Genomic DNA, 57,671 nt, shown 5'->3' with positions numbered 1-57,671 from the left:
TTCAGTAGGAACCTTAAGTCTTTTTATCTCTTTATAAAAGCTCCCATGACGCACAGTCTTTCTTTGCCTCCCTATATTAACGAGAGAATGCTCTATTCTATTTACTATATATATGTCTTCTCGAACCCCATCGCCTGTCTTTTGCCCCTTCTTGGTAGTGCTTACATTATGCAAACGAAAATTATTCAATTTTTCATAAACTTCGACTACCATTCCTTGCTTAGCCATTTCTATCCAGAAAAGCCAATCGCCACTATAGCGCATTGAAAAGCAAGACAAGTCTTTTATTTGTTCAAAACATTGTTTACGAAAGACAACACCACTAGCATTGTAAATATAGTTACGCCAATAAAGATTATGTTTTATATAATCTTCACCATCAAAAACACCCATATTATGAGAACGACTCAACTGTTTTGAAGTCCAACGATCAAAATCAGTAGTTAACTGATTACCTTCCCCATCTATACAATGTGAGCCCAGAAAGCAAAAAGAAGCATCCGGATATTGTTTCAAAACAGAGACTGCCTTTTTCAAAAAAGAGGGTTCAGCCGCATCGTCACTTTCGGCAATCCAAATGTACTTTCCACGAGACAAACTAATGCCTTTCTGCCATTGAGCAAAAGGACTTCCTGTATTGACTGAGTTAATCTCCAAATGACTGACATGAGGATTAGCACTATAATGTTTTAAAATAGATGTACTATCATCCGTTGACGCATCATCCAATAATATAATCTCATAATCTGTATATGTTTGGGCCAATACCGATTCGATACGTTGCCGCAAAAAACGAGCATAGTTATAATTAGGAATGATTACACTAACTTCCACCGAATGATTTTCCATTACAAATACACTATTAATCTTAGTTATAATAACAAACTGATAGCAAAGATACAGATATTATTCTTAAAAAAGACGCTAACCCTCTAATGTTTAGCAAAAAAGCCTTTAACACTTGTCACAACCAAATAAAATGTATACATTTGTAGAATTTTAGTGCAAGCCCCCTTAACTATTTAACTAACATAGTAATAATTATATGAATAAACCAATGGCGAGCAACATAAGTACATCGCTAATTATATCCACCTATAATAGAAGCGACGCATTAGAATTATGCGTTAAAAGCGTGCTACGTCAATCTCTCCTTCCTGATGAAATTATCATTGCCGATGATGGTTCTAAAGAAGACACAGGAGAACTAATTCATCAATTGGCAGCTTCCTCTGAAGTTCCCATTATTCATGTTTGGCATGAGGATTTAGGCTTCAGACTGGCCTCCATCCGCAACAAAGCTATTGCGAAAGCATCTAAAGAATATATTATACAAATTGACGGAGATATCGTCTTACACAAAGATTTCGTCAAAGATCATGTACGTTTTGCAAAAAAAGGTAGTTTTGTAACCGGTAGCCGTGTATTAATCCGGGAAGGCTTAACGAGAAAAATGTTAGCAGAAAAAAACTGCATCATTTCCATTCACGACAAAGGTACTAAAAACACAATCAACGGAGTACATTTACCTTGGTTGAGTCCACTACTTCAACATTATCGTCAATGGGATGTTTCTTACTCGAGAGGATGCAATATGGCTTTCTGGAAAGAGGATTTGTTAAAAGTCAATGGGTACAATGAAGCTATTACCGGATGGGGAAGTGAAGATCATGAATTAGTATGCCGCCTTATCAACAGCGGTGTACGCAAGCGTACCATCAAATTTGCGGGAATCGTGTTCCATCTTCATCATGAACTACACGGAACAGATAATCTAAACAACAACCGCAGTATTTTGAACGAAACAAAAGTCAGGAAACTAACCTGGTGCGATAAAGGAATCATACAAAACTAATATGGAAAAGAATTTGAACTTTTTAGATCGAAACGAATTTAACTACAGTCCATCAAAAGAAGTAGTAGAAGCTTTAAAAAACTTCGATATAAATAAACTTTGTTTTTATACCCGCATTTATGATGAAGGAAAGAAAAGTATATTATCTGTTTTCTTGTCCGAACTATACGATATAGATGAAACTCAAGTTTTATTGGGATACGGCGGAGAAGATATTCTGAAGCAAGCCGTTCATTACTTCCTGACTCAAGAAGATGGAAACAAAACGATGTTGATTCCCAAGTTCTCATGGTGGTATTATAAGTCAATTGCAGATGAGGTGAATGGCCATACTTTGCAATATCCTCTTTACGAAGACGGAAACACTTTTAAATATGACTTTGAGACGCTGAAAGATATGATTCAGAAAGAGAATCCGAAGATTCTTTTACTGGCTTCTCCCAATAACCCTACCGGCAACGGTTTAACTCCGAAAGAACTGGATGAACTGCTTGCAGAAGTACCCAGCCAAACAGTGGTACTGATAGACGAGGCATACGCTTCTTTTGTTTCAACTGATACCAGTTATATCAAAAAACTGGTTAATAAATATCAGAATTTGATTATTTCCCGTACTTTATCCAAGTTTTATGGATTGCCCGGTTTACGTATGGGATTCGGATTTATGAGTAAAGAACTGGAAAAATTCAGCAGATACAGCAATAAATATCTGGGATACAACCGAATATCCGAAGATATCGCCATTGCAGCTCTTAAATCGGACGCACACTACCGCAACATCGCCAAACTGATGAACGAAGACCGTGAGCGCTACGAAAAGGAAATCGGCGTGTTACCCGGATTCAAAGTATATGAATCGGTTGCCAATTTCATTTTAATCAAATACCCGATAGAGCTAAAAGAAGCTTTACAAAAGGCTTTTGCTGAACAGAGTTATAAAGTGAAGTTTATGAATGAACCGGATATCAACACTCATTTGCGTATCACATTGGGACGCCCAGAGCAAAACCGGATCGTTATAGATACAATTAAAGAAATCGCCTCCAAATGAAAGCAGTAATATTAGCCGCAGGAATAGCGTCACGCTTACGCCCGCTGACCGATACAACGCCCAAATGCCTCCTCAAGATAGGAGAACGATGCCTACTGGAAAGGGCTTTTGATGCTCTGATACAAAACGGATTCGACGAATTCATTATCGTCACGGGGTATCGCCAGCAACAAATCGTTGATTTTCTGCAGGCACGTTATCCAGTCCAAAATATTACTTTCATCTATAATGACAGATATGAATCAACCAACAATATCTATTCATTATGGCTTACCCGACCGCATACCGACGAGGAAGAAATATTGTTATTAGACAGTGATATTATTTTTGATCCTCAAATTGTAGAAAAACTGCTTCATTCGGACAAAAACGACATATTGGCACTGAATCGACACGAGCTTGGAGCGGAAGAAATAAAAGTCATCGTAGACGACGCACAAAAGGTTGTTGAAATCAGCAAAGTTTGTTCTATATCCGATGCTATCGGAGAGTCTATCGGTATCGAAAAGATGTCAGCTGAATACACCAAAGCTCTATTCCGGGAACTGGAAATTATGATTACCACTGAAGGACTGGACAATATATTCTACGAACGGGCTTTTGAGCGACTGATTCCGCAAGGATATAGCTTTTACGTCATGGATACCACCGAGTTCTTCTCGGCCGAACTGGACACCGTAGAGGACTTTCAACAGGCACAGAAGCTGATTCCAGCAAGTCTTTATTAATCAAAATTCAGATAGAAATGGCAAATTACGATATCCGCCCTCTACAGCTTCGCATATTAAAGAATTTATTAGCTGTTGACAAAGTTTGCAAAGAACATAATCTGCGATATTACATCATGGCAGGCACCATGCTGGGAGCCGTCCGCCACAAAGGATTTATCCCTTGGGATGATGATCTGGATATCGGTATGCCAAGAGCCGATTATGATTTATTAATGGCTAATGCCAAAGAATGGTTGCCGAAACCATACGAAGCTGTATGTGCTGAAAACGACAAGGAATATCCTCTTCCATTCGCAAAAGTACAGGATGCCGACACCACTCTAATTGAACGTATGCATCTCAAATATTTGGGAGGCGTATATATTGATATATTCCCACTGGACGGAGTTCCGGAGAGCCGCATGGCGCAAAGAATGCATTTTGCAAAGTACGAATTCTACAAACGTATACTTTATCTGATTCATCGCGATCCATACAAGCATGGAAAAGGCCCCAGTTCATGGATACCGCTATTATGCAGAAAACTTTTTACCCTTACCGGAGCACAGGAAAGTATCAGGAAAGTAATGAAAAAGTATGATTTCGACCAATCCGCGTTGGTCTGTGATTATGATGACGGAATGAAAGGAATCATGTCTAAAGATATTCTGGGTACCCCTACTCCAGTCTTATTTGAAAATGAAGAAGTGTGGGGAGTACAGAAATACGATGTCTATCTGTCACAGAAATACGGAGATTACATGACCATACCTAAACAAAGTGGGCAAAGACAACACAATTTCCATTATTTAGACCTGAATAAACCTTATCGGGAGTTTGAAGTCTAACTATAATCACATAAAGGTAAGAAGTAGAAATGAGAATAGGTTTTGACGGAAAACGTGCAGTACAGAATTTCACCGGTTTGGGTAATTATAGCCGCTATATAGTGGATATTCTATGCCAATTCTATCCGGAGAATGAATATGTATTGTATGCCCCCAAGAAACGGGAAAATAAAAGGCTGAACAAATTAACGAAGCAATATCGGCAACTACAGCTTTCTTACCCCACTACTTCTTTCTGGAAAAAGTTAAGTTCGTTATGGCGAGTGTTGGGAGTCACCCGCCAATTGGAAAAAGAAAGAATTGATATTTTTCACGGACTTAGCAATGAATTACCCCTGAATATCCATAAAAGTAAGGTAAAAAGTATCGTAACAATCCACGATTTGATATTTCTGCGATACCCACAATACTATCATTCGATCGACAGGAATATATATACATACAAATTCCGCAAAGCCTGCGAAAATGCGGATAGAATCATTGCTATCAGCGAATGTACCAAACGTGATATTATTGAGTATTTCGGGATTCCTGCCGATAAGATAGAAGTTGTTTATCAGGGATGTGATACTTCATTCACGCACCCTGTAACAGAAGAGAAAAAAAGAGAAGTCCGAGCTAAATATCAGCTACCGGAACACTATATCCTCAACGTAGGAAGTATTGAAGAACGAAAGAATGCCCTTTCGGCGGTACAAGCACTGACGATGCTTCCTGAACAAATTCATCTTGTCATTGTAGGACGCCATACAGAATACACTGATAAGATTGAACGTTTTATTAAGGAGAATAAGCTGGAAGAAAGAGTGCACATCATCAGCAATGTTCCTTTTGATGATCTGCCGACTTTTTATCAGCTAGCTGAAATTTTTGTATATCCTTCACGCTTTGAAGGCTTTGGCATCCCCATTATAGAAGCTTTATACTCCGGAATTCCGGTAGTAGCCGCAACAGGTTCTTGCCTGGAAGAAGCCGGAGGTCCCGACTCGATCTATATACATCCCGATGATATCAAAGGAATGGCCAATGCTTTCAAACAGATATACTCTGACCCTGAAAGAAAGAAAGTAATGATTGAAAAAGGGCAAATATTTGCCAAAAGATTCTCTGAAGAAAAGCAAGCGGAAGAGATCTTAAACATCTACAAGAAATTAATGAGATGAACATACTTAAACACACAATAAAGAAATTTATATATGGCACTCTCCCATATTATTTCATGAAAGGATATAAGCCCGGCTCTCCTTATCTGAAATACTATGAATATATTAAAGAACATGGATATTCAAGACACCTGTATGAATTCAAAGATGAATATGCAAATATGCCCGTTGACGTACAGAAAGACGAGGAGAAAGGTTTATACTATGTTCAAAAAGAAGAGAAACGGCTCTATTTCAGAAAGAGCACTCCGGCCAGGAAAATTCAAAAATATTACAGGGCTTTGAGCATGGAACAAGACAGGCGCTCACCGCACCATTACTTCAACAGCGTTAAAGAAGTGACAGGAAAGGTATTTGTAGATGTCGGTTGCGCCGAAGGATATTCTTCATTGGAAATCATCGAAGAAGCTAAACATGTCTACTTGTTTGAGCAGGACGAACAATGGCTGGAGGCCATCAGAGCTACTTTTGAACCATGGCAAAATAAAGTTACGATTGTCCAAAAATATGTAAGCGACCATAATTCTTCGAGAGAACAAACTCTGGATGACTTCTTCAACAATCAAACGGAGGAGCATCTATTTCTAAAAATGGATATCGAAGGAGCTGAACGGCATGCATTGGCCGGATGCAAGAACTTATTCCAGAATTGCCAGAAGTTGGATTTTGCAATTTGCACATACCATCTACATGATGACGAAGCAGTCATTTCTGCATTTTTGGATAAGAATAACTGCACATATACCAATCAGAAAGGTTTTTTCAGGCATAAAATCCGCAGTGTAGTCATGCGCGGAAGTAAGAGTTAATCATTGATAATCAGCAGAAAGCAATTCGCAATAGTCATACTTACACAAGTATGTATCATAAATGCGCTTTTCTTTTTTCAATAAGAAACGTGAGATATGCGGTTCCCAGGAAAAGAACTTACGCACTGAACGGTACAAACGGAAGAATAAAATCAGGGATACGATATGCCTTTCTTTTTCTTTTCGTGCCGCACGACGATAAATATAATGAGTAAAGAACTGATCGCTATAACGAAGAGCCAGACTAACAGTAGATTCTACATCCCATCCCCTCAAAGAAGCGTATTCTGTCATTATATAAGTCAGCACTTCACGAGAGATGCATAAACGACACATATTACGGCACACAGTATCACAATCAATATCCGATAGCAACTGCATGCGATTCACGTCGACCAAGGAAAAACTATATTCATTCGCATCATTCTGATGGATCAATATATTGCCGGGAGAATAGTCCAAATGCAGGATACCTGCCTGATGCAAAGCAGCCGTGTAGCGCGCAAAAGCAGAAAGTTTATCTTCATTTCCTTCCACTTTCCCATCCATCAGGGAACGGACTGTTTCGCCACCATCATAACAACAAATGTAATAGCTATGTGAAAGAAGGCCACTCTGGAATTGTTCGATCATAGCAACTGGCTCCGGAGTGTCAAAGCCATGTTGTTGAATTTCCATAGAGTAAATATAGGAACGCTCTGCTTTTGATTGCCGGAAAAACGAATATACAACACGATTGATGATGTGAGGCTTCTTAAAGCTCTTCACCACAACATCAATGCTGCCTAAGCCAATTCGTTTTAAAACATTACGCCCATCGTACACCACATCTCCTTTTTCCTGGAAGGACCTTGGAATTTCTTCTATCTCCTTCTGCAGATGCGCGTACTTGGGATTTACAATCACTCTCATTACACTCTCCTATATAATACTAATTACAAAGATGGAGCAAAGATAAAGAAATTAAGGCATATTCCGACTATATTTTTTTCTTTTCTCACAAAGATTGGCTAACTCTCTATACATATTAAGTACTGTTGCGAACAACTTTAGTCGTTTTTTCTTTTTTCTTTTCATTTATATTTAGACATAAATGCTTTTTTTTAGCTATGTTTGCACGATAAAAAGCATAAAGAAGTCAAGCATGAAACCAATCAAAAAAATTCTGATTATTCGATTTAGACAAATAGGGGACTCTATTCTGGCTGTTGCATTGTGCAGTACGCTGAAAAAAAGTTTTCCCGATGCAGAAATACACTTTGTGCTGAATAAAAATATAGCATCGCTCTATGAGGGTCACCCGGACATAGATAAAGTTATTACATTTGACAAGAATGAGAATAAGCCATTCACTGCTTATATAAAAAAAGTATGGCAAGTGACGCATCAAAACAAATACGATGTCATCATCGATATGCGTTCTACGATCCGGACTCTTTTTTTCTCTCTTTTCTCATTAAAAACTCCTTTCCGGATAGGGCGTATCAAGGGATACACACGTTTTCTATTAAATTATCGGACAGACACTTACAGCAATAGTCTAACAACTGATATGGTAGAACGCAACCTATTGCTTGCAGCGCCATTAGAGAAAATCAGGCCTATTCAATATACAAAAGAATTCAGGTTATACCTCACTGACCAGGAGAAAAAAGACTTTCGATATTATATGGAAAAGGAGGGGATAGATTTCGCGCGCCCTGTATTCCTAATAGGAGTTACCACCAAGCTCCTCCATAAAAAATGGAATACGGAGTTTATGATAACCACACTTAAAAGAATATTGGAAGAATACAAGGACATACAAATGATCTTCAACTATGCACCGGGGTATGAAGAAGAAGATGCAAGAAATATCTACAAGGAATTGGGATGCCCGGAACGCATCAAGATTGATATACAAGCCTCTTCATTACGACAACTGGCAGCACTTTGCGCCAACTGCTCGTTTTATTTCGGAAACGAAGGAGGAGCCCGACACATTGCGCAAGCCCTCAAAATTCCTTCATTCGCTATTTATTCGCCAAGCGCTTCTAAATCAATGTGGTTACCTACAAATTCCGTACTTGCCCGAGGTATTAGTCCCGACGATATTCTTCCGCCGGAACAACAAGCAACATTAACTTATGAAGAACGTTTCGCATTAATTACCCCGGAAAAGGTATACGATCAATTAACTTCGACATTAAGACAATTGAGCTAACTCGCGATATAAATCAAGATAAGCTTGTATATGCTTCTCGTAACTGAATGAAGCTGCATGTTCTTTCATTCTGGTCAAGCGTTCCTCATCTTTATAGAAATCAGGCAAATGTTCCCGGATACTTTGCACCATAGATTCTGTATCCAAATGTTCCCACATGATGGCATGTCCATTACAAACTTCCGGTAAACTAGTGCGATTAGCTGCAAATACAGCCTTTCCAAACTGCATAGCTTCCACCACAGGGAGTCCAAAACCCTCTCCTTCACTAGGAAACAGGAACGCCTCACAGCTCCGATACAACCATATCTTTTCACTTTGAGTGATTACATCTGTCAAAAACACATTAGTGACTTGCTTCTCACGAATCAGATTACGCACTTCTTCAGCATAAGCGAAATGGGCATCTCCACAAATATACAAATCATATTCCGGGAAATGGCGCATTACGTCAACCAGGAGATGGAAATTCTTTTTCCTACGGATCTGTCCAATCGTAAAAAAGAAAGGACGTCCCGTCGCAAAAGACGGCTGGGTTCCTTCCAACATATCGATCCTCTCCACCCCATTATAGATGACCCGGATCTCTTTCCCCTTCAAATCTATATGTTGGCGAATGACATCTGCTACATAATGAGAAATCGTTGTGACTACTGATGCCTTATTGACCTTATTCTGCATCCGACGAAGATACATTTTAGCCTTCCAAGGCTTTTTCTCCGTTAAGAAATTAAAGTCATGTATAGTAAAGATAAACTTTGTACCACCGGCAATACGTAACAACTTCCGCTGCTGATTCACCGCATGCCATACATCTACTTTAGGAAGAGTAAAAGGGAAAAACTTATTGATACGACGTACCGGAACAGAGGTCACATTCGGGCCAAATTCCTGCATATATTTCTGTCTCAACAAATATACAAAATGAAGATCCTCTACCGGCATAGACGAAAAAGCGGCCGCATAGTTGGCCGCAATCTGTCCGAAACCAGCTGTTAGACTACCATAATTCGTAAGATCTATCAGTACCTTTTTCTTTCGTTGTATCTCTTTTTCCATCATTATTTGATTCTACGCTCTTTCGGCTCAAAAACAACTAAATTGAATTCCTGCAAATATCAACCTACAATCCCTTCTATTTTTGCAATAACCTGTTCCGGCTTTATATCTCTTAAACAGGCATAATCACCACGCCAACAAGGCTTCTGTCCATATACAGAGCAGGGACGGCATGACAAATCAAGTTGCACGGTATTAACCGGCAATTGCTTCCAGCCCATAAAACCGGCATAAGGATGAGTGGCCCCCCAAATAGAAACAACCGGAATATTGACCAAGGACGCCAAATGCATATTGGCAGAATCCATTGAAAGCATCACATCTAAATGGCTCATCAGATTCAGCTCGGTACGCATATTCAGTTTACCGATCATTGAAACAACAGAAGGATATTTAGCAATCCATGCGTCAAACACTTCCTGCTCGCTTTTACCACCTCCAAAAAGAAAAACTTTCACTTGTGGGTTAGCCGCAAAATGTGCTATAACCTGCTCCTGCAACTCTAACGGATAAATCTTACCTCTGTGTTTGGCAAAAGGGGCTATACCAATCCATTTTTGACCTTCCTTAGGTCCTGTGACTGGCTCTATCTCTGCAAAGTTGCCTTTTCCTTCGCCATAAATAGAAGAGAAATTTAATAAAACCGGCAAACCGAGCTTCTCAAGCACATCGGCATAACGGCGAAAAGAACTCTTCTGATTCTCCATCACCTTATCGTGACGACGAACCAGTTTCTTTTTACCGGCCCTTCCCTTACATATGGAAGCTACCGGTTTATTGGCAAGACGGAATCGCAGACATAAATATTTGGAACGAAGCACATGATGAAAATCAGCAATGTAATCAAAATGCATCGCTTTCAACTCCGAATAGAGGCTATTCAAGCCCCAAAGCCCCTTGTGTTTGCCTGTTAAGTCAGCTCCGACAAAACCTACATTCGTAGGCAGCCCCTGAAAGAGCGGCTGCCATACAGCACGACTTAACACTGTTATTTCGTGCTGCGGGTATTGCACAGCCAGCGAATGTATTACCGGTATTGTCATGGCTACATCGCCAAGAGCTGAAAAACGAATAATGAGAATACGCGCCATTCGTTATTTTTTAGCATAAAGCACCGGATTCAATGCCGGGTCATTATACATTTTCATCTGTTTATATACTTTCATATATTTTCTCCCGGCTTCGATATCAACCAATAACTGCTCAATAGCCGTAGAGAGGTCTTTACGTTGTTCCAGCAGGATATTCAGCTTAGTCTGACATTGAAGACGGTGTTCCTCTGTAGTATCCGTACGTTCCACTTCCTGCTGCATGTGGTAAATTTTCAATGCAAGAATTGACAAGCGGTCAATAGCCCATGCAGGACTTTCTGTATTGATCGTTGCGTCAGAAAGAGGTTTTACTTCTTTGTATTTGTCTAAGAAGTAGCTATCAATTAGTTCCACCAAGTCTGTACGATCCTGATTTGATTTATCAATTCTTCTTTTCAAAGCCAATGCTTCTACCGGATCAATCTGCGGGTCACGGATAATATCCTCAAAATGCCATTGCACAGCATCAATCCAGTTCTTTAGATATAAATAATACTCAATAGTTTTCAACTCGTAAGGATTGTTCATCGGAGCATCCACACTATCCGTTACATGGTAATCTGTTGTCGATTTCCAAAAAATCTCGTTGCAAAGGTTACTAAATGTCATAATCTTAACTAGCTAATAGATATATAATAGGGCAAATCTATGTAATATTTTTCAGACAAGCAACCCTTTCTTACTTTTTTATTTGTTACCTTTGTGGGTATAAAAGATGAATTGTATATGAAAATTATTATCGACAATAAAATACCATTTATAAAAGAAGCGGTTCAGAGAATAGCCGATGAGGTGGTTTATGTACCGGGGAAAGATTTCACTCCGGAGCTCGTACGGGATGCAGACGCACTCATTGTCCGTACCCGCACACATTGCAACCGGGATTTATTGGAAGGTAGTCGGGTAAAATTCATAGCAACGGCAACCATAGGTTTCGATCACATTGATACAGAGTATTGCAAACAGGCAGGCATAGAATGGACAAATGCTCCGGGATGCAATTCTGCTTCTGTCGCCCAATATATACAGTCATCGCTTCTGGTGTGGAAATCTTGCAGAAACAAAAAGTTAAACGAACTGACGATTGGAATCATAGGAGTGGGAAACGTAGGGAGTAAAGTAGCTAAAGTTGCCCGGGATTTTGGCATGCGCGTTTTACTGAATGATTTGCCACGGGAGGAAAAAGAAGGAACAGAGCAGTTCGCTTCACTAAGTAAAATAGCAGAAGAATGTGATATCATTACCTTTCACGTACCTTTATATAAGGAAGGGAAATATAAAACCTTCCACCTGGCAGATGAGAACTTCTTCCAGTCACTCAAACGAAAACCGGTTATCATTAATACCTCCCGAGGAGAGGTCATTGACACCAATGCTCTTTTAAAAGCCCTAGACAGCCGGATCATTTTAGATGCCATCATCGATGTGTGGGAGCATGAGCCGGAAATTAACCGTGAGTTACTGGATAAAGTATTTATTGGCACTCCCCACATTGCGGGTTACTCTGCCGATGGAAAAGCAAACGCCACACGCATGTCACTGGATGCCATTTGCAAATTCTTCCAAATAGAAGCTGATTATAAAATAAACGCACCGGCACCCGCCTCTCCTATTATACATGCCAAAAAACATGAAGAAGCAATCCTCCAAATATATAATCCAGTCGAAGATAGCACCCGATTGAAAAATCAACCGGAACAATTCGAAACCTTACGCGGGGATTATCCTTTGCGGCGAGAAGAGACAGCTTATTTAATCAAATATTAAGAAATAAGTATTAAGTATTAGGTATTAAGTATTAACCGTAGCGACCGAGAACTTCATGAAATTCCGTCAAACGATTATCTGCATGGAGTAATACTTAATACCTAATACTTATTTCTTAATACTTGTTCTATGACTTGCGGGAAGTGTTCATATTCCAAGGCATGCACTTTTTTGGCTACATCATCCGGAGAATCTGTCGGAAGAACAGGACAAGTAGCCTGGAAGATTGCATTTCCTTCGTCATAATGCTCATTTATATAATGTATAGTGATACCGCTTTCCTTTTCACCGGCAGCCACTACCGCTTCATGAACCCGGTCTCCATACATTCCTTTGCCTCCGAACCTCGGCAGAAGAGCAGGATGTATATTTATAATTTTATCGGGATAAGCATGCAAAAGCAAGTCAGGCACACGAACCAGAAAGCCAGCCAGTACGACAAAGTCGATGCGGTACTCCTGCAAAATAGCCAAAATTTCATCTCCGGCTATCCAGTCCTCCTTTGGAAACACGTTACAGGGCACTCCCAAACGATGCGCACGTTCCAAAACGTATGCATCACTTTTATTAGAAAGTACCAACGAAACCTGAACGGAATCGTTTTTTTGGAAATACCGGATAATATTCTCGGCATTTGAACCGGAACCGGAAGCAAAAATTGCGATGTTTTTCTTCATAACTCTCAAATTCGATGCACAAAACAGTGAAAAATGTGCAAAACTTTGCATTTATTTAGTCAAATATTTGCGCAAAACGATAAATATTCATTCCTTTGCACCGCAAATTTAAAGAAATAAAACTAATTATTAATTAAAAACTTAAAGTTATGTCTGAAATTGCATCAAGAGTAAAAGCGATTATCGTTGATAAATTAGGCGTAGAAGAATCAGAAGTTACAACCGAAGCAAGCTTCACTAACGACCTGGGAGCAGATTCTCTTGACACTGTAGAACTTATCATGGAATTCGAAAAAGAATTCGGTATCTCTATTCCTGATGACCAAGCAGAAAAGATTGGTACTGTAGGTGATGCTGTATCTTATATCGAAGAACACGCTAAGTAATTCGATTTCATCAATATGGAATTAAAAAGAGTGGTAGTAACAGGCCTTGGCGCCATTACTCCCGTTGGCAACAGCGTTCCCGAATTTTGGGAAAACCTTGTGAACGGGGTTAGTGGAGCAGGGCCTATTACTCATTTTGATGCGTCGTTATTCAAGACACAATTCGCATGCGAAGTGAAAGACTTCGATGCAACGAAATACATAGACCGCAAAGAAGCAAGAAAGATGGACCTGTATACTCAATATGCCATCGCTGTTGCCAAAGAAGCGGTGAGTGATTCCGGTCTTGATGTCGAGAAAGAAGACTTGAACAAAATCGGTGTTATTTTCGGCGCCGGTATTGGTGGTATACATACATTTGAAGAAGAGGTAGGCAACTACTACACTCGTCAGGAAATGGGTCCGAAGTTTAATCCGTTCTTCATTCCAAAGATGATTTCGGATATTGCAGCCGGACAGATTTCTATCATGTATGGTTTCCATGGTCCTAACTACGCGACTTGTTCAGCATGTGCTACTTCAACCAACGCTATTGCAGATGCTTTCAACCTGATTCGTCTGGGTAAAGCAAACGTAATTGTATCCGGTGGTTCGGAAGCAGCTATCTTCCCGGCAGGTGTGGGCGGTTTCAACGCTATGCACGCACTGTCAACACGCAACGACGAAGCTTCTAAAGCTTCACGTCCGTTTAGCGCAAGCCGTGATGGTTTCGTTATGGGCGAAGGTGGCGGTTGCCTGATCCTGGAAGAACTGGAACACGCTAAAGCTCGCGGTGCAAAAATCTATGCAGAAGTTGCCGGTGTAGGTATGTCTGCAGATGCACATCACCTGACAGCTTCTCATCCAGAAGGTCTGGGAGCGAAATTGGTGATGAAAAATGCACTGGAAGATGCGGAAATGGATCCGAAAGAAGTAGATTATATCAATGTACACGGTACATCTACTCCGGTTGGTGACATTTCAGAAGCAAAAGCAATCAAGGAAGTATTCGGTGATCATGCGTTCGAGTTGAACATCAGTTCAACAAAATCAATGACAGGTCACTTGCTGGGAGCTGCCGGTGCGGTAGAATCTATTGCAAGTATCCTTGCTATCAAGAACGGCATTGTTCCTCCGACTATCAACCACGAAGAAGGTGACAACGACGAGAATATCGACTATAACCTTAATTTCACGTTCAATAAAGCACAGAAACGCGAAGTTAATGTTGCCTTGTCCAATACATTTGGATTTGGTGGTCACAATGCGTGCGTTATCTTCAAGAAATACGCAGAGTAATATCGTGTTACGTAACGAAATAGATAAGATAAGGCTCTTGTTCCGCAAGAATAGAGAGTCTTATCTTTGTTTTTACCGGATACTCGGGTTCTACCCGCGCAATATCCAACTTTATGAGCAGGCTCTCCTGCACAAATCAACTTCTGTCCGCTCCGACAAGGGACGTCCCCTCAACAATGAACGGCTGGAGTTTTTAGGTGACGCCATCCTCGACGCCATCGTAGGAGATATTGTCTATAAACGTTTTGAAGGGAAACGGGAAGGTTTCCTGACCAACACACGTTCTAAGATCGTACAACGGGAGACTTTGAATAAGTTGGCCGTTGAAATCGGCTTGGATAAACTCATAAAGTATTCCACCCGCTCTTCTTCTCACAACAGTTATATGTACGGAAATGCTTTTGAGGCATTTATCGGAGCTATTTATCTGGATCAGGGGTATGAACGCTGCAAACAGTTTATGGAACAACGGATCATCAACCGTTATATCGACCTGGATAAAATATCCCGAAAAGAGGTTAACTTCAAATCCAAACTTATTGAGTGGAGCCAAAAAAATAAGATGGAGGTTTCCTTTGAGTTAATCGAGCAATTTCTCGATCACGACAGCAACCCTGTTTTCCAAACTGAAGTACGCATTGAAGGACTTCCGGCAGGAACAGGTACGGGATATTCCAAAAAAGAGTCTCAACAGAATGCTGCCCAAATGGCTATAAAGAAAGTAAAGGAACCCGTATTTATGTCAACTGTCGAAGAGATCAAAGCACAACATTCAGCAACTACAACAGAACCGGAGGTTGAACTTGCAACTAACTCTGAAACAGAATTGGCAACTGAACTTGAGAATGAATTTGAGAATGAACTTGAAGCCGAACTGAATGTAATTCCCGAGACAAAACCGAAGAATGTTTTAGAAGAAAACACCTCCGATAATGAAATTTCTACGGTACAACCTACTATGGAAGCCGAGGAGACTAGCCAAAGCAAATCCCCATGCGACGCCCCTGAATCACCAAATCGTGATCTTCAGTAACTAATTTCAGTTTTCCTGCAACTTCTTCAAGAGGGATAGATGCAATATCGTCCCCTTTTAAAGCTACCATACGCCCGAATTCACCCTTGGCGATCAATTCTGTCGCGTGGCCGCCCATACGGGTAGAAAGATTGCGGTCGAAAGGAGTAGGCGAACCACCACGCTGAATATAGCCCAGAACTGTTTCGCGAGTTTCTATACCAGTTTCATATTCAATCTCCTGCGCAATATATTCAGCAGCCCGTTTGCGTCCGTCTGTCCTAATACCTTCTGCTACCACTACAATAGAATAAGGCTTGCCCTTTTTCAGTCTTTCCAGAATCGTATTACCAATATTTTTAATGTCATAAGCAATTTCAGGGAGAAGAATCACATCCCCTCCTCCTGCCATACCGGAATACAAGGCAATCCAACCCGCCTTGTGCCCCATCACTTCAATCACCATCACCCTTTTGTGAGAACTTGCGGTGGAATGTAAACGGTCGATGGCATCGGTAGCAATACTTACTGCCGAGTCGAAACCGAAAGAAATATCTGTACCCCAAATATCATTATCAATGGTTTTAGGAACAGATACGATATTCACTCCCATCGCAGCAAACTTCGCCGCAGTCTTCTGTGTTCCATTTCCGCCGATACAAACGACACAGTCGAGTTCCATTTCCCGGATATTCTGAAGGATTAAAGACGGTTTGTCAACATCAGAGACAACGCCTCCTTTTTTGAAAGGCTTCTCACGAGATGTTCCTAACATCGTTCCACCCAGATTGAGCAAACCGGAGAGCGACTTGTCTGTAATAGATTCGACATCTTTAGTCAGCAAGCCCTGAAAACCGCTGTGAATACCTACTACTTCCATCCCGTAATAATTGATGGCAGTTTTGCACACGCCACGAATCGTGGCATTAATACCGGGACAGTCCCCGCCGGATGTTAAGATTCCAATTCTCATTGTCGCATTTTTTAGTCTAAAACTCGGGATTTATATGAAAGTCGTCTATTTTTAACGATTATTTCCGTCGTAAAGATAGAAAAAAAAGATAAATAAGTTACTTTTGCACGACTAAACATTATTATGTTAAAGCAGAAATGAATATTACAAAAATTATTAGTAAGACTTTCGATTCCCGTTTAAAACAGATAGACCTATATGCTAGTCAGGCTAGTGAGATACAGCATCGTGTGTTAAGCCGCTTAACACGCCAGGCCGCTCAAACTGAATGGGGAAGAAAGTACGATTATTCCTCTATCCGTAACTATGAAGATTTCCGTAAACGTGTTCCTATCCAGACATACGAAGAAATTAAGCCTTATGTAGAACGTTTGCGAGCTGGGGAACAGAATCTGCTTTGGCCATCGGAGATACGCTGGTTTGCAAAATCTTCCGGAACGACTAATGATAAAAGTAAATTCCTTCCTGTCAGCAAGGAAGCGCTGGAAGATATTCATTACAGAGGAGGAAAAGACGCAGCAGCTCTTTATTTCCGCATCAATCCGGATAGCCATTTTTTCTCCGGCAAGGGACTGATTCTAGGAGGGAGCCATAGCCCGAACCTCAATTCCAATCATAGTTTAGTAGGAGATTTATCCGCTATTCTGATTCAAAACGTAAATCCGCTTATCAATTTCATTCGCGTACCAAGCAAGAAAATTGCATTGATGAGCGAATGGGAAACCAAGATAGAAGCAATCGCCAACAGCACTATTCCGGTAAATGTGACAAGCCTATCCGGTGTGCCGTCGTGGATGCTGGTACTTATCAAACGTATCCTTGAAAAGACAGGAAAGCAGGCACTGGAAGAAGTATGGCCCAATCTGGAAGTTTTCTTCCATGGTGGAGTGGCTTTCACACCGTATCGTGAGCAATATAAACAGGTGATTACAACACCTAAAATGCATTATGTAGAGACCTACAATGCTTCGGAAGGATATTTCGGAACCCAGAACGACCTTTCCGATCCTGCCATGTTATTAATGATCGACTATGGAATTTTCTACGAATTTGTTCCGTTGGAGGAAGTGGGAAAAGAAAATCCACGGGCTTATTGTCTTGAAGAAGTCGAGCTTAACAAGAACTATGCAATGGTTATTTCTACTTCCTGTGGTTTGTGGAGATACATGATTGGTGATACTGTGAAGTTTACCAGCAAGAATCCCTATAAGTTTGTCATCACGGGAAGAACGAAGCATTTCATCAATGCATTTGGTGAAGAGCTGATTGTCGATAATGCTGAAAAAGGATTGGCAAAGGCTTGCGCCGAAACCGGAGCACAAATTTGCGAATACTCTGCGGCGCCGGTGTTTATGGATGAGAACGCAAAATGCAGGCACCAGTGGCTGATAGAATTTGCCAAAATGCCGGATTCCGTAGAAAAGTTCGCCGCAATACTTGACGCTACGCTGAAAGAGGTTAACTCTGACTATGAGGCCAAACGATGGAAAGATATTGCTTTGCAACCATTGGAAGTGATCGTTGCCCGTCAGGGATTGTTCCATGACTGGCTGGCACAGAAAGGAAAACTGGGAGGACAACACAAAGTACCCAGATTAAGCAATACACGCGAATATATAGAAGCAATGCTGGTGCTGAATAATAGCGCTCATCCGGAAGAATAACCAAAAACCAAAACATAACCACTACAAGTTTTTTTCCATTACAGAGGTTACTTGTATAAGGAGAGAGCGTCAAAACAACTCTCCGATTTCTTTCAGGCACGGATTACACGAATTACATGGATAAGTTTATTCTCTTTCCTTGTTTATTCGTGTAATCCGTGCCTTAGTTATGTCGATTAGCAAGCTAAGTTTTGTTTTAAAAAACTTGCGTCAGAGCGTTCATCTTCCCAATATATAAGATTACCGGGCGTTGACTATGATTCCTCCTCCTAGTAGCAATCCGTCTCCATAGAATGCAGCAGCCTGCCCGGGAGCAATGGCTGTTAATGGTTCATGGAGCTGCACGTGCAGTAAATGATCCGATGTGACGGTAATCGTGCCATAGTTTTCCTGCTTGCGATAGCGTATCTTCACAATTATGTCAGAGCGTCCTAAAGTACGCTCCTGATTTACAAGATTCCAATCTTTCAACCACATTTCTGTTTTTTCCAACGATGAAAGAGAAGCCAACATCACTTCATTCTTTTCAGGATCAATCTCTTTCACAAATACAGGACGATTCAGATGAATGCCCAAACCGCGTCTCTGCCCAATAGTATAAAAGGGATAGCCTTCATGCCAGGCAATAAAATTTCCCTTTTCATCGACAAATCTTCCTCTTCTGATTCTGTCAGACCAGGTCTGTTTATCGCTGCCCGATGTCTGACTATTGTTGATTGATGCCTCACTATTACTGACCGACATCTGACCATTTCTGACCAACCAGTCTTTTAAAAAGGTCCGATAGTCCATCGGGCAAAAACAGACACCAATACTATCCTTTTTGGTTGCCACCTTTCGAAAACCATGTTCAGCAGCCCAGGCACGGGCTTCAGCTTTCGTAATATCGCCCATCGGCAACAGCATCCTATTAAGAATATCCTGTTTCAATCCCCATAAGAAGAAGGTTTGATCCTTATCCGAATCGGCGGCGTACGTTATATAAAAAGTTTCATTTAGTTGTATATTCTGCGCATAGTGTCCGGTAGCAATATAAAAAATTCCCATTTCATCGGCAATCTTAGCAAGCAAAGGCCATTTCAGATAATTATTGCACAAGGTACAGGGGACCGGAGTACGTCCTGCCAGGTATTCCTGCACAAAATATTCAATAATCTGCCGGGCAAATATTTCACGGGCATCGTATGTTATATGCCGTATTCCTAAACGTTCTGCCAAATTACGGGCATCTTCCAAGTATTCTGTCGAACCATTCAATTCATAAAAACGGAAGGTTACCCCGATTACTTCATAACCGGCTTCCAGCAATCGCATAGCAGCAACAGAGCTATCTGTACCGCCACTCATTCCAAGCAATACGCGTTTGTTTTCCTCTATCATGCTGCAAAATTAAGTATTTTCCCGTATCTTTGTCAGTTAAAGCCTAAAAGAGAATGAAAGAGAGACCAACTAACGGACAAGTTATAATCGTTTTCACAGAGCATCCGATACTCGGCATATTACTGATTCCGTATATTGCGGAAAGGCTGAACGATGGCACCTTGCAATTAGTGGAGCAAGCGTTTCACGCCTCTCCGGAAGCTATGAGCATAATGAGCGAAGCGGAAAGACAAGCTATCGATATCGCTTCATACTATACAGAAAAGTATCTGATGGGCCTCTACTCCCGTGAAAAAACAGTATCACGCTTTCTACATAAGCTATCCGAAGATCCGGAACGAATTAAAAATAATATTCGCCCGTTCATCGAAAAGAAGCTGTTGGAGATGCTGGCGTTGATACGGGAAAATGGACTGCCTTTTTATCAGAAACAAGCCGGTAGCAAAATCTTATACGCCCATCATATTTATCATATCAACCCTCACGACGTAGAAATTCGCGTAACGTTTCATGTTGACAGTAAAACGTTCCGTTATCAGTTGCAGTGTTATTATGAAGGGCAACCGTTCTCTTTGAGTGAGTTAAAACCGGTAGTTGTACTGACCTCCTCGCCGGCCACTCTATTATTGGGAATGGAGTTATATTTCTTTCCGCACATTGAAAGCGCACGTATCTTACCTTTCACAAAGAAAAGATCGATTAGCGTAGACGCTTTGCAGATTGAGAAATACATAGACAACATCGTTATTCCAATTGCACGTTATCACGATATCGAGACTCACGGTTTGAATATTACTGAAGAAGAATGTGCCTGTGAAGCTGTTCTCTCATTCGAAGATGCCACATACAACGGACAAGCATTGCAACTTGTCTTCCGCTATGGAGACCAGACATTTGCACCAGATAGTGCTAATGAAATGAAGAAAATCATTTATCGGAAAACATCCGGTGAAATCGGCTTTTTCCCGCGTAATATTACAGTGGAAGAACAAGCAGTCCAACTCTTAACGAATGCCGGTCTGCAACAACTCAATGCCACACACTTCCAACTATCCGCCAAAGCTCCGGAAAAGACAATTGTCGAATGGATCAACAATCATCGGGAGATGTTGCAGCAATCCTTTCACCTTACCAGTAATGTAGGGAATGCATTATATTGTCTGGATGAGATACGCATCGAGCAAAGCTGCGACGATGAGGTTGACTGGTTCGAACTGCACATCACTGTTGTTATCGGTAATCTGCGCATTCCTTTTTCACGTTTCCGCAAACATATCCTCGAAGAAAAGCGGGAATATCTGCTACCTGACGGGCGTATGATTCTCCTGCCTGAAGAGTGGTTCAGCAAATATGCGAACTTACTGGAGATGGGAGTACAAACAGAAAAAGGAATTCGGTTGAAACATGCATTTATAGGTGCCGTACAGACAGCTTTGGGTGAGGATGGAGTGAAAAAATTCCCCGCGAAGCAGCAAATACATAACGTTGCCGTACCAAGAACGCTTAAAGCAACGTTACGCCCCTATCAGCAGAAAGGATTCTCGTGGATGGTACACCTCCATAAACAAGGATTTGGCGGATGCCTGGCAGATGACATGGGACTCGGGAAGACTCTTCAGACTCTTACCCTGCTACAGTACATATATAAGCCATCCGCTCCCAAACAACCCGCTACCCTAATTGTAGTCCCCACATCGCTACTTCACAACTGGCGACGGGAAGCCAAGCGCTTTACAGGGCTCTCAATGATGGAATACAACAACACCGTGGCTATAGACAAGAAACGTCCGGAAAAATTCTTCGGTCATTTTCACTTGATCTTTACTACGTATGGCATGATGAGAAATAACATTGATATACTCTCTTCCTACCGTTTCGAATATGTCGTGCTCGATGAAAGCCAGAATATCAAGAATAGCGAATCGCTCACCTTCCGGTCGGCAATTCAACTGCAAAGCAAACACCGACTCGCACTAACAGGTACTCCTATCGAAAACTCATTAAAGGACCTGTGGGCTCAATTTCATTTTATACAACCGGACTTACTGGGCACGGAAAGTGCTTTCCAAAAGCAGTTCATAATGCCGATTCGCCAGGGAAACGAACGCGTACGAGTGCAGTTGCAACAACTGACTGCCCCATTCATCCTCCGCAGAAGCAAGAAAGAGGTAGCTCCGGAACTTCCTGAACTTACGGAAGAAACAATCTACTGCGACATGACTGAAGAGCAGAACACGTGTTACGAACAGGAGAAAAACAGCCTGCGAAACATACTTCTCCAGCACCCTCAAAGTACGAACAGGCTCCATTCATTTAGTGTACTAAATGGCATTTTGCGTTTACGACAACTCTCTTGTCATCCGCAACTCATTCTTCCTGATTATACCGGAACATCCGGAAAAACCGCACAGATAATCGAAACATTCGATACATTACAAAGCGAAGGACACAAAGTCCTAATTTTCTCTTCATTCGTCAAACATCTGGAGGTCTTGGCTGAAGCTTTCCGAGAACGAGGCTGGAAATATGCCCTATTAACAGGAGCAACCAACAACCGGCCTTCCGAAATCGCCCATTTCACCGAGCAAAAAGATGTTCAGGCATTCCTTATTTCACTAAAAGCAGGGGGTGTGGGACTCAATCTTACACAAGCCGACTATGTATTTATCATAGATCCCTGGTGGAATCCTGCCGCCGAATCGCAAGCCATCGCCCGTGCCCATCGTATCGGTCAGGATAAGCAGGTGATTGCCTATCGCTTCATTACACAAAACAGCATTGAGGAAAAGATTCTGCATCTGCAAGATGAGAAACGAAAACTGGCGGAAACATTTGTTGCCGACAGTGAGTCATTGCCTATATTAAGCAATGAGCAATGGGTAGACCTGCTCTAATAATACATAAAGCCTCAATCTATCACAGAGGTGTGTAAAATGTATTATTTCATCGTATTCCTGAATTTTTTTATCCATATACTCTTATTTTATCCGGTTATCTTTGCCACTGTGAAAATTATAAATAACCTGAAATAATAAATGTATGAAAAACAGGAGCATTACCTACCTATTACTATTTGGTATTTGCAGCATGTTGGCAATCATGCAATCATGCCAAAAAACAGACGACCTGGAAGCAGACATCAATTCTCTGAAAGACCGTGTCGCTGCTTTGGAAAAAGCAACGGAAGGACTGAATACTTCATTTGCCAGTCTGCAAGCCCTTATGCAAAAAAACAAAATCATTATCGGAATTACTCCGACTAAAGATGGCTTAGGATATTTGCTGGAACTTAGTGACGGAACAAGCATTAAAGTCATGGAGAGTGAAGCAGTACAAGCGTCTGTCCCTGAATTTTCCGTAGACGAAGAAGGCTACTGGATATATAAAACAAGTAATGATACAGATTTCAAATATCTGCCAGGAGCCGATGGAGAGAAAATATCAGCCTGGCCCCGTGATGGAGAAGGCAATGTGGTGGCAACTCCATTAATCAGCGTATCTTCCAGTGGATATTGGCAAGTGAGCTACGATAATGGACAAACATATACAAGCTTAGGAACTAAGGCCGAAGGTGGAAGTCAGGGAGGAACCAGCATATTCAGCAAGGTAGAATATAATGAAGCAAACCATACTTTCTCATTCACCCTGGCTGATGGTGAAAAAACATATACTTTCCCAGTAGACGACAGCTTCGGACTGATCATTTATGGTCTCAATGACGCTGAAAGTGAACAAGCTGTGCAAGTTTTTGCCCCCAATGAAAGCCATAAAGAGTATAAAGTAGAACAGAATGACGTGCAACAAGCTGCAATACAAGCTCCTAAAGGATGGGATGTTCTTTTATCCGAGAACTTATTAACTATCACACCACAAGCAACTGTTGTAAAAGACGTAGAAGAAACAATTAAGATTGTACTTACTTCATCAAAGAATTATATCCGTATTGTTTCTATTGAAGTGAAACAACTTTCCAATGAAACCGGAGCAAAAGCCTGGCAACAATTTGTAAACGCAGATCAACAAAATGTATTATTGGACTTTTCATACGCCGGATATAAACATGGTGAAATAGCTCCTCCTGAAATAGAAACATTAATAGCACAAGGATATAAAGTATACGATGTTACAGATCCCCAATATGGGGCTATCCCCAACGACGGCAAATCTGACAGAGCAGCTTTCATGAAGGTACTGGAAGAAATAGCAAGAGAAACAAAGCAAGAAGATCTCAATAATATGACAGATCGATATATTAAGGAAAACGCTAAAGCTATTATCTACTTCCCAGAAGGGAATTATATTCTACAAGATGAGGATTCTAAGGATCGCAGGATTCGTATATCGATGAGTGATATTGTTTTAAAAGGAGCCGGAAGAAACAAAACAACACTCGAAATGACTGCTGCAAATAATTCTCCCAAACCTACTGAGGAAATGTGGAATGCTCCTGTTATGATGGAGTTCAAACATAATACAGGATTAGGAGAATCAATTGGTGCTATCACTGAAGACGCTCCCATAGGCAGCAAAACCATAACGGCCAGTTTAACAGGAGTAAGTGCGGGCAGTTGGGTATGTCTCGTACTGGGAACCCCCAAGTTGGGAAACACGGATAATGATGTTATTAATTCCGAACTATCGCCTTATCAATGGCAAGATATTAAGGTACAACAAGGCATTACTCCCAATATCAAAACAAATGGTATTCAAATATTCGAATACCATCAGATTGAAAAGATTAGTGGTAACAGTATTACCTTTAAAGAACCCATCATGCATGCTATTAATAAAGATTGGGGATGGAATGTACATAAATTCGCCAATTATGCCAATGTTGGCGTAGAAGACCTTACATTTAAAGGACATGCCAAAGAGAAGTTTATTCATCACGGCTCTGACATAGATGACGGTGGTTTTAAGCTTATCGATTTTGTACGTCTGACCAATTCATGGATGCGCCGGGTTAATTTTGAAAGTGTTAGTGAAGCCATGTCAATCACAAGTTCTGCCAATTGTTCTGCTTATGACATCACTATTGGTGGTAATCGTGGACATGCTTCTATCCGCTCGCAAGCTTCTTCCCGTATCTTTATTGGAAAAGTAACTGAAAGCAGCAATGGCTACACACTTAGAAAAGGAGAAGGTGAAAGCACATTGATGGAATATAAAACAAACGTTGGTCAATATCACGCTTGCGGTGTTTCAAAGCAAAGCATGGGTGCTGTAATATGGAATGTGAAATGGGGAGATGATTCTTGCTTTGAATCACATGCCACACAGCCACGTGCAACATTAATTGACTGCTGTACTGGCGGTTTCATGCATTGGAGACAAGGAGGAGACTCTGCTCAAATGCCAAATCACATGGAGAATCTGACAATATGGAATTTCTATGCAACAAATGTACAAACAGATCAGGACATCGATACAGAAGGTAAATTTACCTGGTGGGATAGTAACGGCTTTTGGTGGAAATTTATGCCTCCTATCATTGTCGGTTTCCACGGAAGTCCTTTAGATTTTGATGCTACTCAAATGAAGCGACTCGAAAGTAACGGAACTGCTGTGGAACCATATTCACTCTATGAGGCTCAATTACGTAAACGTTTGGGATATGTTCCTTCCTGGCTATCCTCTTTAAAATAATAACTTTAAAACAATATAATCATGAAAAAAGTATGGAGTATGTTCATGTTATTGGCTGTATGCCTGGTAGCATGTACCAACATTGACGATTTGGAAGATGATGTAGACGCACTGAAAAAGCGCGTTACCGCACTCGAGACACAAGTACGTGATATAAATAGTAACACAGAAGCTCTTCGCGAACTTTATAATGAAGGAACATTTATTACTAATATAGAGGAAAAGTCTGATTCCTACACACTCACTTTGAGCAATGGAAAAACAGTAAATCTATATATGAAAAACGATAATAACCTGTTATGCCCTATTATCGGTATCGATTCAGAAGGCTACTGGACTGTTCTTTACAACAAAAATGAAACTCCGGAGCGTCTGACTGTAAACGGACAACCTGTGAAAGCTAATGGAGAGAGTGGCAAGACTCCTACATTTAATGTAGATAGTGAAGGCTACTGGCAGGTTAGCTATGATGAAGGAAAAAACTATGAATATATATACAAAGAAGGAACTACTGACAAAGTCAGCGCAACTGGTGACGGTTCCGCTCCGGCAGAAGACAAAAACTTCAAGAGTGTAACAGTAGAAAACAACGAACTGGTCTTAGTACTTGCGGGTGAGGATGCTCCAACCATACGTATCCCTATCATCAGCGACTTTGAATGTAGTTTTGCGGCTGAAGATTTAGAACAAATACAAGAGTTTTCTGCAGGTGAAACGAAAGAATTTACCATGACCATGAGAGGAGTAAAAAATACAATGATTACTGCTCCAGAAGGATGGAGTGCTAAATTCTCTAAGGAAGCTGGAAAAGAAAATGTATTGATTGTTACTGCCCCTGCATCAAGCGCAAAGATGATGACTCGTGCAACAGCTGATAACAGTACTGATATTGCGATATTGGCAACAAGTGGAAAGTATGCTATGATTGCAAAGATTCAGGTTAGTATTAAGAATCGTACGGATTATAAAGCCGATTTTGATCATGGTAAAGACATTACTATCGGCGGCATCACCATCAACAACCAAATTTATTCAGATGCTGACATACAAATATTGGATGCAACAGATGCCGATGTGGCACTTGACACTTACTTTAGTGCTACAATGAGTAAACCTGTTATACTGTTCCTCACAGGTACAGCACACAATTTTACCACAACCGGAGTAAAATCAATCAGCAATGATGTTATTATCATCGGTCGATATGATGACGAGCAAGTAACACTTCGTCCTATTAATTGCTGGAAATCATGCAAAGGAAAGCTACTTTTTAAGAATATAAAAATAGATTTAAGTGATCTCAATGGAGGTAGCAATGCTGGTTATTTTATAAATAATGCAGGCGTTATCAGCAAGGGAGACTTTACTGACATCTGCATTGACAACTGTCTGATTGCGAATGTCTTGAAACCAATTTATTACGATGCAGCACAAAAGACTTACTTTGGTATAGACAACATCTCTGTTCAAGACACTCGTATTGAAGTTAATGCTATCAAAATTGCCTTGATAAATATATATAAAGGCTTCAATTTAGGAGATTATAAAACTTTCAACTTCAAGAACAATATAGTGTATAGCCAGACACCTCAAGAAGGCGTGCAAATATTAAACTGGGCTACTGGTAATATACCTTTATCAGATGGTGTACTTTCTGCCGAAATTATAAATAATACTTTTGTCAACATGATAGGTAGCAATATATTCTTCAGATATCAAAAAGGAACATCATTGACTATAAGCAAGAATATCTTTGACGTAAGTCCGGAAGCAGAATTCGGTTCCTACTATTATTCTTTCTTAGAAAGTTGCACACCTCAAATAGATGTAACCGACAATATCGTATATGGCTTAACCAAAAATTGGAATTATTATCATACAAGTTCTTTAGTTAAAGAACCAACAAGCGGTAATAACATAACCAAGCACGCAACAGCTCCTATTACTCAATATGATTATGTAAATGGTATATTTACATTAGCTAGCGATGTAGCTGGTTATGGAGCAACAATTGAATAAAACTCTTTTACCAGTTTAATAATAAAAGCCGCATAACGAAAGTTATGCGGCTTTTATTTATCTAAATGTCATATCATCAATCAAGAAATCAGAAACAGGAGAAGCTACTACATCCGAAAAATACGAGTCTGGTTCAAAAAGAAAGTCCCTGCATCTGATGCATGACAGCACGACGACTCAGATCTGAAGCTCCTTTATTAATATTCAATACTTTACAAAAACATCTGCCAAGTTGAACAAACGATGGCTGGCTTAGCTAAAGCCACATCTTTTCCCCCACCACCTTGCGGAAAAACTTTTTTAATCTATCTTTGCACCCAAAACAACGCTACATGAAATACAAACTTATCGTGCTCGACCTTGACGGCACACTCACCAATTCTAAAAAAGAAATCACTCCCCGCAACAGGGAAACTCTAATACGTATACAAGAGCAAGGAATACGACTCGTATTAGCTTCCGGACGACCTACTTATGGTATTGTACCATTAGCCAACGAATTACGGATGAATGAATTCGGAGGTTTCATCCTCTCCTATAACGGAGGTGAAATTATCAATTGGGAAACAAAAGAGATGGTATATGAAAATGTGTTACCTAATGAAGTTGTTCCGATGCTCTATGAATGTGCCCGTACCCACCAACTAAGTATATTAACCTATGACGGAGCAGATATAATAACAGAAAACTCTCAAGACCCATACGTACAGAAAGAGGCCTTTCTCAATAAAATGGCAGTACGGGAAACAAACGACTTCCTCACAGAGATCACGCTTCCTGTAGCCAAATGCCTCATCGTGGGAGACGCAGATAAACTCATTCCGCTTGAAGCAGAACTTAGTCTCCGGCTACAAGGACATATTAACGTTTTCCGTTCAGAACCCTATTTCCTCGAATTAGTTCCGCAAGGAATTGACAAAGCTCTTTCTCTTGCTGTCTTATTGAAAGAAATAGGAGTAGCACGAGAAGAAGTCATAGCAATGGGAGATGGCTATAATGACTTATCCATGATTAAGTTTGCAGGACTGGGAATTGCTATGGGAAATGCACAAGAACCTGTAAAAAAAGCAGCAAATTACATCACTCTAAGCAACGAAGAAGACGGTGTAGCAGAAGCTATTGATAAGTTTTGCAGTCAACAATAACCAAACATTTACTTTCATGCCGACAAAATTTTAGTTTCTCGGTGAGAAACCTTTGGTTTCCCGTAATGAAACCATTGGTTCCCCGGTGTGAAACTTTTAGTTTCATACCGGGAAACTAATAATATTACCAGTAAAACAGCTCAAGAGCTAAAATCAACTCATCAAAGATAGAGCGCATATTCAGATTTTATACTAACTTTGCAGTTCCAATAAAACAAATATAAAATGTTATGGAACATCAACTTACCATTTACAACACCTTAGATAGAAAGAAAGAGTTGTTCGTACCGCTTCATGCACCTCATGTAGGCATGTATGTGTGCGGACCGACTGTTTACGGAGATGCCCATTTAGGACACGCCCGCCCGTCTATAACCTTCGATGTGTTATTCCGCTATCTCACCCACCTAGGATATAAAGTACGCTACGTACGAAATATTACCGATGTAGGTCATCTGGAACATGATGCCGATGACGGAGAAGACAAGATTGCCAAGAAAGCACGTCTGGAAGAGTTGGAACCAATGGAGGTTGTTCAATATTTCCTGAACCGCTATCATAAAGCAATGGAAGCACTGAATGTACTTTCTCCGAGCATCGAACCACATGCTTCAGGACATATCATTGAACAAATCCAACTGGTACAGAAGATTTTGGATGCCGGATACGCCTATGAAAGCGAAGGCTCCGTTTATTTCGATGTAGCCAAATACAACAAAGATCACCATTACGGAAAACTTTCCGGACGTAATTTGGACGACGTATTGAATACCACCCGTGACCTCGACGGACAAAGCGAAAAACGCAATCCCGCCGACTTCGCCCTTTGGAAAAAGGCACAACCTGAACATATCATGCGCTGGCCGTCTCCATGGAGCGACGGTTTCCCCGGATGGCACGCCGAATGTACTGCTATGGGACGCAAATACCTGGGTGAACACTTCGATATTCACGGAGGAGGAATGGACTTGATTTTCCCTCACCACGAATGTGAAATCGCACAATCGGTAGCTTCACAAGGCGACGACATGGTTCACTACTGGATGCACAACAACATGATTACCATCAACGGAACCAAGATGGGTAAATCACTTGGTAACTTCATCACTCTGGACGAATTCTTCACCGGTACTCATAAGCTGCTGGCGCAAGCCTACACACCAATGACAATCCGTTTCTTCATCCTGCAAGCTCATTACCGCAGCACGGTAGACTTTAGCAATGAAGCACTGCAAGCATCCGAAAAGGGTCTGCAACGTCTGATGGAAGCTATTGACGCATTAGATAAGATTACTCCCGCACCGGCAACTTCAGAGGGAATCAACGTGAAAGAACTGCGCGCTAAGTGCTATGAAGCAATGAATGACGACTTGAATACACCGATTGTCATCGCACAGCTTTTCGAAGGTGCCCGCATTATTAACAATATCATTGCCGGCAATGCCACCATATCCGCCGAAGACCTGAAAGAGTTGAAAGAAACATTCCATCTGTTCAGCTTCGACATCATGGGATTGAAAGAAGAAAAAGGTTCTTCTGATGGCCGTGAAGCAGCCTACGGTAAGGTAGTAGATATGCTACTGGAACAACGTATGAAAGCGAAAGCCAACAAAGACTGGGCTACTTCCGATGAAATCCGCAACACACTGACAGCACTCGGATTTGAAATCAAAGATACTAAAGACGGTTTCGAATGGAGGCTGAATAAGTAATAAGAAAAGAAAGTGCTCAACGCACCATGCAAATACAAAGAAGACCGGCTCACCACGAACCGGTCTTCTCTTTTTTCATAGAAACATGATAACTAATACCTCTCTTTAAATTCTTGTTTTCTCTTATCTTATTCACTAATTATTTATTTTCCATGAGCATTTCAACCGGCTGTCCATGCTGACAGGTTACCGTCAGTACGGTCTGGTCTCCCTGCTGTTCCAACCGGACATTTTCCATCGGGCTTGTCAATCTCCAATGTCCTTTAAGCCGTATCTCCTTAGTAATAGGACGACTGGGCTCTTTCGTTGTATACGTCTTCTCTTCTATATTCAGATTCGGATCACAGACGCTTAAACGGATACCCTTATCAGATTCCTTTGCATACATCACCATTGTTTCCGCAGGAATAGCCACGAACACTTTATCAGCGGCAGGCTGATAAGCTTCAAAAGCAGCATACGCCGTGATACCTGTCTTTTTATCATAAACAACGTGAGCAGTCTGATCGCGTTGCAACACCTCGTATGCAGGAGTTTTACGCAGCTCGTCGAGATCAGAAGCAGAAGGCTGTATCAATACCATATATTCATAAGTCCCCTCTTTCGGTGCCTTGCCATATTCTATCCAGGCAGAAGAGAATTTTCCCTTAGTAACTTCACGCGTCTTTTCGTGCCGTGATTCCTGTTCTGCCACCTGTGAGCGAACGGTTCCGTCCACTACATGATAATAATTGTCATAACCATCATGAAGCCAATAGTTATCCTCTCCTACCTTGGGCTCCTTACCATTATATTTTGTCTGGAAAAGAGTTGTTTCCGTAGGATAATCTACATTGGAGTTCGAAATACCTGTTCCCAGGCAAACCATCCGGTTATCAAAACAGAAAACGGATTTACGGGCCACAAAGTCTGGTGTGAAGTTCTCATAATCCCGTTCTGCCAATTTCATAGCGAACATTCCATTTTTACCATCTAAAGAACTGCTTCCGGAGAAATTCTCTTTGGAGCGTGCCATAGTCGTTCCTTTCAATGGGCTATCAAGCAAGTCGAAAGGCAAATGAATGGTAGTTGTACCCGGCAAACGATTCCAGTCCCATCCCTCCTGCACAAAGCCGCTTCCGGCACGTGACACGGGATTTCCTTTCCCCATAATCTGCACGGAGCCATAACTTTGATAACGTCCGTAACGGTTATCTTTCGTATAAATTTCAGAGCCCCATACGTCAGTGGTATACCCTTTCAATGTCACCATCCAGTCCGCACGACGAAAAATGCCTGCCGAACCATAGTTGTAAACGAAGAATCCCTGTGGAGCCTGTGCCGGTTGAATACCTTCCTTCTTGAAGAAACGCGCATTCGGAGTATCACTATTGCGTATCAGACGTAAATAGTCGGCAGCCAGACCACGATCAAACGTATTTCCCTGACCGGACAAATCGCCGGATAAAGCGATATTGGCAAATGCTTCGATATCATCGCTTCCCATCTTCCCTCCAAAAGGATGACGGCCACTGATTCCGATGCCCCATTCATAGAAATTGCAATAATTGCGCATAGCAATAAAGGCTGATTTCATGTGTTTGCGCGCATCTTCTGTCAGTTCAAAGCTTGTACCATTGGTAAATGCAATATATTCTCCTACAGTCGCAAGTACTCCAGTGGTATATCCCGGATAGAAACCGCCATGATGGAAAGTCGTACCGTCTACCTTTATACCACCGATCGTTCCCGGAGTATAACGCAAAGAAGAAGATAGCCAACGTGACAAACCACTCAACGCTTGCGCCTGTTCTCTTGCATCGGGAAACATCATAGCGGAAATAAATTTCGCCATCAATAACGTATGCCAGGAATCCAACAATTCGTCACGTGTTGGAGAGCATGGCTGACGAGTTTCTTGCAGAGCCGCCCAGAAACGCAATGTGGAGAGATAAGCATCCCGATGAGGATGTTTATAGATAGCATCACGCATCAGCCAGGCAGTTGTATATATCTTACGTACCTGATAACCATAATGATGATTGGTACCCATACCGCTACCGTATGCAAATCCCTGATCGATAGCATAGTCGAATACGGTAAAGTAGTTTTTCTTTGATGTTTCGTTCTGGTTATAATAAGCATCATAGGCAAAGCCGGAAAGCATCGTTTCAATATCGTTCCATGACATTTCTCCTTTCTTCTTGTCCTGTTCATCAGGAGCAACAATAGGAGTTCCTATAAATCCCGTCCCAGCGATGGATGGACTGATAGCCGCTTTCTCAAATGTTTTATAGGCAGCATTAATCGGTCCTTGCGGAGCCTTTTTCACTTCCAGAAAGTCAGTCAAACGTTGTTCGATAGTCTTCAGCTCCTTCTTTTGTTCGCTTGTCAATTTAGAAGGCAGAGGAATATCATACGACTGTTGTTCCCATTTCCACACGAGACACCAATGCCACAGGTCACGATTAGACAGCCCATTATTGGTAGGCAACTGTTGGTCGGGAGTGGTACGAAGATTCATTTTCTTTTCCGGAAAAATCAGACGGTCAAGAAAGATACGTCCCTTCCGTTGCGGGGCAACCAGCCGATAGGCTACGATCTTCTTATCTTTCTTGTCGCCCTGCATATACTCAAAAGAGATCCAGCAAGCCCGCCAGCCTGCTGCCTGCAAACGATAAGAGAACCAGTAAGAGACTTCTCCCTCCTTATTCAGAAACTCAAAACGAATAGAATCCTGCTGCGGTTTCTCATTATAAATCCACAAGGTAATGCCGAACTGCTTCTCGTTTCTCGTATTCAACGATAAAGGAGCAATTTGAACATCCAGCGTAGAACCGGGCTGAAAGTCCCATTCCAGACTACTTTCACCCTCCTTGTAAAAAAGAGAAGAGATTTTCACTTCTCCCTTTCCGGAAACTGTAAATGCTTCGGGCACTTCTTCTTCAAATCCGATGAGTTGAGCGAAAGCTGAAGGAATGATTCCCAAAAGGAATAATACTATAAAACAACTGTTTTTCATTACTATTTTCAATTTAAACGCGGATGCGGATTAACACCTATTATTGTCGCAGAGATTTACTCCTAAAATTGGCACTTATTTGAGTTAATCAGCGTTTTATAAATTACTAATCGCTAATAAGGAATCCGATCCGACAGAATCTTTTCCGTATACCAAGGATCATTAATTTCCTTCAACATAGCTCCCATTTCACCGCAAAGTTGTGCCACAATCTCCTTATTTTCTTCCAAAGGCAGGTTATGCAGTTGATATGGATCTTTTACATCATCGAATAAGAGGCTTTTCTTCAATTGCTTCGTATCACGGTCGATATATAACGCCAATGTATATTGAGCCGTCTTGATACCTCTTGAAGAAGGGAAGTAAGTCTGCACCAATCCATTTTCATCTTTATCACCATCTACATTCTGAATATACAGTGCACCTGTAGGACGAACAATTTCAGCCTTTTCATCGAAGAAAAGAGGAGCGAAATTACGTCCCTGCACTTCCGCCGGAATAGAATCACCCAGTCCGCACAAGCCAAGCACCGTAGGCATAATATCAGGAGCGGAGAGCAATAAATCATCTACCCTCGGCTGAATCTTACCGGGAAAACGAACCAGGAACGGAATATTCATGGATTCAGAATAAGGGGAATTCTTCGGATCATCAGTGCGCTGGCTACACATCGTCTCACCATGATCGGAAGCAAAGATTACGACTGTATTCTTATCCAATCCCAATTCTTTCAATGTCGTCAAAATCTGTCCGAAAGCACGGTCTACTCCGGTAACGGAAGCGAAATAATAACGTGCAGACTCCGCTTTCTTCATCTTCAAATCGACATTCGGACGAATCAACAGACTATCCAGAGGCTGATCTTTATAAAGATTAAAATCCTGCTCTTCACAGTCATTCAAGGAGCGATACGGGCTGTGAGGAGGATTCATGCCCACCATTATGAAGAAAGGTTTCTTGGTATCACGTACGTTACCGTCATTTTTCAGATAAGAAATGACTTTGCCTGATTCGTGTAAAGGTGACCATTCCTTCGGATCGTGTCTCTTACCATCCGTATCCCAATAATGCGGGTTCTTGTGTTCGTCAAATGTTCCGTAAGAATACCAGTAGTTAAAGCCGTGCCGGCGTTCTTTCGGTGTATAGGCATCCCATGCCGGACGTTTTTCTTCCACATACTGTCCCGGATGTTCGGGATCGTTCGGAGTCGGGAAGTCAGCGTGAAGTTTACCAAAATAAGCACAGTCATAACCTGCTTTGCTGAACACATCGCCTATACATTCCGCATCCTCGCGTAAGGAACTGATCGGACGTGTAGAATTGCAATTCAATGGTACACCGCTTTTGTTCGGATACATACCGGTCAGTAACATTCCACGATGAGGGCTGCTCAACGGACAGTTACTCTGTGCAGACGACAAGACCATAGATTCACGTGCAAAGGCATCCAGATTAGGAGTATGCACGGGGTCTCCTTCAAAGTTTACTTTATCCCGGAATCCGTCCTGCCTCCAGAAGCCCATCGCCTGGTTACGGTATTGATCGGGAAATACATAGATTATATTAGGATGCTCCGCTTGTTGGGACGCTTGCTTCGGAGCCTTGCAACCTTGTGCGGCAAACAGCGTCAAGCCTCCTACAAGAAGGTTTATAGGTTTATTCATGATAGTTTATGATAAATAATTAAAACAGGTAAATGACAAACGGTCAATAGAAAGTTATAGATAATAAGTAGCGAATGATAAACGGTAAACATGTTCCGTCAGAATCCGCTAAGCATTCACCGTTCACTGTTTACCGTTCATTGTCTATTTCTTATTTCTTTTCCAAATCTCTTTTACGCATCAGTCCTTCCAAGAAATAATAGTCAGCATAGTTCAGAGGAACGTCAATTTCCTGACCGTGAGGAATACTGCCAACCGAATGCATCAGGATAAAGTTTCCATTTGTTCCAACTTCTGCGCGATAAGCAGGTGAGCCCAAACTTTCCATTATCTTATCAGCCGTTTCTTTGTAGTGGTTGCCCGGCAGATAGCCATCCAGTTCGTAAAGGGCAGAGGCTGTACAAGCTGCTGCAGAAGCATCACGCGGTTCGTTCGGAATATTCGGAGCATCATAATCCCAGTATGGTACGAGGTCTTCCGGCAGGTTCTTATTATTAAAGATGAAGTTATAGACTTTTTGTGCCTGGTCGAGATATTTCTTGTCTTTCGTGTAACGATAGCAAGTAGTGTATCCGTAGAGTGCCCAAGCTTGTCCACGGGCCCAAGAAGATTCATCCGCATATCCCTGTGCAGTTTGTCTCTTACGCACTTCTCCTGTCTCCGGATCGTAATCTACCACATGGTAGCAGCTGTTGTCCGGACGGAAGTGGTGAGCCATTGTTGTATCAGCATGTTTCACTGCAATATTGTAGAAAGTAGAATCTCCGGAAAGAGCTGTTGCTTCAAATAAGAGTTCGAGATTCATCATATTATCAATAATCACCGGACATTTCCATCCCCGTGTTCCCTGCCAACCTTTATCGGCATCCCATGACTGGATAACGCCTGCATTCGGACGAAAACGAGTGGACAATGATTTGGCAGCTTCTATAATGACGTCTTTGTACTCTTTCTTATCTGCCATGCGATAGCCGTTCAGATAACTGCAACCAATCATGAAACCTACATCATGATGCCATTTCAGATATTTCACAGAATCAAGAGCTTCTGTGTATTTCTCAGCCAGCGGCAACCATTTCTTATCACCCGTCAGGTTATAAGTCAACCATATACTACCGGGAAAGAATCCGGAGCACCAGTCTTCCATCGGTATGTAAGAGATACTCCCATCTTCGTTGATTGTTCTCGGATTCAAGATTTTACCGGACTTCTCGATAATGTCCGTCTGGATTGTGTTCTGTGCCACAGCGTTGTCGATGTTGTCCTGAATAAAGTCTACTTCAACCTTTTTTTGTCCACCGCAACTCGTAAAGATCAATAGGGAAAGTCCTAATGCGCTAAGAATTGTTTTCATAATACAAGGATTATTTGTTAAGTGATTAATTTTCCTGATGGCAAAAGTAGTGCATTTAAATAGAATTGACCGACCTAAATAATCCAAATGAAGGACAATTTTGGTACATTTCACTGAAAAATGAAGGAATGGATAGAATTATATATTCAAAAAAACAGAGTCCAGATACAAAGAAAGTATCTGAATTCTGTTTTCTCAATTATATAATATTGCAAACTATATCTATAATTCGAATGGCTACAGATGAGTTGCCTTGTTCAGCCAAATGGCTAATCCGGCTTCTTACTTTAAACTTTCACAAATTTCCGTATTTACCCTCTTCAAATTCTGTTCATCCAGTTTTATTACTTTGCGGTCGTATGTCATCAATCCGTTCACTTCGATCTCAACATCTGTAGTCTGTGTATAAACAGCAGCCGAGAATCCACGTGCAATCATATCCTTCAGCATATTAGCATACTTCAGATACTCATCAGTAGCTTCTTTGGAAGTACTAAACTGAACATACCCCCAATTACGATTCGGCTCCCAAAGATGCTCCTTCAGCACTAAACCAATTCCTCCATACTCTCCGAGTACAGTTGCACGCTGTGCGTCATATAAATACATCTCCGGACCGGGATAATTATGCAAATCGAGCATATCACCACAGGTATAATGATTACCTCCACTGGCAGGATTCACTAAACGGGAAGGATCATATTGCTTTGTCCATTCTGCTATTTCAGGGGTTTTAAACTGCCCCCAAGCCTCATTGAAAGGTACCCATGTGCCAATACAAGGATAAGAGTAAAGGCAGTCGATAATTTCTTTCCATTCTTTACGATAAATAGCCTCTGATTCAGCAGACCGTTTAAATTCTGTTCCCTCAAAATACTTCCGATTCTGCCACTCGGGATTCTTATCGCCACTCGGCATGTCCTGCCACACAATAACCCCTAAACGATCACAATACGTATACCAACGGGCAGGCTCTACTTTTATATGTTTGCGAATCATATTATATCCAAAATCTTTTGTCTTTTGAATATCATATACTAAAGCCTCATCCGAAGGTGCCGTATACAAGCCATCCGGCCACCAGCCCTGATCTAAAAGACCAAATTGAAACAAGTCCTTATTATTCAATTGTAGACGTACAATTCCATTTTTATCGCGTTTCGTTGAATATTTACGCATGGCAGTATAGCTCTTAACCTTATCGATCAACTTATTTTCTGAATACAGACAAATTTCCATATCATATAAAAACGGAGAATCCGGTGACCACCACTTTACATCAGACGGCATAGCAATTTCAACCGGAATACCATTTACGGAACTTCCTACAGCCACCAACTGCTTTCCTTCTAATACCTTCACCTCCAATTTATCTGAAAGCATCTGATGATCTGTCATAACCTCTACTGTCAACTTATTCCTGTCAATATCAGGAGTCGTTTTGATATTGACAATCGACCGGATTGGCACGGGTTCTAGCCAAACTGTTTGCCAAATACCACTGACAGGAGTATACCAGATACCTCCCGGCTTACTAACCTGTTTTCCTCTAGGCTGAGGACCTTTATCAGTCGGGTCCCACACTTTCACGATCAATTCATTTTCCCCATTCAGCAAGGCAGGCGTGATATCAAAAGAAAAAGGAGTAAATCCTCCTGTATGTTGTCCCACCTTTACCTTATTTACCCAAACATCCGCTTTCCAGTCAACAGCCCCAAAATGCAATAAGATCCTATGTCCTTTCCATTTGGAGGGAACCGAGAATTGACGCTGATACCAAAGTTCATTCTTCTCCCCAAGACTTTTCCCCACTCCGGACAAGCTTGATTCTACAGCAAAAGGAACTAAAATCCGACCATCATAACTTTGTGGCATAGCTTGACCTACCGGAGAAATAGCATAATTCCACAATCCGTTCAGATTTATCCAGTCAGCACGTTCCATAATTGGGCGGGGATATTCGGGCAACACGTTTTCAACATCTATTTTCGCCGCCCATTCCGTCATAATTCGACCGCCAACCGGTTTCCACTGTGCAAATAGATAAACACTATTAATAAGTATCACTAAAGAACATACAACTTTTCTCATCTACATTATTTCTATTAAGAGTATTTTTACTAGGTCAAGTTATTCCAATATAATATCAAACTGATCGTAAGGTGCCGTACGATGTGCCAGATGCCTGGTCAATTTTGAAATCCCAAACAAGGGAGAATAAGTACGTACTTTGATCGTTTTACCATCCGGCATAAATTCCAGAATGCGAAGCCAACCATCCCCTCCGTTCCCTTCCGGACCGCCTCCTACATATTGTACATTAAACGTCATTTGTGATACATCTTTCCCGGCACTGTTCTTATCCACCCGATAAGCCACATTATTCTCATATTCACCGGTGCCTCTTCCCACATGTCCGCAAAGTACGAGACGGATATTGGAAGAAGGATAAATAAGTTTCTCCCAAATAGCCTGCCCCGAGTTTTGTGGAGAAATCTTATACCCATCTTTCGTAACGCGCTTATTACCTATATCAAGATAAGAATGAGTGATAAAAATCACCTTATAATTCTTGTATCTCGGCTTGTTTACCAAATCTTTCGCCCATTGCAGAACTTCATCACGAGGCACAAACTCTACTGCTATAACCAAAATCTTTCCCCATCCCGGCTCATCAAACTCAAAAGCCGAATTCTCTAAAGACGCCCTGCCTTCACGATTAGGAAATTCACTGACACAGATATTCCGCCAGGTAGAATTTCGTTCAAAAGGAATATAATCAGGAAAATAAGTACGACCGTTTTCTGCGGCTTTGTATCCATAATCATGATTGCCTGCGGCAATAATATAAGGTACTTTGTTATCCAGTCTTTTCAAAGCCTGCGATGCTGCCTCCCACATTTCACGACTGGTCTGGTTCAGCATCTTACGGTTTAATACATTATTATCATTCTGCTCCACCAAATCGCCTGTACAAAGGACAGCTTTAATTTTAAGCGACTCTATATTGTCCGCAATCCATGCGGTACAAAGATCAAAAAGCGGCTGGTTAATATCATACTTGGTATATCCCTGTGGATCACCGAGCAAAATCATAGAAAAGGATTCCGGATTGACCAATTTCTGGGGATCAGCCCGATGCTGCGCCGGGAGACAAGTGACAGAAGCACACAATATCCCGGCCAATAAATAGTTGAATAGTTTCATAGATTACTCTTTTTCTTCTTCGTTTTTAAATACAGGTGCACGAGATACGGATGCCGGTGTGCCATTAGTAATATAAGGCCAGCCATCACTGCTCCATTGTATGCGGTCACACATCAATTGACGACCATTATCTATTTTCGCTTTCTGCCAGGCATGATAGAAGAACCAGTCATTACCCTCATCATCCGTGATAATTTCGGAATTGTGTCCGGTTCCGGCAAACAGGTTATTACCCTGTAGAATTACTTCATTATAACTACTATTTTCTTTCATCACAGTACCGTTTTTACCCACATAAGGACCTTCGATATTTTTAGAACGCCCCACCACTACACGATACGTACTTCTTTCCTCTTCACAACAACTACCCGTAGAGCCAAATAGATAATAATAATTCCCGCGTTTATGAACCATGATGCCTTCTATTGAAGGACCCGCTATCTTTTCGGAAACAGCCCCTTTAATGGATAGACCGTCAGCACTTAACTCTACATAACGGATACCTCCTTCATAGCCTTTAGAAGTACTATTATAACTTCCCCAGAAAAGATACTTCTTACCATTATCTTCAAAATAACAAGGGTCGATGCACTGCATAGTACCAGAATTGTAGTCAAGAAGTTTTCCGTGATCCGTAAAAGGCCCTACAGGAGAGTCGCTGACCGCCACCCCGATACAACTATTCTTAGGCAAGTCCCAGTGCCCGAGAGTATAATAGAGCACATATTTGCCATTGATATAGTTAATGTCCGGAGCCCATAAGCGAGTGTCCGGCTGCCAGTTCGGTTTTTGCAGAAAGGCTGCCCCAGCATAAGTCCACTGTGTCATATTAGTAGATTTGTAAATCGGAATATAGATATTATCCTGTTGGGTAACATACAAATAAAAGTTTCCGTCTGCCGCATGAATTATTGTCGGATCAGGCAACTGTTTGCCGACTATAGGATTGGAGAATGAAACAGGGTTAGGTGTACTCCCCCCACCCCCATTTCCATTACCGTTACCCGGCCCATCCGGTTGTTCGTCAGAGCCACCGGAACATGCCATGATACACAATGCTGTTGCAATTAAAAAAGATAATTTTTTCATATATACTTTATTAGTTAAAACTAAGATTAATTTATCCAACCTTCATTCTGTTCCAAATTCGAGTTCATTTCCATTTCTTTAGCAGGAATAGGCCAGCTCCAGCACTGATCCCCCAACCAGTACCAGGTATAAGTCGTTTCACCCCACATCTGCATCAGACCGTTACGATTATTATCAAACTTCTTATCTTTCCACGTTCCCCAACGCAATTCATGGAAATACATGGAATCTTCGCCACCGATTTCCCAGTAATACTCATTCCGGATACGTTCACGCAAATCACTCTGCCCGTTAACTTTCGTAGCAGGATAAGTTGCATTATTCAATTCGACATGCCCTGCACGACGTCTTACTTCATTAACACATCTGATTGCTTCGCTTTCATGGGTACTTCCCCATTCATTTAGCGCTTCTGCTTTCAGGAGCAATACTTCCGCATAGCGTATTAATGGAATATCCAATCCATAAGTATCACGTTCTGTCTGTTCCAGACCTTCAGGTACAAACTTTCTCCATAGATAGTAAAACTTATCGTTTGTATCAGTACGGATATCAAAAGGCTCTGCACTGTCGGAGCCACGATAAGGCCAACGCAATGTATAAGTATGAGCTATTCCAGAAGAAGCGCCATTGTATTGTGCGTAAGGGGTAATGACAGCCATTTGCAGACGTGGATCACGGCTCTCGTAAGCTTTTTTGATACGTGCTTCATTGCCACTATCCAGATATTTGTTCATATCTGCCCCATAGGCAGCCATACGTTCCTTTTCTGCCGCGGACAGTCCGTCACGTAGAAAAAACACCACACGTTCTTTTTCTTTCATCGCACTATAGCCCGGCAAGTAGTTATCCCAATTAAACTTTTCTCCGGTCGCCGTCTCAAAAGATTCTACAAAATGCGGATTAGGCAAATAGTTATTCCACATAGAACCTGCTGTACAACGGTTGCCGTAAGTGATGTTCCTTGTATTGGAGTAGCCATATTGCTTGATGCATTGCACAGAGAATATCATTTCTTCACATTGTTCATTTGCTATTTTCAACAACTGCTTATAACTGGTAGCACCGGCCTTAGTATATAACCCGAAGCCACAGTCAGCCACAGAATTAAAATCATCAACCGCCGCCTCCCAATTCTTCTGCCACATATATACTTGTCCGCGTAATGCATAAGCAGCTCCTTTGGTTACCCGTCCATAGTTAGAGTCACCCGAATTATATTTACCCGGTAGATTGGGTTCATTCACACAATCTGTCAGATCCTGGACTATAGCCGCCCAAACATCCGCTTCTGAAGAACGGGCTTTGTTACCGTTTTCAGGACTCGTGATTGCATTCATATATAACGGCACTCCTTTATACAAGATATTCAAGCGCATATAAGCAAATGCACGCAAGAATTTACATTCGGCGATAGCCCGTTGCTTCTCTCCGGTCGACATATCAGGAACCTGACCAATATTATCTATCACATCATTAGCACGATAGATAAAAGTATAAAAACGTTTATAAATATCACTGAACAGGCCACTTGAGGGAGTAGCTGCTCCTGTACAATTAGGCATTCGCTTAATCCAGTTCTTGTCTGTATCCATCACAGAAGAATAAGCATCCCATGGAATCCGGTGCGAATCCAAAATGCCGGAGTTAGGACAATATTGATCCAGAAAGACATTATATACGCCGATAACAGCCTGTTCGGCCAAAGTTGCTTTCGTCCAGATACTACTACCGCTTATGTTATTGGTAGGAGTAGTATCTAAAAAGTCCGCACCGCATCCAGCCATAGAGAAAGACAGCAAGGCAATAGATACACATCTTACTAATTTCCGAAATATTTTTATTTTGTTTTTCATCATAAAATCGTTTTAGAGTAAGTTTAGAAAGTGATATTTACACCGAATGCATATTGTCTCATAGTAGAATATCCCACTGCGGTACGCATTTCCGGGTCCATTCCTTCATACCCGGTAATGGTAAATAAATTTTCACCGGAAGCAAAGAAACGGATATTCTGTGCATATACTTTTTTCGACAGGACAGCAGGCAATGTATATCCGATAGTCAGGTTCTTCAGTTTAATATAATCCCCTTTTTGCAAATGTACTGATGACTGTGTCATACCACTTTGGTCGTTACCGGAGTTATTTGTCAAACGAGGATTCTTTGAACTCAAGTTCGTGCGCGGATCATTGGGATTTTTGGGATCAAAGAAATAGTGATCGTTTGCTATTGCTTCCCCGATAGCATATCCTTTGATGGTAGCACTGCTGTTCAATGCCAAACGATAGTAGTAAATCTTGAAACCTGCCGCACCGGACCAGTTCATGGAGAAATCGAAGCCTTTCCAATTAGCGCTTGCCTGCAGACCGAAGTTATACTTGGGCACATTGGAACATCCCTGAAACTCATTATCAGCGTCATTACCATATACACCGTCGCCATTTAAGTCTGCATAGATGTAATCACCATACCAAATGCCACTCTTACTGACGTTCTGACGCGGATAAAACTTATACCCTGCCCCTACCATGGCATTCAGCCATTTCATGTCGTCTACTGTGCGGATCATTCCGTCTCTCGGACCACCGTTGATATTGACTGTTCCATCTGCGTTAAAGCCGTTTCCATTACCTTTATATGGTTGCAACATATAGTATTCATTAATCATTTTACCTTCTATTACACGGGTAGATCCTCCGGTAGAGACATCACCGATATTGGTTTGATAAATACGGTTCCCGTTTTCATCTGTCAGCCAGCCACGCTGCAACTCTCCTTTGTATTTACTGACCTTGTTCTGGTTATAGGCAAAGTTACCGGATACACGATATTCTACTTTACCGATACGGTCTTGCCAATTCAGGGTCATTTCAATACCGCGGTTAGTCACTTCCGCAATGTTCTGACGAGGGCCACTGGCTGTCCCGAGAGACATATACATATCAGGGCGATATAAGATTCCATCCGTTACTTTATTATAAAATTCAGCCTCAAACGTCAGACGGTTTCTTAAAGTTGCAAAGTCGATACCAATATTCGTAATGGCAGTACTTTCCCACTCCAACAGGTTGTTGGAAATAGAAGTAATTGCCAAACCATTATTAAGGCTACCTCCAAACGCGTACTTTGCCGAGTTGTATACAGCCTGCCATTCGTAGTTACCAATCGCATTGTTCCCTAACTTACCCCACGAAGCACGTAATTTCAGATTGTCGATAGGAAGTCCTTTCATAAATCTCTCTTCACTGATTCTCCACCCGGCAGAGAAAGATGGAAAAAGCCCCCAGCGATTATCCGGAGCAAAACGGGAGGAACCGTCATAACGCATATTAACCTCGAATAAATAACGGCTGTCGAAAGCATAGTTAATACGACCGAAGTAAGAACGGGATGTAAATTCCTCACCTGTACCACCTATGGAAGAAGGAGTAGTAGCAGAACTTGGATCACCCACAGACGAATCTATTAATCCAAGTTTGGCAGTGTCGGTAGTCCGTTTGACAAAACGTTCTTCTTCAAAGCCCAATAACATACCAATATCATGCTTATAAAAAGTCTGGTTATAATTGAGCAAGTGCGTTAATTTCCAGTGGTTCTCACGGACATACGCCATACGGGTATACAAATCGGCAGGATCTTTGGGGGCAGCTATCCACTGATCTGTACTAAAACTATATTTCCCATAATCCGTATTTACGGACATCGATTCATAACGATAATCCTTATAGTTCAAATTAACATCGTATGAGAAGTGTTTCAGAAACTTCACGTTGGCATAGAAAGTAGTGAAGAACTGCGTGTTCTTGATATGCCCTTCCGATTGCGCCATGTCCCACAGAGGATTGTGAGATTGCGGATCTTCCTCGTTCGCTTCCGGCGCACCATATTTTCCGTCATAATATGGATATACGCCCGGTATCATCTTTTGAGTATTAATATTGGTGAGTGAACCGGTATCGCTTTTCTTCTGGTCAGTGTGATACCCCCATACGCGAGTACCAATACGTAACCACTTAGTAATATCCGAATAAACATTGGCACGCAGAAAATAGCGTTGGTATCCGGTATCCTTGATTAATCCCGGATTGTCAGTGTAAGATATAGAAAGATTATATCCGGTACGTCCCTCCTGTCCAGTGACGGAAAGCGAATGTTTCATCATCCAGTCGTTACTATATATCTCATCGTACCAATCTGTATTAGGATAAGCTACATAATTAGGATAGCCGGAAGCCGAAATGCCATTCGGATCTTTTTCCGCCTCACGCCATTGATTGATGGTAATGTCGCTGAAAGGAGCAGATTCTCCTATATTAGTAGCAGCTTCGTTCATCAATTCCATATACTTGGCGTAGTTAGATACCGTTTTTATCAGTTTGGTAGGTTGATTCAGTGAAAAAGTAGCATTGTAGGACACGCTGACCTTTCCTGTTTGTCCGGTTTTGGTAGTAACCAGAATAACCCCATTTGCCCCTCGGTTACCATAAATAGCACACGAGGCCGCATCTTTCAGGATGGAAATAGAAGCAATATCGTTGGGATCTACATTATTCAGACTTTGCTCCATCCCATCCACCAACACGAGTGGTGAAGAACTGTTCAGGGTACCTACTCCCCGAATATTGAAAGAAAAGCCTTCATTATATGGAGTCCCGGAGCTTTGCATCACCTGTAAACCGGCTGTCATACCGCTCAACGCCTGCGAAGCACTGACCAAAGGACGGGAAAGTGATTCCTTTTCCAAATTTACCGTAGCAACCGAACCGGTCAGGTTCACCTTCTTTTGTGTGCCATAACCAACCACTACTACTTCTGAAAGCATTTTCACATTCTCTCCCATTACAATGTTGAATGTCGTCTTGCCAGGCGACAATGAAATTTCCTGCGTGTCAAAACCGATATAAGACACTTGCAATTTCTTAGCGTCCTCCGGTATTTCCAGTTCAAATTTCCCTTCCATATTACTCACCGTGCCAATATTAGTACCGGGAATTGATACCGATACTCCAATTAACAATTCATCATTGACATCACTGACGATACCATTGATACGCCGTTTCTTATCTGATTTCTGAACGACAGGCCGGGTGATGATAATATGATTATCTTTTATTTTAGATTTTTCTCGGTTTGACTTAACCGATTGAGAAATAAACTTTTAGCGAATTATTTGAGAAATAGAGGTAACGATTTAGCAACTGTGCGAATTTCAGCGTTTTACATTGCTATGCTGTCAAATAACTCTTTCATTTGCAAATATAACATCTTTTTCCGAAAGTACGAACTTTCGGTGACAATTTTATAAAATCGACTTGCGAAAAAAGAAAATTATCGTGAATGGTCTAACTCTATATACCAGCCTTCCTTGACGGGCTTGTATAGCGTAGTGTCATTGTATGTCCTGCGGTAAATTTTGTTCAGGTCGCCGTGTTCGGTGATACGGATGTCACGGCGGCTTCTCAATTCGAGATCGTAAACGAAACTCTTGGATGTTCCCGCATCCACGATGCCGTGGGAGTAGTACAGCATAAATAAGCTCACATATACCGAATCTGCCGTTTCCTGCTCCCTGCGGTCAACAAGGACAAGACCGCATCCAATCTCTGACAACAAGGAGTCGAGTTGTATTCGGTCAGATCTTGATAACCCGTGTACCGGCGTGTCCTGCACTTGGTTCGGTTGGTAGGATATTTGTCCTGCCGAATCAAGGATGAGAATATCGCAGGGAGAGAGCGGTGGATAGTGAAAGCTTCCCTCCGAACTCTCCGCCATGATTTTGCGTATCTTGTCGAATGCCGCCTCGTGCGTGGCGAAGTGGCGTATCATTTCCTCGTCCGTCGGCGGCATGGGTGGCTCGCAGCTTACGACCGATGCAAGCGTTAAAAGTAGTATTATGATAACTATCTTCATCTCTGTTTAAGCCCCACCTTCACCATGCCATGTGCAGGTTTGGGTATTGTTATCATAGTTATGTTCTATCCATTGCCCCGATTTCTCGCCGTCAGTGTATTGTCCCTCGATAGTTATATAGGGTTTGCCGTCCCGTGTCGATTCCACACGATAAGAGCCGTCAAGTTTTCCGTTACGGTAGTGGCGTATTATCCTGCTGCGAAGCGTGCTCGCATCCTCGAAGATTTCCCACTCCTCGCCATCTTTTTTCCCGTCGATATAATGAGATTCAAAAATCTGCTCTCCTGTCTTGCTGTCAAAGCGGCGCTCCCGCCCGCTCTCCACACTCTGCTTATATTCCTTTTCGGCTTCTATTTTGCCGTTACGAAAATAGGTCTTTACAGTTCCGTCTATCTTGCCTTGCTGCATGGGTGTTTCCTTTCGGGGAGTAACGCCGTCTTGGTAATACTCCGTGAATGTGCTGTTACGCTTGCCTTTGGCATATATACCCGATTCACGCAGCACCCCATCACGATAGCGGCGATAATCTCCGTTTATCATGCCATCGGAAAATTTAACACACTCCTCGTCAAGTCCTCGTATAATGCGATATTTTCCCCGTAACGGCTGTTTTCTGCCTTTTTTATAATAGACCGTGCGCCGTGAGTTATCTGTTATAGTCTGCAAATCGCTCCATTCTACGATTTGTTGTGCGGAAACCGTGCCACACAATAGTAAAAAGATGTATAGTGCCAATATTCTATTCATTGTATTTTTTGTTTTTCAAGGTTGCGGCTAACACGTGGCTCAATCACCACGAAAAGCGATTGAGCCACACGCCATTATCCGCATAAATCGAACTTGTTAGCCTCTTCACTTCTTCAACAAAGCGAAAAATTCCTCGTATCGCTCGAAAGATTCAAAGAATCCTGCATGCAATGTTATTTGTGTATCATCCGTCAAGAAGATTTCCAATTCTCCTTCTTCATCGTCATATTTAAGATGTTTTATATCCGATATTTTAAATATTTTGTCGGTTTTCTCCCCTTTCTTTATTATAGGATAGGTTACACTATCTGCATCGACAACGATTTTTCCTCCGTTCGCCGCCAAAGCACGGGCAAGACGAACCTTGTTCAATGTTATTACCAAGAGAACGAGTCCTCCGATTATAAAAACAATGGCAGTACTCGTAGGGCCAAGTATTCGGGTACTGCCTATTCTTATACCGAATGGATAAACGAGCGGCACGACAACCATACCGACTGATACAGCCAACATTGTAATGTTATCCTTGATAGGAGAGGCTGGAGCATAATTAAACGTTTTCATAATTCAAAAAAAATGTAGAGTTAATAAATGTTTTTTAATAAAGTATCACCATTTTATATAAGTCCAAGGGCTTTTGGTATCTGTCAGTAAATCTTCTGCCAATCCAATCATGTTGGTAGTTCCCATCGACAAAGTACGACCAAGAACATAACTATAAGCATAGTCTTTCCAATTGGTATAAACTTCTTTGGTCATCTCGTAAGCGGCATTGATACACTGCATACATTCTTCTTTTACAATGTACTCTTGCTCAAGGCAAAGTCTGCTGATAAAGTTTAATCTTCCTGCATCCCACGCAAGTACTCCGAGTTTGCCCATTTCTTCTTTGGATACGACAATTCCAGCTTGTTCAATGTCCGGATATTTTTCCTCCATCGTTTCCAACTTTTCCAAACAGTCATTTCGGAAATCGGTGTGTTCTTTCAATTCTTCATTTTCATTAAGCCACTTCCTGCTTATATTACCCCCTCCTTGAAGAAAAGCCGTATAAGCATAGTGAAACATTGTTTGCGAGGGAGCTTGCGACAACCAATTCAAAGTTTCGATGGCACTATCCCTATCCGTTATACCAAAGTATTCACCTAAAATAACTTTACGAACAGAGGGAGTTACGCCAGTTTCGAATGTGTTCAATACACCTTGTTGTTGATATACATACAGATTGCCAAGACTTATCTTGCGTAAATCCGCTTCTGGCAAATGTGAATTTTCATCCACATTCAAACCATCCTGAAAGAAACTCTGCAATTTTGCAAGTCTTCCCCAAAGAGATGTCATGTCCATAGTACTATGTTTGTCTTTCCAGCTCCTTAAGACCTTTTATTATTAAACCACGAAGCGTGGAACTGCAATGCCACGTCTTTGTTGAAGGTCGTAGGAAAAACCTAATGAGCAGATGTAGTAATAGCAGCCCACGCTATAGCGTGAGAACCACTATGCCATCCTTGCTCATTTTGAAAATTTCCTACGTTTTCAACAACAAGATAAGCATAACGCTTCTTTCTTTTCTAATATGTCTTGGACGGAGTTTCCCTAATCCAACCACAAAGGTAGTGAAAAGTTGTGATAATCACTTATGTTGCAATAGATTTATTTGCTCGCTGTATAAAATTGGAGCTTTACAGTTTCATACCCCTGCTTTTCCTTTGCTGCTGTATAGGTTGCCGTATGTTCTGCCTTAACTTCTCGAACTGTTCCTTGAACCACTCGGCAATGGGCTTTCGGTTGATGGCAAGAACCAATTTAGTCCCGTCCGTGGGGTCTTTCACCACTTGGAAACCTGCCTTTTCGGTCGTGAATTTCCGTCCGTGTTCCTCCGAATAGAGTTCCCCTGCATACTCCAACGGCTTTCCCTTGACGAGCGTTGCGGTCTGCCTTTCATCGAACCCCACAAGGCGGCAAAGGTTTTCGATACGGAGCATTTCACGAAAATAGGGAAACCATGCCGCTGCCCTTGCGATTACCGTTTTCAGAAACGATATTTCCTGCTTGTGCCTTGTGTCCTTGTCTGCTATCTCCCTGCCGTGCTTCCGCTGCATTTCCCGTATCTCCCGGCTGTGGTCTGCCTGCATGGTCTGTATCCTATCTTGCAGGGCTTCGATGGTTTCCTCGTGGTCGGCTACCTCCCTATGCAGGGCAGTGTTCTCCCTTTCCAGTGTCTTGACCCTGTTGCTCCCGAAAAGAGAACCGACGCTCTCGGCGATGTTGGCGGCTGCAGCGGTTGCCGCCCCTTTCAGCTTCTCGGTCTGTATCTCTTTTTTCGCCTGCCTTAATTCCTCCTGCGCCGTTTCTTTCTGCTGCTGCAAATCCACCACCTCCGCTTTCAGACTGTCGGCGAGTTTCTGTATATCCCGATAATACTGCTGCGTGGACTTGTGGCGAGCTTTCGAGCCGTCTATGCCCCTTTGCAGCCCGTATTTCGCCATCGCTTCGGCATAGGTATCTTGGTAGGACTTCAATTTCAGCCGTGTCATAATATCGTCTGCGCACAGTCTCACGGTGTCGGTCGGCTTCTTGCGGTATCGCTTCTTCGTCTGCTCCTCCCGTTTCCTGCGCTTTCGCTCTCCCTTGACGATGGGGACGAGCGTAACGTGTATGTGCGGTGTTTCCTCGTCCCTGTGCAGGTGAGCCGCCACGATGTTCTCCTCTCCGAACGTATCGGCGAAGTATTTCAGATTGTCGGCGCACCACTCGTCCAAACGCCCCTCTTCTTCTATCCGCTTCATGTCCTCGTGCGTTCCCGATACGTTGATGCGGATAGCCCGTACTTGGTTGCTTCCGATTTTGCGTGTCAGCCCAGCTTCTTCTAATCTCTGCTGTATAGCCGCCGAACGGTCTTTCACCCCGTTGGGGTATTCGATGAGCCTGCGGTTTAGGTGCGTGCGTGTGGGGTCGGCGTTCTTCGGTATGATGAAACGCTCGATATGTGCGGTCGTTCCGCTGTCGCTGCCGTGCGCCTTTTCCATGTGTAAAACTACGAAACCCATATATTCCTTTCTTTTCTGGCTTGTGAAACAATAAATCTGACTATCTTTGAGGGCGGCGAAATGCCGTCCTCAAGGGGGTGTGCAGAGGGGCTTGCCCCTTGCCTTATTGGGGAATTTTCAGCGATACGTAGTATTGCGGCTCGGACAAATTCCCTAATAAGCTACGGTATTTTCCCCGTAAATACCCTGCGGCGTGCCGTCCGTCTGTCCGTTTGCCTTTCGGCGGTGGTTATCCTTGCCGCTTGCTTACCCGTATAACCCCACCTTATTTTTTCCCTTTCGGTCGGTGGGTGGCGGGGCGGTCGTTTCCGTTTTCAAAGGCTCTTTTGCATGGGGTGGTCGGATACAAGGTTTTCCCGATAAATACGCTCGCAGCGAAGCGAGAGGAAGATTTATCGGGAAACGGCGCAGCCGCTTGACCTTTTAGCCGACGTGAAGCCCCGTGCTTGCTTTGCCTTTGTAAACGGAAATGATTGCTCCGCTTTCCTTTGAAAAGAGGAATAGAACCTGCAATATATATCACCATAGTGATAGGTTTGCATGTTGGCATGCTGGTATGCTGGTACGTTTGCATGTTTGCATGTTGGTATGTTGGTATATCATCATGCTTTCCAACGGCTGTTGGGCTTGCCGTCCGAAACAACCGACACGAATACCGTCGTTTTCTCTTTTCGCCCGTGTATAATCCTCTCTAATAATGCCCTGCGGACTTTCGCCGCCCCGAACGACTCGATACGGAAAGCGAGGGCGGCTATCGTTTCGAGGTTGTAAACCTCCGCGCTGTATCTGTCCGATAGGCGGATAATGCGCTTTATGTCATATACGCTCAAAACTCCGCTTTTGCAGAGTGCCTTTATCCCTGCCCGAACCGTCGGGGCGATAACCCCGAACAGTTCGCAGATTTCCCGCTCGGTCATGGCGGTTGCACCTATATCGCTCGGCAGAAAGATATTGCCCTGCCCGTCCATCGTGATAATGTTCCTTTCTTCTTTCATTGGTATTCCGTTTTTAATTAGATGGCTCGGCAGATATTCTTCTCCATATCCTCCAGCTTGTGCGACAAGGTTTCCATGTCTTGGCTTATCTTCTGGGCGGTGATTTTGGCGTAAATTTGGGTGGTTTTTATGTTGGTATGCCCCAAAAGACGGCTCACCGTTTCGATGGGTACGCCGTGCGACAGAAGTACGGTAGTGGCGTTCGTGTGTCTTGCAACATGGTAGGTCAAACGCACCTTGAAGCCGCATTGTCTGCCTATTTCTTTAAGTATCTTGTTGCAACTTCCGTTACTCGGAACGGGGAAAACATGACCGTCCCGAGCCAGCCCCTTGTATTTCTTTATGATACGTTTGGGAACGTCCAAAAGGCGGATGTTCGATTCGGTGTTGGTCTTCTTTCTTCGGGTGATTATCCACAGGTTGCCGTCGAAGAATGTTTGCAGGCGGTCGGTGGTGAGGTTCTTCACGTCCGAATACGCCAAACCCGTGAATACCGAAAAGACGAACAAGTCCCGTACGAGTTCATGGGTGGCGTTCTTCATCGGTGCGTTCATGAGCGTCTGTATCTCCGTTCGGGTGAGGTAGCCCCTGTCCACGCTTTCGGGAGAGTTGATATATCCGGCAAAGGGATTAAAGGGCAAACGCCCGTCGTTCCTCGCAATGGAAATGATGTGCTTCAACACAATCATGTAGCCCCACACGGTATTGGTGCGGCATTTCTTCTCCGTGCGCAAAAAATACTCGAAGTCGTTGATGAACGTGAGGTTGAGTTCTTTTAACGGAATATCCTCACGCTTGTAGGTATGGGGCAAAAACTCCCGGATATGGTTGCAGACCGTCCGATAACGGGTAAATGTACCTTGCGCCCTGCTGTGCCCGACTTTCTTCTCAAACTCGGCGTTGTGCTGCTCGAACAGTTTCAGCAATGTTTCCTGCTTGATGCCGATACCGAGATAGGCGTCTTTGAGCTTGGCGGCGGTAACATAACCGTCCGCCTGCATCAGTTCTTGGTAGCGGCGGTTTACCTCCACCCGAATTTTATCAACGACAAGATTGATTCTCTGCGCTTCAACGCTCTTGCCCGAAGCACGGTTGTTCTTCACGTCCCACAGTCGTGGGGGAACGTCCATCTTGCAACTGAACTGTTTAATCTCGCCGTCCACCGTGATACGGCACATCAGAGGCAGGTTGCCGTTTGGTTTGGCACTGCCTTTCTTCACGTAAAACAATACTTTGAATGTACTTCGCATAACTCACACTTTTTGGGTGACAAAATTAGTTATTAGTGAGTTACTGACAGCTATGCAAATTGCCGCAAATCACAGAAACAGAACCATTTAGCAAGAAATCTGCACCCGTTACGGGAGTAACGAGGTGGTAACTGAACTCCTGCTCCGTTTGGCTTCGAGGTGGTATTTCGTTGGCTCTGTGCAATAGAAAAACAAAGCGTAACGAACGCTCTATCAGCTAATTCGCTACGCTTTGCCCAAATTTACTTTTTCGCTATGTGTTTATTTTATAAATTAATTCCTGCCCTTTCAGAATCTGATCCAGTGCCTTGCTTATCGGTTGATTATCTACCTTCACGGTTACTTTACGGGTCAGGTCCACATCATTTTTCTCATATACTAAGGATACATTTCCTTTGACCTCCAACTCCCGGAACGCTTTGCGCACCGTTACGTCCTGCAAATGTAAGGTCACCTGCTGTGCGTGAACCGACAGTGGAAGAACTGCGGCTAATAGCACGAAGAACATGCATTTGATGATTTTACTCATTGATTTAAGTTTTTATGTGTATATCTTTTGTTACTAACTCATTGTTTTACAATATTCTTATTTAAACATTATCCAGGATTGCGAACTAGCCTCATTATCCGCATTTTTAACATTGCCGTTCGTTTCCCAGTCGTATCTACCGGCTACCTTTCCTAAAGGCACCCCTCTACTATCATCCCGAATAACAACAGGACTATGATAGTTCTCACCAAACACAATGGCATCCGTACAACCCACTTCCTGCAATGCCACAGCAACTTCCCGTAAAGAAGAGCCATCACTAAAGACATTCCAAGCTGCTTTTACCGAGTTATAAGAATTCGTAAAACGATTACTTACAAAAATGACCAAGTCTCCTTCTTCCGTGATACCGACAGCCCGGCGTCCTACAGGCTTGCCATCAAAAGTCCAAATGCTTACCGGATTAGCAGCCCATGAATTACTTCCTGACAATGCTCCATCCATTCCTCTGTTACGGGTCGAAGTATTTCTTCCTTCATTAGTAGCAAATGTCTTGTAAAGTTCTGCATTTTCTCCGGCAATCATGATCTGCCCTTTTTGCAACGGATAGGAATATCCACTGACAGCACTGGTTGGGGACCACTGTACTCCATTGGCAGCTTGTTTGCCGGCTCCGCCGCTGGTAAACTTATACAAGTTATTATCTATCACTTCTGCATACGAAATCTCCGCTTTTCCATCAGCTGTAATTCCCAGAGTTCCCGGACAATACTTCAAAGAAGTAGATAGGTTATATCCGAGACGCGGTGCGGATAGCAGCCCACTATCATTCCACCCGAGGCTATAAAATATCGGTACCCAGAATTGCCCGGACAATCCCGGAACAAACAATGAATAATCCATATTATCATTCATGATAGCTGTTGTACGATGTTGAGCAGTGGGTTCAGCCCATGTTACATTGTCTTTATTCATATCCCAGCTAACCTTCATATTTATTCTACCGGCAGGAATAGTTATCAACCATCCCGTATTACCGCTCCTTCCATGCAAGTTTTTATTTTCATAGACAATCATGAAATCAGGAATACAAATACTACTGTGTTGGCTTTTTAGATCAGCAGTAATATTTTTCCAGTTTACCCCTGCGTCAATAATTCCATTTACAGCACTCAAGTGATATTTTTTAGTCATGTTGTTCGTATTGTCTTTTACAGTAATAGTAAGTGTGCTACTTAGGTCAACAATCAGGTTTCCGTTTTCATCCTTTTGACTGACGGGATCCGTAGAGATGATTTCTGCGTTATCTGCCAAAGTCGGCATCAACACAACGTTTGCAAATGCAGTGTTTTGTTTGAAACGTAACGAAGCGATGCCATTAATAAAGTTAGCACTAACCTGCTCTGTGTTACAAGTAGCCGTTACGCCTCGAAGTAGCTGAGTAGAAGTGCTGAAAATGGTATATTCGATATCATCTGCTCCATCATTCACTTTAATACGGGTGATACCGCTGCTCAAGTCCAGTACAGCATCAGTAGTAAGCGGATCAATGGGCTTTGCCCATTCATCCGCCAGTTTGAGTTTCACATTCACCGCACTTTGGTCGTCCAAAATGCGAAAATCTAAGGCTATGACCCTACTGTTCTGGTCAATAAGACCATTTATCCAGTTCCCTGTGCCATCTTCTGCCTGTATGGCTACCAATGGTTCTTTTACGTACCCCGGATCTTCGGATAAGACAACACCTTTCAGTTCATCTTCTCCGCATGACGTGAATATAAACACAAGGAATGTGCTTAATAGAAAATGTAGTTTCTTCATACAATATTATTTAAATAAGAAATAGCTTATTTTCTGTTATTCCTGAAAACAATCTTTATCCTGCATGACTAAACTAAAACAGCTGTTTGTATACCTTATAACTTAAAAAAGAGTGTCGCGCTATGCTCTTTTACAATCCTTCTTTTTACCATTCATAGAGATTCAGGTTAAAATATGCTTTATTGGCCTATTCATTAATATGACAGCCAGATTAATAAAAAGTATAGTGAGAAATGATTTTTTTATTCGTTCAGCCCTTCAACTCATCTTTTTATTAGTGAGTTTGGTCATCTTACATTTTTTCAATACCTTGCCCCCGAATTATCCATCGGAGAAACAGAACCTGTGAGTATTCACCTTAATATATTAACTAATAAATCAAATATACGATTTCTGAAAGACATAATGGAAAAAAACCTGGAAACAGAGATTATCGAGGCCCTGAAATCGGGTAAAGAGGAGGCATTCCGATACATCTATAAAACTTACTATACAGATCTTTGCCGGATAGCGAGAGGGTATTTGACAGACTCTTATCTATCAGAATCTATAGTAGAAGATTTGGTGTATAGTCTATGGGAAAACCGCTCTAAAATAACAATTAACACCTCATTGAAGAACTACCTTTTCAGAAGTGTAGCCAATAAGTGTATCAATTATCTTCAGCTTGAATATGTGAGAAGGGAAACGGCCTGCTCGTCAGAAGACCTGGTCATTTACAGCGATTTATGGTCCTTGGGCGAAAATCCGGTTGAGCATTTAGAGGGTAAAGAGCTACATTCTATTATCCAGAAGACGATTGACGGCTTATCTCCGGAAACCCGGAAGGTATTTTTATTGAGTCGTTTTGAGAACAAAAGACAAGAAGAAATTGCCGAAATCATGGGAATCACTATTCATACAGTGAAATATCACATGCGAAGTGCACTGGATAAACTGAAGGAAGCAGCAAGATCTTATCTTGCCCTGATTGTAATGTTTATTACGAATATATTTAATTAATATTAAAAAGCAAAGTAATTCACTATACTTCTTCTATTGACAAACTGTCCTGATGATAGCGCAGGTATATGATTTTCAATAGATATTAAGTTTAAGATGGTATGAAAGAAGAATTTGATAAACTGATATATGATTTCCTCTCGGGAAGTATCGCTAAAGAGGACTTACATAAGTTGAACGAATGGATATACTCCGATCCGGAGAATCAGAAATATTTTGAACAGCAGAAACGAATCTGGCTTCTGTCTGCCGAGTATAAAAATGTATCTGTACACGAAGAACAAGCCTATAACAGATTTGCGAAACGAATCCGCAAACATAAGAGTGCTCCGGCAGGAAAGATGAGAAGAGCCTTATTTGTGAAGTATGCAGGTTACGCAGCGGCAATCATTATATTACTGTTTACCACTCCTTTTATAATTTATAATTTTACAACACCTGATGATTCTTTGATTTCCGAAGTATACGCTCCAAGAAAATCGAAATTAAAAATGAAGCTTCCTGACGGTTCTATAGTGTGGTTAAACGCAGATTCCAAGCTTTCTTACTCCGAGAGTTTTAGTCGAAAGAATCGCAATGTCCGGCTGGAAGGCGAAGGGTATTTTGAGGTAGAGCATGGAGAGCATCCATTTGTTATACAAACAGACTCCGCACAGATCAAGGTACTGGGTACTAAGTTTAACGTTAAAAATTATGGTGATGAGAATTATATAAAGGTATCACTCCTAGAAGGTTCCATTGTCTTATTGTGCATCAACCAAGAGTTTATAATGAAGCCTAATCAAACGATGACAGTTAATAAGCTTGACCAAACTTATAAGCTGACCGAGAGTGCTGACTATGCTGAACAGTGGATCAACTGCAAAGTATTCTGGGATGAAGTTCCTATGTCGATCATTTCTAAAGAGTTGGAGCGCCAGTTTGATGTGACATTCGCATTTGAGTCAGAGCAACTCAAGAATTTGATTTTCCATGGAAGTTTTATTATAGAAACAAATAATTTGGAGAAAATATTGGATATTATGTCTGAAACAAATAAATTTAGCTACTCAATTGAAAAAGATAAGGTATATATCCATTCATTGAAAAAATAAGAAACGATTAAAGAATCTTCAAAAATAATATCATGACCGCACAAGAGTTTTTTAAGAACGATCTGTTTGCCGAAAATGCAGGAGTAGTACTGCTGGAAGTACGCAAAGGTTACAGTAAAGCCAAATTAGAAATAAAACCCGAACATCTTAACGCAGGTGCCCGCACACAAGGAGGAGCGATCTTTACGCTGGCAGACCTTGCGCTTGCCGCAGCTGCCAACTCGCACGGCACACTAGCTTTCTCTCTCTCGTCCACTATTACTTTCCTACGTGCCAGCGGCCCCGGAGATACTCTCTTTGCCGAAGCACGCGAACGCTATATCGGCCGAAGCACGGGTTGCTATCAGGTAGATGTAACGAATCAGAACGGAGATTTGATTGCCACTTTTGAATCCAGCGTATTCTGGAAAGATCAGAAAGTGCCTTTCGAAGTTCAGGAATAAAAAAACAGGAAGATGTATTAACACTCTTAAAAGTCTACCTTTTAGACGCGGATAACACGGATGACACGGATAAGAAGATAATAAATCCGTGTTATCCGCGTCT

The 57,671-nt window shown here is 42.0% G+C and carries 46 protein-coding genes (1 of these 46 cut by a window edge); 20 read left to right on the top strand and 26 right to left on the bottom strand.

Annotated features, from left to right (window positions below):
* Positions 1 to 849, bottom strand: the 5' portion of a protein-coding gene (locus tag BXY_RS12840; protein ID WP_015532116.1) for a glycosyltransferase family 2 protein. 135 nt of this gene lie to the left of the window's left edge; only the first 849 of its 984 coding nucleotides appear in the window; the start codon lies at positions 847 to 849; its stop codon lies off the left edge, out of view.
* Positions 850 to 1,045: 196 nt separating this feature from the next.
* Here BXY_RS12840 and BXY_RS12835 point away from each other — a divergent pair, with 196 nt between their 5' ends.
* The 6 genes from BXY_RS12835 to BXY_RS12810 are packed head-to-tail and all read left to right on the top strand — an operon-like array spanning position 1,046 to position 6,436.
* A complete protein-coding gene (locus tag BXY_RS12835) occupies positions 1,046 to 1,855 on the top strand; it encodes a glycosyltransferase family 2 protein (protein ID WP_032841911.1) in 810 nt (269 codons plus the stop codon).
* Between the two features lies 1 nt (position 1,856).
* Positions 1,857 to 2,906, top strand: a complete 1,050-nt coding sequence (locus BXY_RS12830; protein ID WP_004315564.1) for a pyridoxal phosphate-dependent aminotransferase — start codon at positions 1,857 to 1,859, stop codon at positions 2,904 to 2,906.
* Positions 2,903 to 3,634 (top strand): phosphocholine cytidylyltransferase family protein, encoded by a 732-nt coding sequence (locus BXY_RS12825; RefSeq protein ID WP_015532115.1) that lies wholly within the window; start codon positions 2,903 to 2,905, stop codon positions 3,632 to 3,634. Before BXY_RS12830 ends, BXY_RS12825 begins: the two co-directional genes overlap by 4 nt.
* A 17-nt stretch (positions 3,635 to 3,651) precedes the next feature.
* Entirely contained in the window at positions 3,652 to 4,464 is an 813-nt protein-coding gene (locus BXY_RS12820) for a LicD family protein (protein ID WP_015532114.1), read from the top strand.
* Between the two features lie 29 nt (positions 4,465 to 4,493).
* Complete coding sequence (locus BXY_RS12815) at positions 4,494 to 5,627, top strand: glycosyltransferase family 4 protein (RefSeq protein ID WP_008641786.1); 1,134 nt, start codon at positions 4,494 to 4,496, stop codon at positions 5,625 to 5,627.
* Positions 5,624 to 6,436 (top strand): FkbM family methyltransferase, encoded by an 813-nt coding sequence (locus BXY_RS12810; RefSeq protein WP_008641784.1) that lies wholly within the window; start codon positions 5,624 to 5,626, stop codon positions 6,434 to 6,436. Before BXY_RS12815 ends, BXY_RS12810 begins: the two co-directional genes overlap by 4 nt.
* Here BXY_RS12810 and BXY_RS12805 read toward each other — a convergent pair whose 3' ends face one another.
* The gene (locus tag BXY_RS12805) at positions 6,437 to 7,348 is read right to left on the bottom strand and encodes a lipopolysaccharide kinase InaA family protein (protein WP_004315559.1); all 912 of its coding nucleotides are present in this window, start codon (positions 7,346 to 7,348) and stop codon (positions 6,437 to 6,439) included. It abuts the gene before it with no gap.
* A gap of 232 nt (positions 7,349 to 7,580) precedes the next feature.
* On the opposite strand from BXY_RS12805, the gene BXY_RS12800 reads away from it, so the two are divergent.
* Entirely contained in the window at positions 7,581 to 8,639 is a 1,059-nt protein-coding gene (locus tag BXY_RS12800; RefSeq protein ID WP_015532113.1) for a glycosyltransferase family 9 protein, read from the top strand.
* On the opposite strand, the gene BXY_RS12795 is transcribed toward BXY_RS12800, so the two are convergent.
* The 3 genes from BXY_RS12795 to BXY_RS12785 are packed head-to-tail and all read right to left on the bottom strand — an operon-like array spanning position 8,622 to position 11,398.
* The gene (locus BXY_RS12795; protein WP_208946920.1) at positions 8,622 to 9,698 is read right to left on the bottom strand and encodes a glycosyltransferase family 4 protein; all 1,077 of its coding nucleotides are present in this window, start codon (positions 9,696 to 9,698) and stop codon (positions 8,622 to 8,624) included. The genes BXY_RS12800 and BXY_RS12795 overlap by 18 nt on opposite strands.
* Positions 9,699 to 9,757: 59 nt before the next feature.
* A complete protein-coding gene (locus BXY_RS12790) occupies positions 9,758 to 10,789 on the bottom strand; it encodes a glycosyltransferase family 9 protein (protein WP_009039118.1) in 1,032 nt (343 codons plus the stop codon).
* 3 nt (positions 10,790 to 10,792) lie between these two features.
* The gene (locus tag BXY_RS12785; protein ID WP_015532111.1) at positions 10,793 to 11,398 is read right to left on the bottom strand and encodes a DUF4254 domain-containing protein; all 606 of its coding nucleotides are present in this window, start codon (positions 11,396 to 11,398) and stop codon (positions 10,793 to 10,795) included.
* A 117-nt stretch (positions 11,399 to 11,515) separates the two neighbouring features.
* Between BXY_RS12785 and pdxB the strand changes: the two genes are divergently transcribed.
* Complete coding sequence (gene pdxB / locus BXY_RS12780) at positions 11,516 to 12,556, top strand: 4-phosphoerythronate dehydrogenase PdxB (protein WP_061448408.1); 1,041 nt, start codon at positions 11,516 to 11,518, stop codon at positions 12,554 to 12,556.
* 101 nt (positions 12,557 to 12,657) lie between these two features.
* Here pdxB and purN read toward each other — a convergent pair whose 3' ends face one another.
* Complete coding sequence (gene purN / locus BXY_RS12775; RefSeq protein WP_032851049.1) at positions 12,658 to 13,284, bottom strand: phosphoribosylglycinamide formyltransferase; 627 nt, start codon at positions 13,282 to 13,284, stop codon at positions 12,658 to 12,660.
* A 98-nt stretch (positions 13,285 to 13,382) separates the two neighbouring features.
* On the opposite strand from purN, the gene BXY_RS12770 reads away from it, so the two are divergent.
* The 3 genes from BXY_RS12770 to rnc are packed head-to-tail and all read left to right on the top strand — an operon-like array spanning position 13,383 to position 15,930.
* Positions 13,383 to 13,619, top strand: coding sequence for an acyl carrier protein (locus BXY_RS12770; protein WP_002558672.1), 237 nt, complete (start codon positions 13,383 to 13,385; stop codon positions 13,617 to 13,619).
* Positions 13,620 to 13,634: 15 nt separating this feature from the next.
* On the top strand, positions 13,635 to 14,897 hold the full coding sequence (fabF, locus tag BXY_RS12765; RefSeq protein WP_008024013.1) for a beta-ketoacyl-ACP synthase II: 1,263 nt from the start codon (positions 13,635 to 13,637) through the stop codon (positions 14,895 to 14,897).
* Positions 14,863 to 15,930, top strand: a complete 1,068-nt coding sequence (gene rnc, locus BXY_RS12760) for a ribonuclease III (protein ID WP_015532110.1) — start codon at positions 14,863 to 14,865, stop codon at positions 15,928 to 15,930. Before fabF ends, rnc begins: the two co-directional genes overlap by 35 nt.
* Here rnc and BXY_RS12755 read toward each other — a convergent pair.
* Positions 15,872 to 16,882 (bottom strand): ATP-dependent 6-phosphofructokinase, encoded by a 1,011-nt coding sequence (locus BXY_RS12755; protein ID WP_004315551.1) that lies wholly within the window; start codon positions 16,880 to 16,882, stop codon positions 15,872 to 15,874. The genes rnc and BXY_RS12755 overlap by 59 nt on opposite strands.
* A 137-nt stretch (positions 16,883 to 17,019) precedes the next feature.
* On the opposite strand from BXY_RS12755, the gene BXY_RS12750 reads away from it, so the two are divergent.
* Complete coding sequence (locus BXY_RS12750; RefSeq protein WP_015532109.1) at positions 17,020 to 18,546, top strand: GH3 auxin-responsive promoter family protein; 1,527 nt, start codon at positions 17,020 to 17,022, stop codon at positions 18,544 to 18,546.
* A gap of 240 nt (positions 18,547 to 18,786) precedes the next feature.
* On the opposite strand, the gene mnmA is transcribed toward BXY_RS12750, so the two are convergent.
* On the bottom strand, positions 18,787 to 19,926 hold the full coding sequence (gene mnmA, locus BXY_RS12745) for a tRNA 2-thiouridine(34) synthase MnmA (protein ID WP_004315547.1): 1,140 nt from the start codon (positions 19,924 to 19,926) through the stop codon (positions 18,787 to 18,789).
* Positions 19,927 to 19,979: 53 nt separating this feature from the next.
* On the opposite strand from mnmA, the gene BXY_RS12740 reads away from it, so the two are divergent.
* The 5 genes from BXY_RS12740 (at position 19,980) to cysS (ending at position 30,448) form a co-directional block, all read left to right on the top strand.
* Positions 19,980 to 22,820: a DEAD/DEAH box helicase gene (locus BXY_RS12740; protein ID WP_008024003.1), complete on the top strand. Its 2,841-nt coding sequence runs from the start codon at positions 19,980 to 19,982 to the stop codon at positions 22,818 to 22,820.
* Between the two features lie 145 nt (positions 22,821 to 22,965).
* On the top strand, positions 22,966 to 25,572 hold the full coding sequence (locus BXY_RS12735; protein WP_008024001.1) for a DUF4955 domain-containing protein: 2,607 nt from the start codon (positions 22,966 to 22,968) through the stop codon (positions 25,570 to 25,572).
* Positions 25,573 to 25,593: 21 nt separating this feature from the next.
* On the top strand, positions 25,594 to 27,591 hold the full coding sequence (locus BXY_RS12730) for a PL29 family lyase N-terminal domain-containing protein (protein ID WP_008023999.1): 1,998 nt from the start codon (positions 25,594 to 25,596) through the stop codon (positions 27,589 to 27,591).
* A gap of 332 nt (positions 27,592 to 27,923) precedes the next feature.
* Positions 27,924 to 28,736 carry a Cof-type HAD-IIB family hydrolase gene (locus BXY_RS12725; protein WP_004315541.1) on the top strand — a complete coding sequence of 271 codons (813 nt, stop codon included), beginning with the start codon at positions 27,924 to 27,926 and terminating at the stop codon, positions 28,734 to 28,736.
* 230 nt (positions 28,737 to 28,966) lie between these two features.
* A complete protein-coding gene (gene cysS / locus BXY_RS12720) occupies positions 28,967 to 30,448 on the top strand; it encodes a cysteine--tRNA ligase (RefSeq protein ID WP_015532107.1) in 1,482 nt (493 codons plus the stop codon).
* A 139-nt stretch (positions 30,449 to 30,587) separates the two neighbouring features.
* Here the strand turns inward: cysS and BXY_RS12715 are convergent, their stop codons facing one another.
* The 18 genes from BXY_RS12715 to BXY_RS12630 form a co-directional block, all read right to left on the bottom strand.
* Positions 30,588 to 33,449 carry a chondroitinase family polysaccharide lyase gene (locus BXY_RS12715; RefSeq protein WP_015532106.1) on the bottom strand — a complete coding sequence of 954 codons (2,862 nt, stop codon included), beginning with the start codon at positions 33,447 to 33,449 and terminating at the stop codon, positions 30,588 to 30,590.
* Positions 33,450 to 33,562: 113 nt separating this feature from the next.
* On the bottom strand, positions 33,563 to 35,113 hold the full coding sequence (locus tag BXY_RS12710; protein WP_004298319.1) for a sulfatase family protein: 1,551 nt from the start codon (positions 35,111 to 35,113) through the stop codon (positions 33,563 to 33,565).
* A gap of 151 nt (positions 35,114 to 35,264) precedes the next feature.
* Positions 35,265 to 36,467 carry a glycoside hydrolase family 88 protein gene (locus BXY_RS12705; RefSeq protein ID WP_004308000.1) on the bottom strand — a complete coding sequence of 401 codons (1,203 nt, stop codon included), beginning with the start codon at positions 36,465 to 36,467 and terminating at the stop codon, positions 35,265 to 35,267.
* Between the two features lie 282 nt (positions 36,468 to 36,749).
* Positions 36,750 to 38,558 carry a glycoside hydrolase family 2 protein gene (locus tag BXY_RS12700; RefSeq protein WP_004307998.1) on the bottom strand — a complete coding sequence of 603 codons (1,809 nt, stop codon included), beginning with the start codon at positions 38,556 to 38,558 and terminating at the stop codon, positions 36,750 to 36,752.
* A 39-nt stretch (positions 38,559 to 38,597) separates the two neighbouring features.
* The gene (locus BXY_RS12695; protein WP_008641764.1) at positions 38,598 to 39,674 is read right to left on the bottom strand and encodes a metallophosphoesterase; all 1,077 of its coding nucleotides are present in this window, start codon (positions 39,672 to 39,674) and stop codon (positions 38,598 to 38,600) included.
* Positions 39,675 to 39,677: 3 nt separating this feature from the next.
* Positions 39,678 to 40,763, bottom strand: coding sequence for a family 43 glycosylhydrolase (locus tag BXY_RS12690; RefSeq protein ID WP_004307466.1), 1,086 nt, complete (start codon positions 40,761 to 40,763; stop codon positions 39,678 to 39,680).
* Between the two features lie 26 nt (positions 40,764 to 40,789).
* The gene (locus BXY_RS12685; protein ID WP_015532104.1) at positions 40,790 to 42,622 is read right to left on the bottom strand and encodes a RagB/SusD family nutrient uptake outer membrane protein; all 1,833 of its coding nucleotides are present in this window, start codon (positions 42,620 to 42,622) and stop codon (positions 40,790 to 40,792) included.
* 20 nt (positions 42,623 to 42,642) lie between these two features.
* Positions 42,643 to 45,918, bottom strand: a complete 3,276-nt coding sequence (locus tag BXY_RS12680) for a SusC/RagA family TonB-linked outer membrane protein (protein ID WP_457851320.1) — start codon at positions 45,916 to 45,918, stop codon at positions 42,643 to 42,645.
* Between the two features lie 176 nt (positions 45,919 to 46,094).
* Positions 46,095 to 46,676 (bottom strand): DUF4948 family protein, encoded by a 582-nt coding sequence (locus BXY_RS12675; RefSeq protein WP_008144980.1) that lies wholly within the window; start codon positions 46,674 to 46,676, stop codon positions 46,095 to 46,097.
* Between the two features lie 6 nt (positions 46,677 to 46,682).
* Positions 46,683 to 47,423 carry a toxin-antitoxin system YwqK family antitoxin gene (locus BXY_RS12670; protein ID WP_008144979.1) on the bottom strand — a complete coding sequence of 247 codons (741 nt, stop codon included), beginning with the start codon at positions 47,421 to 47,423 and terminating at the stop codon, positions 46,683 to 46,685.
* A gap of 105 nt (positions 47,424 to 47,528) precedes the next feature.
* Positions 47,529 to 47,987, bottom strand: coding sequence for a hypothetical protein (locus BXY_RS12665; protein ID WP_008765525.1), 459 nt, complete (start codon positions 47,985 to 47,987; stop codon positions 47,529 to 47,531).
* Positions 47,988 to 48,032: 45 nt separating this feature from the next.
* Positions 48,033 to 48,770, bottom strand: coding sequence for a DUF1266 domain-containing protein (locus BXY_RS12660; protein ID WP_008144975.1), 738 nt, complete (start codon positions 48,768 to 48,770; stop codon positions 48,033 to 48,035).
* A 335-nt stretch (positions 48,771 to 49,105) separates the two neighbouring features.
* Positions 49,106 to 50,473, bottom strand: coding sequence for a MobV family relaxase (gene mobV / locus BXY_RS12655; RefSeq protein ID WP_015532102.1), 1,368 nt, complete (start codon positions 50,471 to 50,473; stop codon positions 49,106 to 49,108).
* A 265-nt stretch (positions 50,474 to 50,738) separates the two neighbouring features.
* Positions 50,739 to 50,999, bottom strand: coding sequence for a hypothetical protein (locus tag BXY_RS12650; protein WP_015532101.1), 261 nt, complete (start codon positions 50,997 to 50,999; stop codon positions 50,739 to 50,741).
* 76 nt (positions 51,000 to 51,075) lie between these two features.
* On the bottom strand, positions 51,076 to 51,468 hold the full coding sequence (locus BXY_RS12645) for a hypothetical protein (RefSeq protein ID WP_015532100.1): 393 nt from the start codon (positions 51,466 to 51,468) through the stop codon (positions 51,076 to 51,078).
* A gap of 17 nt (positions 51,469 to 51,485) precedes the next feature.
* Positions 51,486 to 52,718: a site-specific integrase gene (locus BXY_RS12640; protein ID WP_015532099.1), complete on the bottom strand. Its 1,233-nt coding sequence runs from the start codon at positions 52,716 to 52,718 to the stop codon at positions 51,486 to 51,488.
* 253 nt (positions 52,719 to 52,971) lie between these two features.
* Complete coding sequence (locus BXY_RS12635) at positions 52,972 to 53,247, bottom strand: STN domain-containing protein (protein WP_015532098.1); 276 nt, start codon at positions 53,245 to 53,247, stop codon at positions 52,972 to 52,974.
* 57 nt (positions 53,248 to 53,304) lie between these two features.
* Entirely contained in the window at positions 53,305 to 55,029 is a 1,725-nt protein-coding gene (locus tag BXY_RS12630; protein WP_004310928.1) for a hypothetical protein, read from the bottom strand.
* Positions 55,030 to 55,434: 405 nt separating this feature from the next.
* On the opposite strand from BXY_RS12630, the gene BXY_RS12625 reads away from it, so the two are divergent.
* The 3 genes from BXY_RS12625 (at position 55,435) to BXY_RS12615 (ending at position 57,568) form a co-directional block, all read left to right on the top strand.
* Positions 55,435 to 56,031, top strand: coding sequence for an RNA polymerase sigma-70 factor (locus tag BXY_RS12625; protein WP_004310927.1), 597 nt, complete (start codon positions 55,435 to 55,437; stop codon positions 56,029 to 56,031).
* A gap of 101 nt (positions 56,032 to 56,132) precedes the next feature.
* Positions 56,133 to 57,125, top strand: coding sequence for a FecR family protein (locus tag BXY_RS12620; protein ID WP_004310926.1), 993 nt, complete (start codon positions 56,133 to 56,135; stop codon positions 57,123 to 57,125).
* Positions 57,126 to 57,157: 32 nt separating this feature from the next.
* A complete protein-coding gene (locus tag BXY_RS12615) occupies positions 57,158 to 57,568 on the top strand; it encodes a PaaI family thioesterase (protein ID WP_015532097.1) in 411 nt (136 codons plus the stop codon).
* The last annotated feature ends 103 nt before the right edge of the window (positions 57,569 to 57,671 follow it).

Origin of the sequence: Bacteroides xylanisolvens XB1A (genome assembly GCF_000210075.1) — a bacterium.
In the GTDB taxonomy this organism is placed as follows: Bacteria; Bacteroidota; Bacteroidia; order Bacteroidales; family Bacteroidaceae; genus Bacteroides; species Bacteroides xylanisolvens.
This window is presented reverse-complemented; position numbering and strand designations above follow the sequence as displayed.

Coding starts and splice junctions, on each gene's coding strand:
- BXY_RS12835 (WP_032841911.1), top strand. CDS start 1,046: ATGAATAAACCAATGGCGAGCAACATAAGTACATCGCTAATTATATCC.
- BXY_RS12830 (WP_004315564.1), top strand. CDS start 1,857: ATGGAAAAGAATTTGAACTTTTTAGATCGAAACGAATTTAACTACAGT.
- BXY_RS12825 (WP_015532115.1), top strand. CDS start 2,903: ATGAAAGCAGTAATATTAGCCGCAGGAATAGCGTCACGCTTACGCCCG.
- BXY_RS12820 (WP_015532114.1), top strand. CDS start 3,652: ATGGCAAATTACGATATCCGCCCTCTACAGCTTCGCATATTAAAGAAT.
- BXY_RS12815 (WP_008641786.1), top strand. CDS start 4,494: ATGAGAATAGGTTTTGACGGAAAACGTGCAGTACAGAATTTCACCGGT.
- BXY_RS12810 (WP_008641784.1), top strand. CDS start 5,624: ATGAACATACTTAAACACACAATAAAGAAATTTATATATGGCACTCTC.
- BXY_RS12805 (WP_004315559.1), bottom strand. CDS start 7,348: ATGAGAGTGATTGTAAATCCCAAGTACGCGCATCTGCAGAAGGAGATA.
- BXY_RS12800 (WP_015532113.1), top strand. CDS start 7,581: ATGAAACCAATCAAAAAAATTCTGATTATTCGATTTAGACAAATAGGG.
- BXY_RS12795 (WP_208946920.1), bottom strand. CDS start 9,698: ATGGAAAAAGAGATACAACGAAAGAAAAAGGTACTGATAGATCTTACG.
- BXY_RS12790 (WP_009039118.1), bottom strand. CDS start 10,789: ATGGCGCGTATTCTCATTATTCGTTTTTCAGCTCTTGGCGATGTAGCC.
- BXY_RS12785 (WP_015532111.1), bottom strand. CDS start 11,398: ATGACATTTAGTAACCTTTGCAACGAGATTTTTTGGAAATCGACAACA.
- pdxB (WP_061448408.1), top strand. CDS start 11,516: ATGAAAATTATTATCGACAATAAAATACCATTTATAAAAGAAGCGGTT.
- purN (WP_032851049.1), bottom strand. CDS start 13,284: ATGCAAAGTTTTGCACATTTTTCACTGTTTTGTGCATCGAATTTGAGA.
- BXY_RS12770 (WP_002558672.1), top strand. CDS start 13,383: ATGTCTGAAATTGCATCAAGAGTAAAAGCGATTATCGTTGATAAATTA.
- fabF (WP_008024013.1), top strand. CDS start 13,635: ATGGAATTAAAAAGAGTGGTAGTAACAGGCCTTGGCGCCATTACTCCC.
- rnc (WP_015532110.1), top strand. CDS start 14,863: ATGCGTGCGTTATCTTCAAGAAATACGCAGAGTAATATCGTGTTACGT.
- BXY_RS12755 (WP_004315551.1), bottom strand. CDS start 16,882: ATGAGAATTGGAATCTTAACATCCGGCGGGGACTGTCCCGGTATTAAT.
- BXY_RS12750 (WP_015532109.1), top strand. CDS start 17,020: ATGAATATTACAAAAATTATTAGTAAGACTTTCGATTCCCGTTTAAAA.
- mnmA (WP_004315547.1), bottom strand. CDS start 19,926: ATGATAGAGGAAAACAAACGCGTATTGCTTGGAATGAGTGGCGGTACA.
- BXY_RS12740 (WP_008024003.1), top strand. CDS start 19,980: ATGAAAGAGAGACCAACTAACGGACAAGTTATAATCGTTTTCACAGAG.
- BXY_RS12735 (WP_008024001.1), top strand. CDS start 22,966: ATGAAAAACAGGAGCATTACCTACCTATTACTATTTGGTATTTGCAGC.
- BXY_RS12730 (WP_008023999.1), top strand. CDS start 25,594: ATGAAAAAAGTATGGAGTATGTTCATGTTATTGGCTGTATGCCTGGTA.
- BXY_RS12725 (WP_004315541.1), top strand. CDS start 27,924: ATGAAATACAAACTTATCGTGCTCGACCTTGACGGCACACTCACCAAT.
- cysS (WP_015532107.1), top strand. CDS start 28,967: ATGGAACATCAACTTACCATTTACAACACCTTAGATAGAAAGAAAGAG.
- BXY_RS12715 (WP_015532106.1), bottom strand. CDS start 33,449: ATGAAAAACAGTTGTTTTATAGTATTATTCCTTTTGGGAATCATTCCT.
- BXY_RS12710 (WP_004298319.1), bottom strand. CDS start 35,113: ATGAATAAACCTATAAACCTTCTTGTAGGAGGCTTGACGCTGTTTGCC.
- BXY_RS12705 (WP_004308000.1), bottom strand. CDS start 36,467: ATGAAAACAATTCTTAGCGCATTAGGACTTTCCCTATTGATCTTTACG.
- BXY_RS12700 (WP_004307998.1), bottom strand. CDS start 38,558: ATGAGAAAAGTTGTATGTTCTTTAGTGATACTTATTAATAGTGTTTAT.
- BXY_RS12695 (WP_008641764.1), bottom strand. CDS start 39,674: ATGAAACTATTCAACTATTTATTGGCCGGGATATTGTGTGCTTCTGTC.
- BXY_RS12690 (WP_004307466.1), bottom strand. CDS start 40,763: ATGAAAAAATTATCTTTTTTAATTGCAACAGCATTGTGTATCATGGCA.
- BXY_RS12685 (WP_015532104.1), bottom strand. CDS start 42,622: ATGATGAAAAACAAAATAAAAATATTTCGGAAATTAGTAAGATGTGTA.
- BXY_RS12675 (WP_008144980.1), bottom strand. CDS start 46,676: ATGAAGATAGTTATCATAATACTACTTTTAACGCTTGCATCGGTCGTA.
- BXY_RS12670 (WP_008144979.1), bottom strand. CDS start 47,423: ATGAATAGAATATTGGCACTATACATCTTTTTACTATTGTGTGGCACG.
- BXY_RS12665 (WP_008765525.1), bottom strand. CDS start 47,987: ATGAAAACGTTTAATTATGCTCCAGCCTCTCCTATCAAGGATAACATT.
- BXY_RS12660 (WP_008144975.1), bottom strand. CDS start 48,770: ATGGACATGACATCTCTTTGGGGAAGACTTGCAAAATTGCAGAGTTTC.
- mobV (WP_015532102.1), bottom strand. CDS start 50,473: ATGGGTTTCGTAGTTTTACACATGGAAAAGGCGCACGGCAGCGACAGC.
- BXY_RS12650 (WP_015532101.1), bottom strand. CDS start 50,999: ATGGTGATATATATTGCAGGTTCTATTCCTCTTTTCAAAGGAAAGCGG.
- BXY_RS12645 (WP_015532100.1), bottom strand. CDS start 51,468: ATGAAAGAAGAAAGGAACATTATCACGATGGACGGGCAGGGCAATATC.
- BXY_RS12640 (WP_015532099.1), bottom strand. CDS start 52,718: ATGCGAAGTACATTCAAAGTATTGTTTTACGTGAAGAAAGGCAGTGCC.
- BXY_RS12635 (WP_015532098.1), bottom strand. CDS start 53,247: ATGAGTAAAATCATCAAATGCATGTTCTTCGTGCTATTAGCCGCAGTT.
- BXY_RS12630 (WP_004310928.1), bottom strand. CDS start 55,029: ATGAAGAAACTACATTTTCTATTAAGCACATTCCTTGTGTTTATATTC.
- BXY_RS12625 (WP_004310927.1), top strand. CDS start 55,435: ATGGAAAAAAACCTGGAAACAGAGATTATCGAGGCCCTGAAATCGGGT.
- BXY_RS12620 (WP_004310926.1), top strand. CDS start 56,133: ATGAAAGAAGAATTTGATAAACTGATATATGATTTCCTCTCGGGAAGT.
- BXY_RS12615 (WP_015532097.1), top strand. CDS start 57,158: ATGACCGCACAAGAGTTTTTTAAGAACGATCTGTTTGCCGAAAATGCA.